This is a genomic window from Aeromonas sp. YN13HZO-058 (genome assembly GCF_001921245.1).
Taxonomy (GTDB): Bacteria; Pseudomonadota; Gammaproteobacteria; order Enterobacterales; family Aeromonadaceae; genus Aeromonas; species Aeromonas allosaccharophila.
Genome location: NZ_MQSY01000020.1, coordinates 1 through 57063 on the forward strand (window position 1 = coordinate 1; position 57063 = coordinate 57063).

The 57063-nt window shown below is 57.6% G+C and carries 54 protein-coding genes and 1 pseudogene (1 of these 55 only partly in view); 20 read left to right on the plus strand and 35 right to left on the minus strand.

The window, feature by feature from the left end; genetic code table 11:
• Positions 1-155: 155 nt before the first annotated feature.
• The 6 genes from BSP75_RS03740 to BSP75_RS03765 are packed head-to-tail and all read right to left on the minus strand — an operon-like array spanning position 156 to position 4983.
• The gene (locus BSP75_RS03740) at positions 156-1334 is read right to left on the minus strand and encodes a hypothetical protein (RefSeq protein ID WP_075112273.1); all 1179 of its coding nucleotides are present in this window, start codon (positions 1332-1334) and stop codon (positions 156-158) included.
• A gap of 2 nt (positions 1335-1336) precedes the next feature.
• The gene (locus BSP75_RS03745; RefSeq protein ID WP_042656899.1) at positions 1337-1999 is read right to left on the minus strand and encodes an energy transducer TonB; all 663 of its coding nucleotides are present in this window, start codon (positions 1997-1999) and stop codon (positions 1337-1339) included.
• Complete coding sequence (locus BSP75_RS03750) at positions 1996-2397, minus strand: biopolymer transporter ExbD (protein ID WP_005339369.1); 402 nt, start codon at positions 2395-2397, stop codon at positions 1996-1998. Before BSP75_RS03750 ends, BSP75_RS03745 begins: the two co-directional genes overlap by 4 nt.
• Positions 2394-2924 carry a MotA/TolQ/ExbB proton channel family protein gene (locus tag BSP75_RS03755; protein ID WP_075112274.1) on the minus strand — a complete coding sequence of 177 codons (531 nt, stop codon included), beginning with the start codon at positions 2922-2924 and terminating at the stop codon, positions 2394-2396. Before BSP75_RS03755 ends, BSP75_RS03750 begins: the two co-directional genes overlap by 4 nt.
• Entirely contained in the window at positions 2921-4225 is a 1305-nt protein-coding gene (locus BSP75_RS03760; RefSeq protein WP_075112275.1) for a MotA/TolQ/ExbB proton channel family protein, read from the minus strand. Before BSP75_RS03760 ends, BSP75_RS03755 begins: the two co-directional genes overlap by 4 nt.
• A complete protein-coding gene (locus tag BSP75_RS03765; RefSeq protein WP_005357258.1) occupies positions 4222-4983 on the minus strand; it encodes a DUF3450 domain-containing protein in 762 nt (253 codons plus the stop codon). Before BSP75_RS03765 ends, BSP75_RS03760 begins: the two co-directional genes overlap by 4 nt.
• A gap of 210 nt (positions 4984-5193) precedes the next feature.
• Here BSP75_RS03765 and BSP75_RS03770 point away from each other — a divergent pair, with 210 nt between their 5' ends.
• Positions 5194-5970, plus strand: coding sequence for a LuxR family transcriptional regulator (locus tag BSP75_RS03770; RefSeq protein ID WP_058052634.1), 777 nt, complete (start codon positions 5194-5196; stop codon positions 5968-5970).
• A gap of 73 nt (positions 5971-6043) precedes the next feature.
• On the opposite strand, the gene glmS is transcribed toward BSP75_RS03770, so the two are convergent.
• Together glmS and BSP75_RS03780 are read right to left on the minus strand one after the other, a co-directional pair.
• Positions 6044-7876 (minus strand): glutamine--fructose-6-phosphate transaminase (isomerizing), encoded by a 1833-nt coding sequence (gene glmS, locus BSP75_RS03775; protein ID WP_075112276.1) that lies wholly within the window; start codon positions 7874-7876, stop codon positions 6044-6046.
• A gap of 56 nt (positions 7877-7932) precedes the next feature.
• A complete protein-coding gene (locus tag BSP75_RS03780; protein WP_005355851.1) occupies positions 7933-8706 on the minus strand; it encodes a DeoR/GlpR family DNA-binding transcription regulator in 774 nt (257 codons plus the stop codon).
• A gap of 122 nt (positions 8707-8828) precedes the next feature.
• Here BSP75_RS03780 and blrA point away from each other — a divergent pair, with 122 nt between their 5' ends.
• From blrA to creD, 4 genes are all read left to right on the plus strand, one after another.
• Positions 8829-9503 carry a beta-lactam response regulator transcription factor BlrA gene (gene blrA / locus BSP75_RS03785; protein WP_075112277.1) on the plus strand — a complete coding sequence of 225 codons (675 nt, stop codon included), beginning with the start codon at positions 8829-8831 and terminating at the stop codon, positions 9501-9503.
• On the plus strand, positions 9500-10921 hold the full coding sequence (gene blrB, locus BSP75_RS03790; protein WP_075112278.1) for a beta-lactam sensor histidine kinase BlrB: 1422 nt from the start codon (positions 9500-9502) through the stop codon (positions 10919-10921). The genes blrA and blrB overlap by 4 nt, the downstream gene beginning before the upstream one ends.
• Before the next feature lie 96 nt (positions 10922-11017).
• Complete coding sequence (locus tag BSP75_RS03795; RefSeq protein ID WP_075112279.1) at positions 11018-11812, plus strand: OXA-12 family class D beta-lactamase OXA-959; 795 nt, start codon at positions 11018-11020, stop codon at positions 11810-11812.
• 121 nt (positions 11813-11933) lie between these two features.
• Positions 11934-13310, plus strand: coding sequence for a cell envelope integrity protein CreD (gene creD, locus BSP75_RS03800; protein WP_075112280.1), 1377 nt, complete (start codon positions 11934-11936; stop codon positions 13308-13310).
• Positions 13311-13364: 54 nt separating this feature from the next.
• Here creD and glmU read toward each other — a convergent pair.
• The 15 genes and pseudogenes from glmU to mioC form a co-directional block, all read right to left on the minus strand.
• Positions 13365-14808 (minus strand): annotated as a pseudogene (gene glmU / locus BSP75_RS03805) (bifunctional UDP-N-acetylglucosamine diphosphorylase/glucosamine-1-phosphate N-acetyltransferase GlmU).
• Positions 14809-14903: 95 nt separating this feature from the next.
• The gene (locus tag BSP75_RS03810; protein ID WP_005342354.1) at positions 14904-15332 is read right to left on the minus strand and encodes a F0F1 ATP synthase subunit epsilon; all 429 of its coding nucleotides are present in this window, start codon (positions 15330-15332) and stop codon (positions 14904-14906) included.
• 18 nt (positions 15333-15350) lie between these two features.
• Positions 15351-16739, minus strand: a complete 1389-nt coding sequence (gene atpD / locus BSP75_RS03815) for a F0F1 ATP synthase subunit beta (RefSeq protein WP_005342353.1) — start codon at positions 16737-16739, stop codon at positions 15351-15353.
• A 33-nt stretch (positions 16740-16772) separates the two neighbouring features.
• On the minus strand, positions 16773-17639 hold the full coding sequence (atpG, locus tag BSP75_RS03820) for a F0F1 ATP synthase subunit gamma (RefSeq protein ID WP_042656889.1): 867 nt from the start codon (positions 17637-17639) through the stop codon (positions 16773-16775).
• A gap of 43 nt (positions 17640-17682) precedes the next feature.
• Positions 17683-19224, minus strand: a complete 1542-nt coding sequence (gene atpA / locus BSP75_RS03825) for a F0F1 ATP synthase subunit alpha (RefSeq protein WP_033138551.1) — start codon at positions 19222-19224, stop codon at positions 17683-17685.
• Positions 19225-19239: 15 nt separating this feature from the next.
• Entirely contained in the window at positions 19240-19773 is a 534-nt protein-coding gene (gene atpH / locus BSP75_RS03830) for a F0F1 ATP synthase subunit delta (protein ID WP_005342351.1), read from the minus strand.
• A gap of 13 nt (positions 19774-19786) precedes the next feature.
• A complete protein-coding gene (gene atpF / locus BSP75_RS03835; RefSeq protein ID WP_005339336.1) occupies positions 19787-20257 on the minus strand; it encodes a F0F1 ATP synthase subunit B in 471 nt (156 codons plus the stop codon).
• 54 nt (positions 20258-20311) lie between these two features.
• Positions 20312-20554, minus strand: coding sequence for a F0F1 ATP synthase subunit C (gene atpE / locus BSP75_RS03840; RefSeq protein ID WP_005307205.1), 243 nt, complete (start codon positions 20552-20554; stop codon positions 20312-20314).
• A 58-nt stretch (positions 20555-20612) separates the two neighbouring features.
• A complete protein-coding gene (gene atpB, locus BSP75_RS03845; protein WP_042063276.1) occupies positions 20613-21395 on the minus strand; it encodes a F0F1 ATP synthase subunit A in 783 nt (260 codons plus the stop codon).
• An 8-nt stretch (positions 21396-21403) separates the two neighbouring features.
• Positions 21404-21814 (minus strand): ATP synthase subunit I, encoded by a 411-nt coding sequence (locus BSP75_RS03850; RefSeq protein ID WP_075112281.1) that lies wholly within the window; start codon positions 21812-21814, stop codon positions 21404-21406.
• Between the two features lie 190 nt (positions 21815-22004).
• A complete protein-coding gene (locus tag BSP75_RS03855; protein ID WP_075112282.1) occupies positions 22005-22913 on the minus strand; it encodes a ParB/RepB/Spo0J family partition protein in 909 nt (302 codons plus the stop codon).
• Positions 22910-23713: a ParA family protein gene (locus BSP75_RS03860; RefSeq protein ID WP_042063279.1), complete on the minus strand. Its 804-nt coding sequence runs from the start codon at positions 23711-23713 to the stop codon at positions 22910-22912. The genes BSP75_RS03855 and BSP75_RS03860 overlap by 4 nt, the downstream gene beginning before the upstream one ends.
• 26 nt (positions 23714-23739) lie before the next feature.
• Positions 23740-24366 carry a 16S rRNA (guanine(527)-N(7))-methyltransferase RsmG gene (rsmG, locus tag BSP75_RS03865; protein ID WP_005339331.1) on the minus strand — a complete coding sequence of 209 codons (627 nt, stop codon included), beginning with the start codon at positions 24364-24366 and terminating at the stop codon, positions 23740-23742.
• Between the two features lie 21 nt (positions 24367-24387).
• Positions 24388-26277 (minus strand): tRNA uridine-5-carboxymethylaminomethyl(34) synthesis enzyme MnmG, encoded by a 1890-nt coding sequence (mnmG, locus tag BSP75_RS03870; protein WP_042063321.1) that lies wholly within the window; start codon positions 26275-26277, stop codon positions 24388-24390.
• A 508-nt stretch (positions 26278-26785) separates the two neighbouring features.
• Positions 26786-27235 carry an FMN-binding protein MioC gene (gene mioC, locus BSP75_RS03875; protein ID WP_033138545.1) on the minus strand — a complete coding sequence of 150 codons (450 nt, stop codon included), beginning with the start codon at positions 27233-27235 and terminating at the stop codon, positions 26786-26788.
• A 396-nt stretch (positions 27236-27631) separates the two neighbouring features.
• Here mioC and BSP75_RS03880 point away from each other — a divergent pair, with 396 nt between their 5' ends.
• The 5 genes from BSP75_RS03880 to fhuB all read left to right on the plus strand — a co-directional run bounded on the left by BSP75_RS03880 (position 27632) and on the right by fhuB (position 35189).
• Positions 27632-29728, plus strand: a complete 2097-nt coding sequence (locus tag BSP75_RS03880) for a TonB-dependent siderophore receptor (protein ID WP_075112283.1) — start codon at positions 27632-27634, stop codon at positions 29726-29728.
• Between the two features lie 79 nt (positions 29729-29807).
• A complete protein-coding gene (locus BSP75_RS03885; RefSeq protein WP_075112284.1) occupies positions 29808-31454 on the plus strand; it encodes a multidrug ABC transporter permease/ATP-binding protein in 1647 nt (548 codons plus the stop codon).
• A gap of 46 nt (positions 31455-31500) precedes the next feature.
• Positions 31501-32265: an ATP-binding cassette domain-containing protein gene (locus BSP75_RS03890; RefSeq protein WP_075112285.1), complete on the plus strand. Its 765-nt coding sequence runs from the start codon at positions 31501-31503 to the stop codon at positions 32263-32265.
• Positions 32266-32283: 18 nt separating this feature from the next.
• Positions 32284-33210: an ABC transporter substrate-binding protein gene (locus tag BSP75_RS03895; protein WP_075112286.1), complete on the plus strand. Its 927-nt coding sequence runs from the start codon at positions 32284-32286 to the stop codon at positions 33208-33210.
• On the plus strand, positions 33207-35189 hold the full coding sequence (fhuB, locus tag BSP75_RS03900) for a Fe(3+)-hydroxamate ABC transporter permease FhuB (RefSeq protein WP_075112287.1): 1983 nt from the start codon (positions 33207-33209) through the stop codon (positions 35187-35189). Before BSP75_RS03895 ends, fhuB begins: the two co-directional genes overlap by 4 nt.
• 411 nt (positions 35190-35600) lie before the next feature.
• Here the strand turns inward: fhuB and BSP75_RS03905 are convergent, their stop codons facing one another.
• The 4 genes from BSP75_RS03905 to BSP75_RS03920 all read right to left on the minus strand — a co-directional run bounded on the left by BSP75_RS03905 (position 35601) and on the right by BSP75_RS03920 (position 38214).
• A complete protein-coding gene (locus BSP75_RS03905) occupies positions 35601-36920 on the minus strand; it encodes a type II toxin-antitoxin system HipA family toxin (protein WP_075112288.1) in 1320 nt (439 codons plus the stop codon).
• Positions 36920-37174: a helix-turn-helix domain-containing protein gene (locus BSP75_RS03910; RefSeq protein WP_042013334.1), complete on the minus strand. Its 255-nt coding sequence runs from the start codon at positions 37172-37174 to the stop codon at positions 36920-36922. Before BSP75_RS03910 ends, BSP75_RS03905 begins: the two co-directional genes overlap by 1 nt.
• A 169-nt stretch (positions 37175-37343) precedes the next feature.
• Positions 37344-37772: a DUF86 domain-containing protein gene (locus tag BSP75_RS03915; protein WP_075112289.1), complete on the minus strand. Its 429-nt coding sequence runs from the start codon at positions 37770-37772 to the stop codon at positions 37344-37346.
• Complete coding sequence (locus BSP75_RS03920) at positions 37765-38214, minus strand: nucleotidyltransferase domain-containing protein (protein ID WP_075112290.1); 450 nt, start codon at positions 38212-38214, stop codon at positions 37765-37767. Before BSP75_RS03920 ends, BSP75_RS03915 begins: the two co-directional genes overlap by 8 nt.
• A 446-nt stretch (positions 38215-38660) precedes the next feature.
• Between BSP75_RS03920 and BSP75_RS03925 the strand changes: the two genes are divergently transcribed.
• The 10 genes from BSP75_RS03925 to repC all read left to right on the plus strand — a co-directional run bounded on the left by BSP75_RS03925 (position 38661) and on the right by repC (position 50692).
• Positions 38661-39284, plus strand: a complete 624-nt coding sequence (locus BSP75_RS03925; protein WP_075112291.1) for a recombinase family protein — start codon at positions 38661-38663, stop codon at positions 39282-39284.
• A gap of 786 nt (positions 39285-40070) precedes the next feature.
• A complete protein-coding gene (gene hsdR / locus BSP75_RS03935) occupies positions 40071-42536 on the plus strand; it encodes an EcoAI/FtnUII family type I restriction enzme subunit R (RefSeq protein WP_075112293.1) in 2466 nt (821 codons plus the stop codon).
• A 120-nt stretch (positions 42537-42656) separates the two neighbouring features.
• Complete coding sequence (locus BSP75_RS03940) at positions 42657-44144, plus strand: N-6 DNA methylase (RefSeq protein WP_075112294.1); 1488 nt, start codon at positions 42657-42659, stop codon at positions 44142-44144.
• Positions 44144-45889: a restriction endonuclease subunit S gene (locus tag BSP75_RS03945; protein WP_083617041.1), complete on the plus strand. Its 1746-nt coding sequence runs from the start codon at positions 44144-44146 to the stop codon at positions 45887-45889. Before BSP75_RS03940 ends, BSP75_RS03945 begins: the two co-directional genes overlap by 1 nt.
• Positions 45889-46857: an Abi family protein gene (locus BSP75_RS03950; protein ID WP_075112295.1), complete on the plus strand. Its 969-nt coding sequence runs from the start codon at positions 45889-45891 to the stop codon at positions 46855-46857. The genes BSP75_RS03945 and BSP75_RS03950 overlap by 1 nt, the downstream gene beginning before the upstream one ends.
• Before the next feature lie 204 nt (positions 46858-47061).
• Entirely contained in the window at positions 47062-47847 is a 786-nt protein-coding gene (locus BSP75_RS03955) for a hypothetical protein (RefSeq protein ID WP_075112296.1), read from the plus strand.
• Between the two features lie 20 nt (positions 47848-47867).
• The gene (locus BSP75_RS03960) at positions 47868-48470 is read left to right on the plus strand and encodes a hypothetical protein (protein ID WP_075112297.1); all 603 of its coding nucleotides are present in this window, start codon (positions 47868-47870) and stop codon (positions 48468-48470) included.
• A 195-nt stretch (positions 48471-48665) separates the two neighbouring features.
• Entirely contained in the window at positions 48666-49001 is a 336-nt protein-coding gene (locus BSP75_RS03965) for a helix-turn-helix domain-containing protein (protein ID WP_075112298.1), read from the plus strand.
• Positions 49002-49008: 7 nt separating this feature from the next.
• Positions 49009-49866 (plus strand): helicase RepA family protein, encoded by an 858-nt coding sequence (locus BSP75_RS03970; protein WP_083617049.1) that lies wholly within the window; start codon positions 49009-49011, stop codon positions 49864-49866.
• A 25-nt stretch (positions 49867-49891) separates the two neighbouring features.
• Positions 49892-50692: a replication protein C, IncQ-type gene (repC, locus tag BSP75_RS03975; RefSeq protein ID WP_205421764.1), complete on the plus strand. Its 801-nt coding sequence runs from the start codon at positions 49892-49894 to the stop codon at positions 50690-50692.
• Positions 50693-50893: 201 nt separating this feature from the next.
• Here the strand turns inward: repC and BSP75_RS03980 are convergent, their stop codons facing one another.
• The 8 genes from BSP75_RS03980 to BSP75_RS04015 form a co-directional block, all read right to left on the minus strand.
• A complete protein-coding gene (locus BSP75_RS03980) occupies positions 50894-52033 on the minus strand; it encodes a site-specific integrase (protein ID WP_042878465.1) in 1140 nt (379 codons plus the stop codon).
• A gap of 162 nt (positions 52034-52195) precedes the next feature.
• Complete coding sequence (gene mnmE, locus BSP75_RS03985; protein ID WP_075112300.1) at positions 52196-53557, minus strand: tRNA uridine-5-carboxymethylaminomethyl(34) synthesis GTPase MnmE; 1362 nt, start codon at positions 53555-53557, stop codon at positions 52196-52198.
• A 110-nt stretch (positions 53558-53667) separates the two neighbouring features.
• Positions 53668-55314 (minus strand): membrane protein insertase YidC, encoded by a 1647-nt coding sequence (gene yidC, locus BSP75_RS03990; RefSeq protein ID WP_042656879.1) that lies wholly within the window; start codon positions 55312-55314, stop codon positions 53668-53670.
• A 5-nt stretch (positions 55315-55319) separates the two neighbouring features.
• Positions 55320-55568: a membrane protein insertion efficiency factor YidD gene (gene yidD / locus BSP75_RS03995; RefSeq protein ID WP_010672280.1), complete on the minus strand. Its 249-nt coding sequence runs from the start codon at positions 55566-55568 to the stop codon at positions 55320-55322.
• A complete protein-coding gene (gene rnpA / locus BSP75_RS04000) occupies positions 55535-55894 on the minus strand; it encodes a ribonuclease P protein component (protein ID WP_005339313.1) in 360 nt (119 codons plus the stop codon). The genes yidD and rnpA overlap by 34 nt, the downstream gene beginning before the upstream one ends.
• Positions 55894-56028 (minus strand): 50S ribosomal protein L34, encoded by a 135-nt coding sequence (gene rpmH, locus BSP75_RS04005; protein ID WP_005307156.1) that lies wholly within the window; start codon positions 56026-56028, stop codon positions 55894-55896. Before rpmH ends, rnpA begins: the two co-directional genes overlap by 1 nt.
• A gap of 271 nt (positions 56029-56299) precedes the next feature.
• Positions 56300-57034: an amino acid ABC transporter ATP-binding protein gene (locus BSP75_RS04010; protein ID WP_005339311.1), complete on the minus strand. Its 735-nt coding sequence runs from the start codon at positions 57032-57034 to the stop codon at positions 56300-56302.
• A gap of 12 nt (positions 57035-57046) precedes the next feature.
• On the minus strand, positions 57047-57063 hold the 3' end of the coding sequence (locus BSP75_RS04015; RefSeq protein ID WP_148140609.1) for an amino acid ABC transporter permease. Its footprint extends 652 nt past the window's final position; the window shows 17 of its 669 coding nt (coding positions 653-669); its start codon lies beyond the right edge, outside the window; its stop codon occupies positions 57047-57049.

Consider the following 57063-nt stretch of genomic DNA (forward strand, 5'->3'; position numbering starts at 1 on the left):
CTAGGAAGCTGGCTCATCAGTCCGGCGTGTTCCGCCGTGCTGGTAGGGGCGCATTATAGGGAGCCGCGCCGGGATGACAAGGGCTTTTTGCAAAAATGCGTTTGTTTGCTGAAAAAGCGAACTGAACCCCCCAAAACAGCCCCTTGGCACCACTTTTACGCCGCTTTTTTGCTCAACTCTTCGCTTTGTGCCCGGATATAGTTGACCCAGCTGGTTGCCTTCTGTTGCCAGTTATCCTGTTGCTGAAGCTCACGGGCCAGCTCCAGCGCCTGGGCATACTGCTCCTTATTAAGGTGAGCCTGCACCAACAACGCTTTGGCACGATTGCCTTGCTCGCCTTTCACCGATGTGATGGCGACGAGCTGGGTCATGGCGGCATCTGTCTTGCCCTGTTGCAGCAGCAGTTCGGCGGCGCGCATGGCGGCTTTGGGCTGACCGTGCTGGTTGGCCAGCTGTTGCCAACTATCGACCGCTTGTGACCACTCCCGGGCACCTTCCCACAATTGGGCCAGCAGTTGCCGGTTTTCAGCACTTTGCTTCATCTGTCCCTTGGCCATGGCCGCCTCCAGCAAACGGGCACCACGATAAGGCAGCCCTTGCCAGGCATAGAGGCGGATCAGCTGATTGCGGGCTGACGCGTCATCCATCAGTTTTCTGTCGATGGCGGTCTGCAACAGTGCCAGCGCCTGATCGCCACGTTTGGCGGAAAGGTTGAGCGATACCGCCTGTTGCCACCATTTGCTCTCTGTCGGCTCGTGACGGATCAGCTCGCCCGCCTGATCCGCTGCCACGCCATAACGTTGCTGGGCGGTGAGGGCAGAGAGACGAATAATGGCGGCCTGCTTCTGCCACCCCTTCTTCAGCAACTGTTCGCTCTGGCTGGCGGCATCACCGTACTGCTTGTTGTGGTAATAGAGGCCGGCCAGACGCAGGCGCAGTGCATCATCTTGCTTCAGTGCCAGTGCCGCCTTGTAGCTGGCGATGGCGCCAGACCAGTTGGATTGCTGGGCCTGAATATCGCCGCGCAGACGCAGCAACTGGAGTTGCTGCTGCTCGGGCCACTCTTTATAGGCAAGGGCCTGTTCGACATAACTGCTCGCCTGGGCAGTCTGTTGCAGATTGGCCGCCAGCGAGGCTTGCAGCTGCGCCAGCCAGGCGCGCTCGGCATCGGTGTTTGGCTTGAGTACAGATGCCTTGCTCTGGGCCTGTTGCCATTGGCCAGACTGATAGAGCTTCATCACGGGTTCAAGCTGACGGGAAAAGTGAGGGCTGACCTCCATCGCCAGACAGGCTTGGCCAACCAGGGCCAGCAGACAGATCCAGATCCGCAACATAGTTATGACTCCAGTTTGAATTTGAGCGTGATGACTTGCACCAGCTTGTCGGTGGCGCCCGGTCTCGGCTGATAGCGCCACTTGTTGATCGCCTGAATGGCCGCCCGCTCGAACTGACGCTTGGGTTTGGCCTCGACCACTTCCACATCCTGCACGCCACCTTCGGCATTCACGCTAAAGCGCAGGGTGACGAATCCTTCGATCCCTGACTGCTGGGCGCGATAGGGGTAAACCGGCTCGATCCGTTGCAACGGCATCAGCATGTCACCAACGCCGATGCCCGCACCCTGCTGCTGGCCGTGATAGTTGCCACTCAATACCGGTGCAGTACTGGTCGCCACACCAGGGGCATAAACCTGCACAGCGCTGAGGCTGGATACCAGATCCAGACTCGGCTCAACGGCCGCCAAAGGGGCCGCGGCAGGCATCGGCAGCGGTGTCGAGGCCAATGCGGCGGGAGGCTCTGGCAGAGGCTCGGGTTCCTGTGGCACCGGACGCTCGCGCACCTGCACCTCGGTCACCTCGTTCTGCATATTGATGACGATGGGCTTCTGCTCGCTCGCCACCTTCTCGCCTCGGGGCGGTTCAACCAGGGTGGCCATAAACAGCAGGATGCCCAGACTGAGGGCGATCCCCAGCCCCAGGCTCATCAGCTTGTATTTCATTTCGGCGCCACCGCCACAGCGATATTGGCGATACCCGCCGCCTTGGCCTCATCCATCACCCGTACTACCTTGCCGTGGGGCACCCGCTCGTCGGCCTGGATCACCAGACTCGCATCGGGTTGCTCCGCCAGCAGACGGGCGATGGTGGCCTGTACCCGCTCCACATCGATCTGCTTGCGGTCGAGGAAGATCTGACCCTGAGCCCCGATCGCCAGCATGATGCTGGAGGATTTCTGCGCCTTGGCCTGACTGGCCTGGGGTCTGTGTACCTCGAGCCCGGCTTCGCGCACGAAGGAGGTGGTGACAATAAAGAAGATCAGCATGATGAACACGATATCCAGCATGGGGGTCATGTCGATCTGCACTTCGTCACGCTGGCGTTTGGATTGCCGTCTCATTGCATTACCTTCTCTTCTCGCAGGCCGTCCCGGGTCTTGGCCAGCGCTCGCTTGGCCTGACTCTCGAGCCGACTGAGTAACAACACGCCGGAGAGCGCCACCACCATGCCAGCCATGGTGGGGATGGTGGCGCGGGAGATCCCGCCCGCCATGCTCTCCGGGTTAAAGCGGTTGGCCGCGGCCAACGCATCGAATACGCCGATCATGCCGGTCACTGTGCCCAGCAACCCCAGCATGGGGCAGAGCACCACCAGGGTGCGGATGAAGATCAGATGACGGTTCAGTTCCAGCTCGGCTTGCGCCAGCCAGCGGCTGCGGATCGCCCGGGCGTGCCAGCTGTGGCGCTCGCTGCGGGCTTGCCAGCGGCCGAGCAGCTGTTGCTGCAAGGGGCCGAAACCCAGATTGAGGTAGAGCAGCCGCTCGATCATCAGAATCCACATCAGCACCAGCAGGGCCAGGATGACCCAGAGCACCGGGCCGCCACGGCCCATGAAGCTCTGCAGCTGTTGCCAGATGCCGAGCATCATGCTGCTCGCTCCATCCCGCCGTTATTGCTCTCGGCGCGCTCGGCCAGAATACCGGCTACCTGCTGCTCCAGCACATTGGAAAGCTCGGTAAAGCGTGACTGCAACAGGCTGTGAGCCAGGATCAGCGGAATGGCCGCAACCAGACCCTGTACCGTGGTGACCAGCGCCATGGAGATGCCGCCCGCCATGATCTTGGGATCGCCGGTACCGAACTGGGTGATGGCCTGGAAGGTACCGATCATCCCGGTCACGGTACCGAGCAGACCCAGCATGGGGGCAATGGCCGCGATCACCTTGACCATGCCGATGCCGCGCTCCATGCGAGGAGTTTCCTGCAGGATTGCCTCATCAAGACGCAGCTCGAGGGTCTCCATGCTCAGCTCGGGGTGTTTGTCCGCCACCGTCAGCACCCGACCGAGGGCGTTGTCGGCATGGTACTCGCCGCTCTTGAGCTGGCGACGAACCCGACCCAGCTCACGGGAAAGGCTCCACAGCCGTACCGCCGCAATTCCCAAACCGATGGCGGCCAGCAGCACGATGATGGCGCCGACCTGACCACCCTGTTGCACCTGCTGCCAGAAGGTGGGCGCCTGCGCCAGCATCGCCAGCAGAGTGCCATGAGAAGGATCCAGCGGCAGCGCTTCCCCTTCCTGACCCTGATAAGCCGCAACGGCAGAGAGTACGTTACCGGGCAGCCCCAGTACCGGGCTCAAGCCCTCAGCTGTCGGGTGCAGGAAGCCATCGCTCCCCAGCAAGGCAAAGCTGCCAACCCGGGTCAGCGACTGCTCGCTAGCAGCCCCCTGGGCATCGAGCACCTTGCCGTTGAATTGGGCAATCTGGCCAGATTCGCGGATCTCCTGCAGCAGAGTGGCGGGCAGCAGGGCGAGGGCGGTGCGATCCGGCACCTGTTTATCCTGTGCCATGGTTTTCAGCGGGGCGAGGCGATCAGGATACTGACCCTCGACGGCGGATTCGCTCAGCAGCTTGACTGCATCGCTGGCGCCCTGACGGGTGACTGCGAAGATCTCGTTCATGTCGCCGGAGGCTTGCTCCCACCGGGCGTTGAGCTCGACCAGCTGCTTCTCGTTGCTGGCGAACTTGCCTGCCAGCTCCTTGCTCAGGCGCTGAGCCTCGGCCAGTCTGGCGCGAGCAGTGCCGAGCGCCTTGGCAACGGTCGACAGATCTTGCTGAGCCTGCTGTTCGCGAGCCTGTTCCTGCTGCTGCCACTCATCGGCGACAGCGGCGTTGGCACCGCAGGAGAGGGCAATAAGGAGGGGGAACCACTTCATGGTGACTCTCATGATTGGGCCTCCTGACTACGGCTGACAGAGAGGGGGACATTGAGCAACTGGGGAACTTTCTTGTCGGCGGCCACATCCATCGCCTCGGCGATGGGGGAGAGCCACTGGCTGTCGAGGGCTTGCCACTGCTTCGCCTCGGCAGACCAGCGCCATGCCTGACTGCGATCGGCAGTCATCGCCAGCAGGGAGACCCGACCCAGCGCCAGCACATCGACCCGACGCGGGGCACCATCCAGCTCCAGCTCGGCAGAATAGCTATCCATCCGACTGCCATATTCGGCTTCGATCTGATAGGCCTGCAGCAGCTGGCGGAATTTCTCCGCCTCGCTCACGTCGGCACGGGCCAGCGTCGCTTTCAACTGTTCAACCCGCGCCAGCCGATCTTCCTTGCGCAGCGGGATATCGTTTTGCACCAGCTGTTCCAGATCTGCCTGCATCTGCAGCATCAGCGGGATCAAGCCCTGACGGGTCTCTTGCACCGCTTCCAGCTGCTGGCTCAATTTACCCAGCTCATTTTGCTGATCGGCCACCAGAGATTGCATGTAGCGGTTGTAGGCTTCGAGGTCGCGCAGTTGCAGCTGGGCATTTTGCAGCTCCAGTCGTGCGGCAACGGCGGCATCGGCGGCTTTTTCCACCCGCTGCTGGGAGGCTTTCCCGGCAGCTATGCTGTTCTTGAGAGCGGGAGCAACCAGCTCATCCCCGATGGCAGCAAAGTGGACTGACAGTGGCAGCAGGGCCACACCCCATAACTTGTTCATTGAAATACATCTTATTAATGATAACTATTATCATTATCTCAAATGCAGCGCAGACTGGCAACGAGAGGATTTCCTTGGCCTTTATGCACAAAAACAGGATAATTTTTAAGCACGCACGGAATAAGTGGCGCCAATAGCCACCGCACAAATATAAATAACGAGAAAAAATCTTTTCGATCAGTGTGATAGAGATCGAAAAAGGAGAAAGTAATGCTCAACGATGCGATCTGGGAACATATCGACCAGTTCACCAAGGCAACAAAAACCAGCGATATCCAGCAACTGCTGGAGCGCTTCAGTCATCAAATGGGCTTTGATTACTTTCGGCTGCTGATTATTTTCCCCATCAGCATGCAAAAATCCCACGTGGCACTGTTCAACAACTGTCCGACCACCTGGTTTGACGCCTATAGCGAAAACCAGTATCTGACCCAGGATCCGGTGGTCTATCTGGGGCTGAAACAGACCCAGCCGATCTTCTGGAACAAGCTCGATTGCGACTCGCCCTGGCTGCCCAGCGCCAGCCGCGATGTGATGAATCTGGCGGCCGATTTCGGAGTGCGCAATGGCGTCTCCTTTCCGCTGCACACCCCGCAGGGGGAGCACGGCATCCTGTCATTCATCACCAAGGAGAAATCCAACTCCGACCTGATGTTTGAAAATGTCCCGCTGCTGTCGTTCTGCGCCAGCTACATCTTCAACTCCGCACTGCAACTGATCAAAAGCAGACCGGATATGATGAAATACCTGACCGAACTGTCGGATCGGGAGAAGGAGTGCCTGTTCTGGGCCAGCGAGGGCAAGACTTCCTGGGAGATCGCCACCATCCTCGGTATCAGTGAGCGGACGGTCAACTTTCACCTGACCCAGGTGACCAACAAGACCGACTCGAAGAACCGCAGTCAGGCCATCGCCAAGGGGATCACCAGCGGCATCATAGTGCCCTCCCTCGACGAGGTGACCATTACCAACCTGCGGCTGTCGTAACCCTCAGCCGAAACAAAAAGAGCCGCAATTGCGGCTCTTTTTCATTTCAGAAAGTGACTTATCAGAGAGTGGCTTACTCAACGGTCACCGATTTTGCCAGGTTGCGCGGCTGGTCCACGTCGGTGCCCTTGATCAGGGCAACGTGATAGGAGAGCAGCTGCAGCGGCACGGTATAGACGATGGGAGCGATCACCTCTTCCACATGGTTGAGGTTCATGACCCGCATGGTCTCGTCGCTCTTGAAGCCGGTATCGGCATCGGCGAACACGTAAAGGATACCGCCACGGGCGCGCACCTCTTCCACGTTGGACTTGAGCTTCTCCAGCAGATCGTTGTTCGGTGCCACCACAATGATGGGCATCTCGGCATCGATCAGCGCCAACGGGCCGTGCTTCAGTTCACCAGCGGCATAGGCTTCTGCGTGGATGTAGGAGATCTCCTTGAGCTTGAGCGCCCCTTCCATGGCGATGGGGTACTGGCTGCCACGGCCGAGGAACAGGCTGTGGTGCTTGTCGGCAAACTCTTCGGCCAGGGTTTCGATATCCTTGGCCAGCGCCAGGCTCTCTTTAATACGCAGCGGCAGGGCTTGCAGCGCTTTGACCAGCTCGGCCTCGGCAGCCGCGCTCAGGTTGCCACGGCAGTGACCGACCGAGGCCACCAGCATCAGCAGGCCAGCCAGCTGGGTGGTGAACGCCTTGGTGGAGGCCACGCCAATTTCTGCCCCCGCGCGGGTCATAAAGGCCAGATCCGATTCACGCACCAGCGAGGAGCCCGGCACGTTGCAGATAGCCAGCGAGCTCATGTAGCCGGACTCCTTGGCCAGACGCAGCGCCGCCAGGGTATCGGCAGTCTCGCCACTCTGGGAGAGGGTCACCAGCAGGCTGTTGGGGCGCACCACCGATTTGCGATAGCGGAACTCGGAGGCGATCTCCACATCGCAGGAGACGCCAGCGATCTCTTCGAACCAGTAGCGGGCCACCATGCCGGAGTTGTAGGAGGTGCCACAGGCGACGATCTGCACGTGTTCGACCTTGTCGAAGATGGCGCGGGCACCGTTGCCGAAGGATTCGACCACCACGTGATCGCTGCCCAGACGCCCTTCCAGGGTGTTGGTGATGGCTTTGGGCTGCTCGTAGATCTCTTTGAGCATGTAGTGGCGGTATTCGCCCTTGTCACCGGCATCATGGGAGAGTTCGGACTCCTGCTCCTCGCGCATCACGGCGTTGCCGTTGGTATCGAAGATGTGTACGTCGCGGCGGGTCACCTCAGCCACATCACCCTCTTCCAGGAAGATGAAACGGCGGGTCACCGGCAGCAGCGCCATCTGATCGGAGGCGATGAAGTTCTCGCCGATACCACGGCCGATCACCAGCGGCGAACCGGAGCGGGCAACCACCACGCGGCTGTCGTCGCGGCTGTCCATCACCACGGTACCGTAGGCACCGCGCAGCTGCTTCACCGCAATCTGCATGGCGACCAGCAGGCTGGGGGCGCTCTTCAGCTCGTGATGGACCAGATGGGCAATCACCTCGGTATCGGTATCAGAGCTGAACACATAGCCCAGCGCCTTCAACTCTTCCCGCAGCTCTTCGTGGTTCTCGATGATGCCGTTGTGCACCACCACGATATGCTCGGAGACGTGGGGGTGGGCGTTGCGCTCGGACGGCTCGCCGTGGGTGGCCCAGCGGGTATGGGCGATGCCGGTACCACCATGGACGGACTGCTCGTCGAGCGCCTTGGCCAGCTCGGCCACCTTGCCCAGACGGCGAACCCGCTGCAACGGCTGGTTGGCGCTGAACACCGCCACACCGGCAGAGTCATAACCGCGGTACTCCAGACGGCGCAGGCCCTCTACCAGAATTTCAGCCACATCACGTTGGGCAACAGCCCCGACGATGCCACACATACACTTCTCCTTGAGATACAAATCGTAAAGTCAGTTGGATGGTTCAGAGCTCGATGTCAGCAAGTGACCGGGGCGCAGATAAGCGTCACCCCCTGGGCTTGAATCTGTTCTCTGGCCTCGCTGGCCAGCCCCTCGTCGGTCACCAGGGTATGGATGCTCGACCAGGGAAGTTCGAGATTGGGGATCTTGCGGCCGATCTTTTCCGATTCGACCATCACAATGACCTCCCGCGACACCTCGGCCATGACCCGCGACAGGCCCACCAGCTCGTTGAAGGTGGTGGTGCCACGCTCCGGGTCGATGCCGTCGGCACCGATAAAGAGCTGGTCGAAGTCGTAGGAGCGCAGCACCTGTTCCGCCACCTGCCCCTGGAAGGATTCGGAGTGAGGGTCCCAAGTGCCACCGGTCATTAACAGGGTAGGCTCATTTTCCAGCTCGCGCAGGGCTCCGGCCACATTGAGGGAATTGGTCATCACGATGAGGCCGCGCTTGTTGCCCAGCATGGGGATCATGGCGCTGGTGGTGCTGCCGCTGTCGATGATGACGCGGTTGTGATCACGCAGCCGCTCGGCCGCCGCACGGGCAATGGCTAACTTTCGGTTCGAAACTTGTTCAGGGTTGACCTCGACCACCATCTCGCTCGGCAAAGGGACAGCACCACCGTAACGGCGCAGCAGCAGACCGCCGGTCTCCAGTACCGCCAGATCTTTACGGATGGTCACTTCGGAGGTAGAAAAGTGTTTGGCGAGGGCGTCGACGCTCACTTCACCCTGCTCTTGTACCAGGGTCACTATGGTGTGTCGGCGTTGTTGAGTATTACGTTTGGTCATTTTTAAGTTTCGATTCGAAAGAACATCGAAATATTAGCCCCTTTTTCGGAAAAATAAAACAGCAAATAGGATCCGATTTGGTTCGATGCCAGAATGGGGTGCCAATTTGCGACGAGGATGCCATGCAAAAGAGAGTCATCTGGCTGGTGGAGGATGAGACCAGCATCGCCGACACCCTGATTTACGCCCTGCAGACCGACGGGTTCGAGGTGGAGTGGTTCATGCTGGGCCAACAGTTGCTGACACGACTGGAACAGACGCGACCCGACTTCCTGATCCTCGATGTGGGGCTACCCGACATCAGCGGCTTCGAACTCTGCAAGCAGGTGAGGGCGCTGACCGATATTCCCCTGATGTTCCTCACCGCCCGCAGCGAGGAGATAGACCGGCTGATCGGGCTGGAGATCGGGGCCGACGACTATGTGGCCAAACCCTTCTCGCCACGGGAAGTGTGTGCCCGGGTGCGGGTCATCCTGCGCCGCAGCCAGCCCGTCGCCCCCCAGCCCAGCGCCCTGCTGGTGCTGGATGAGGAGCGGGCCCGCATTCACTTTCGCGGCCAACCGCTGGCCCTCACCCGCTACGAATATCTGCTGCTCAAGACCTTGATGCAGGCGCCGGGCCGGGTCTACTCCCGCCAGCAGCTGATGGATCTGGTGTGGCAGGATGCCGAAGAGAGTCTGGATCGCACCGTCGATACCCACATCAAGACCATCCGCGCCAAGCTGCGCGAGCATGACCCCGAGGCCAACCTGATCCTCACCCATCGTGGACTGGGCTACAGCCTGGAGCTGGCATGAGACTCGGATTGCAACTGCTGTGCGGCCTGCTGCTGATCTTCGCGCTGGCCGCCTGGTTCGTGCTGGAGATCTTCGTCGAGGAGATCAAACCCGGGGTGCGCAGCGCCACCGAGGATACCCTGGTCGACATGACCCAGCTGCTGGCGCCGCTGGCGCTCGATGATCTGCAAGAGGGCAATATGATGAACGGGCGGCTGGCCAGCGCCTTCGCCCGCCTCAACCAGAATCCCATCAATGCGATGATCGACGGCCACCTCAAACAGCAGGCGGAGTACCGCATCTATGTGACGGATCGGCAGGGGATGGTGATTTACGACTCCGACGGCACGGATCAGGGCAAGGATTATTCCCGCTGGAACGATGTCTACCGCACCCTGCGCGGTCAGTATGGCGCCCGCAGCACCCGCACCGATCCCGACGATGCCGCCAGCTCGACCATGTATGTGGCGGCGCCGCTGCGGGAGGGGACAGAGATCATCGGCTCTCTCACCGTCGCCAAACCCAATCGCACCCTGATGCCCGCCATCGAGCGGGGTGAACGGGAACTGCTGCAGGCCGCCGGCCAGATGCTGTTCATCTCGCTATTGATCGGCAGTCTGCTGGTGTGGTGGCTCAACCGCGCCATCGGCAAACTGGTGCACTATGCCGAATCGGTCAGCAAGGGGGAGGCGGCGCCACTGCCGCAACTGCACACCGTCGAGCTGGATCGGCTCGGCCACGCCCTCGAAACCATGCGCCACCAGCTCGATGGCAAGAGCTATATCGAGGGCTATGTCCACAGCCTGACCCACGAGCTGAAGAGCCCACTGGCGGCCATTCGCGGGGCAGGGGAGATCCTGGCCGAAACGCCGCCCCCCGAGGTGGCCAGGCGCTTTATCGGCAATATCAATCAGGAGAGTGCCCGCATGCAGCAGCTGATCGAACGGATGCTGCAGCTGGCGCGGCTGGAGTCGGGGCAGGGGCTGGATCGCCAGTCGGTGGAACCGGCAAAACTGGGCAAGCGCACCCTCGACGCCCGCCAGATCATCGCCCTGCGCCGTCAGGTCGGGTTGGTGGCCGAGCTGACCAGCGCGCCGAAACAGAAGTGGGATCCGCTGCTGGTGGAGCAGGCCATCGGCAACCTGCTGGACAACGCCATCGACTTCTCTCCCGCCAACGGGCAGGTCACCCTGAGCGGCAGCCAGCAGGAGGAGGGCTACTGTTTTCGGGTCACCGACAGCGGCCCCGGCATTCCCGACTACGCATTGCCACGCATCTTCGAGCGCTTCTACTCCCTGCCGCGCCCCGACAAGGGCAAGAGCAGTGGTCTGGGGCTCAGCTTCGCCCATGAGGTGGCCCACCAGCATGGCGGCCGTCTGACCCTGAGCAACCGGCCGGAAGGTGGCGCGCTGGCCGAACTCTGGCTGCCGTTCGCCTAGTCACCTCCCTACCACTTCACATTCACCACACAAAGCGGCGTTAAACTGCCGCCTTATCTTATTGATTAGCCTCATCCATTTGCTCAAGGAAATGCTATGTCCCGCCTGCTTCTCTCCAGCCTGCTGGCTGCCGGTCTGCTCGCCGCTCTGCCTGCCTCCGCCGCCAGCGGCTGCTTTCTCTATGCTGACGGCAACGGCCAGACCCTCTCCAGCGAAGGGGACTGCTCCAGCCAGCTGCCGCCCGCGTCTACCTTCAAGATCCCGCTGGCGCTGATGGGTTACGACAGCGGTTTTCTGGTGGATGAAGAGCATCCGGCACTGCCCTTCAAACCGGGTTACGACGACTGGCTGCCCGCCTGGCGCGAAACCACCACGCCGCGCCGCTGGGAAACCTACTCGGTCGTCTGGTTCTCCCAGCAGATCACCGAATGGCTGGGGATGGAGCGCTTCCAGCAGTACGTCGACCGCTTCGACTACGGCAACCGGGATCTCTCCGGCAATCCGGGCAAGCATGACGGCCTGACCCAAGCCTGGCTCAGCTCCAGCCTCGCCATCAGCCCGGAGGAGCAGGCCCGCTTCCTCGGCAAGATGGTGAGCGGCAAGCTGCCGGTCTCGGCGCAGACCCTGCAGTACACCGCCAATATCCTCAAGGTGAGCGAGATCGACGGCTGGCAGATCCACGGCAAGACCGGCATGGGCTACCCGAAGAAGCTGGATGGCAGCCTCAACCGCGATCAGCAGATCGGCTGGTTCGTCGGCTGGGCCAGCAAACCGGGCAAGCAGCTGATCTTCGTCCACACCGTGGTGCAAAAGCCCGGCAAGCAGTTCGCCTCCCTCAAGGCGAAAGAAGAGGTGCTGGCCGCCCTGCCCGGAAAATTGAAGACCCTGTAACTCCTCCAGAAACCGGCGCAATGCCGGTTTTTTTTATCCCCCTTCACCGCCACTTCACACAAGCCCATCACCACTTCACGCCGGACTGACAGACTCGCTCCATCCAACAAGGAGACGTGTCATGGTCAAACAGATATTCACCCACAAGATCTTTCTGCTGCTGTTGCTCAGCCTGCTGTTGATGGTGCCGGTGCAATCCATCATGGAGCTGAACCGGGAGCGTCAGGCTTACCGCAGTCAGGCCATTCACAGCATCATGGCCAGCAGCAGCGGCCCGCAACGGCTGATGGGGCCTATCCTGGTGCAGCCCTATACCCGCTCGGTCACGGTCGAGCAGGAGGGCAAGCGCTTCGTCCGTCAGGAGCAGCTCTACCGCTACCTGCTGCCGGAGCAACTGGATATCAAGGCCAACATGGAGGTCACCCCGCGCAAGCTGGGCATCTATCAGGCGCAGGTCTATCAGACACGGCTCTCCCTCTCCGGCCACCTGCCAACCCGACAGAGTCTGCTGAATGACGCGACCTCACCGCTTGATGAAACGACCGAGCTGGTGGCGGGCAAACCCTACCTGAGTCTGGTGCTCTCGGATGCACGCGGTATCAACAGCGTCCCTGAACTGCAACTCGGTACACAGCGGATCCCGTTTGCCCCCGGCGCCCGCCTCGGTGATGCGCTGGCGGGTATCCATGCCCCGCTCGACAGCCTGCCGCAACAGGATGGCACCTTTCATCTGGAGCTCAATCTGCAGGGGATGAACGCCCTCGACATAGTGCCGCTGGGCAAGGAGAGCACCCTGCTGCTGGCGGGCAACTGGCCCCATCCCAACTTCATCGGCGATTTTCTGCCGGGCAGCCGCACCCTGAGCCCGCAAGGGTTTGAAGCCAACTGGCAAACCAGCTGGTTCGCCAGCGACATGGAGACCCGCTTCAACCGGATGATGAACGGTGGCGATAGTCATCTCTCCGCCTTCAGCGTCAGTCTGGTGCAGCCGGTGGATCACTATCAGCTCAACGAGCGGGCGGCCAAATATGCCCTGCTGTTTATCGGCCTCACCTTTATCAGCTTCTTCATGTTCGAGCTGCTCAAGGGGCTGCGGGTCCACCCGATCCAGTACGCGCTGGTAGGCATGGGGCTGGCTATCTTCTATCTGGTGCTGCTGGCACTGACCGAGCACCTCGGCTTTGGCTGGGCCTATCTGGTGGCCGCACTGGCCAGTGTGCTGCTCAACGGCTTCTACCTCAGTCATGTGCTGGGCGGCCCGAAGCAGGGGAGCGGCTTCGCGGCGCTGCTCGGGCTGGTCTATGCCATCCTCTACAGCCTGCTGCAGGCCGAAGAGATCGCCTTGCTGCTCGGCGCCCTGCTGTTGTTCGCCACCCTGGCGCTGATCATGATGCTGACCCGCAAGCTCGACTGGTATCAGGTGATGGACTACAGCGCCCCCACCACCACATGGGCGGCCCCCCAGCCATCGAGCAGTGACCCCAGCCATAAGTCATAAGCCCAAAAAAAAACCGGCGCCATCAGGCGCCGGTTCTATTTTATTGATCGGGCATCACTTCTTCTTGACCGGGCGAGCCCAGTTCTTGATGTGGCGCTGGGGTACCCGGGTGATCACCAGCTCGTTCTCGGCCACATCCTTGGTGATGGTGGAACCCGCCCCCAGGNTTGATGTGGCGCTGGGGTACCCGGGTGATCACCAGCTCGTTCTCGGCCACATCCTTGGTGATGGTGGAACCCGCCCCCAGGGTTGCACCCTTGCCGATGCGCACCGGCGCCACCAGCTGGGTATCGGAACCGACAAACACATCATCCTCGATGATGGTCTGGAACTTGTTCACGCCGTCGTAGTTGCAGGTGATGGTACCGGCACCGATATTCACCTTGGCACCCACCTCGGCATCCCCCAGATAGGTGAGGTGACCACACTTGGAACCAACCCCCAGACGGGCCTTCTTCATCTCGACGAAGTTGCCGACGTGGGCATCCTGCTCCAGCACCGCGCCCGGACGCAGACGGGCAAACGGGCCGACCGAGCACTGATCCGCCACCTGAGCCCCTTCAACGATGGAGTAGGGCTTCACTTCGGTGTGATCGCCAATGACGCAATCCTTCAGCACGGCACCGGCACCGATACGGACGTGGTTGCCAAGGGTTACCTTGCCTTCGATGATGACGTTGACGTCGATCACCACCTCTTCACCGATCTCGAGGGTTCCGCGCAGATCGAAGCGGGCCGGGTCGATCAGGGTGACACCGGCGATCATCAGCTTCTCGGCCTGCATCTGCTGGTAGCTGCGCTCAAGGGCAGCCAGCTGTACCCGGTTGTTGGCCCCTTCCACCTCGGCGGCACGCTCCGGATGGACCGCCGCGATCGGGCAGCCATCGCCGTGCGCCATGGCGATCACGTCGGTCAGGTAGAACTCGCCCTGGGCATTCTTGTTGTCCAGACGCGACAGCCAGCTGCGCAGTTGACCGCCATTGGCCACCAGCACGCCGGTGTTCACCTCACGAATGGCCAGCTGTTCGGCATTGGCATCCTTCTGCTCGACGATACCGACCACCTGACCATTTTCACGGACGATGCGGCCATAGCCGGTGGGGTTGTCCAGCACCACGGTCAGCAGTGCCATGCCATCGCTTGCCTTGGCAGCCAGCAGTCGTTGCAGAGTCTCTGGCTGGATCAGCGGGGTATCGCCGTAGAGCACCAGCACGTCGTCTTCATCCTTCCAGAACGGGATGGCCTGGGCGACCGCATGACCGGTCCCCAGCTGCTGCGCCTGCAGCACCCAGTTGACATCGGCGGCGACGATCCGCTCTTTCAGCAGCTCGGCACCGTGGCCATAGACCAGATGCAGCTGCTCGGCACCGACCTGACGGGCGGTATCGATCACATGGGAAACCATGGGTTTGTTGGCTACCGGGTGCAGTACCTTGGGCAGAGCGGAACGCATGCGGGTACCTTTACCCGCCGCCAGGATCACGACGTTGAGAGACATGACTTCGACCTTGAACTTGTGTGGAAATACTCGGCGGAGTCTATCGAACGGGTAAAAAAAAAGCGACCCGAAGGTCGCTTTTTACATCACCGTTATTAGCGGTAATTCTTTTTGACGATATCGATGACTCGCAGTTGAGCCATCGCCTTGGCCAGCTCGGTAGCGGCCTGGGCGTAGTCGATATCACCATGGGAGCTGTGGATCCGCTCTTCGGCTGCGCGCTTGGCTTCCTGGGCTTTCGCCTCATCCAAGTCGTCAGCACGAATCGCGGTGTCCGCCAGCACGGTCACGGATTCAGGTTGTACTTCCAGCATACCGCCGGAGATGTACAGCACCTCTTCAGTTCCGTTCTGCTTCACCAAGCGGACCAGGCCCGGCTTGATGGCAGTCAGCAACGGAGCATGACCGTGGCGGAGACCCAACTCACCTTCGGAGCCTGATACCTGAGCAGTTTGCACGCGACCGGAAAACAGTTTTCCTTCGGCGCTCACCACGTCCAGGTGAAAGGAGATCATCTCTGCCATGGGCCCTCCTGTCGAGGCTTACAGTTTCTTGGATTTCTCGACGACTTCGTCGATACCGCCAACCATGTAGAACGCCTGCTCGGGCAGATCGTCATACTCGCCTTTCAGGATGCCCTGGAAACCACGAATGGTCTCTTTCAGCGGCACGTATTTACCCGGAGAACCGGTAAACACTTCTGCTACGAAGAACGGCTGGGACAGGAAACGCTCGATCTTACGGGCACGGGCTACGGTCAGTTTGTCTTCTTCTGACAGTTCATCCATACCCAGGATGGCGATGATGTCCTTCAGCTCTTTGTAGCGCTGCAGTACGGTCTGAACGCCACGAGCTGTCTCATAGTGCTCTTTACCAACTACCAGCGGATCCAGCTGACGAGAGGTAGAGTCCAGCGGGTCAACGGCCGGGTAGATACCCAGTGCCGCGATTTGACGGGACAGTACAACGGTCGCATCCAGGTGGGCGAAGGTGGTCGCCGGAGACGGGTCAGTCAAGTCATCCGCAGGCACGTAAACGGCCTGTACGGAGGTGATAGAACCGGTCTTGGTGGAGGTGATACGTTCTTGCAGAACACCCATCTCCTCGGCCAGGGTCGGCTGGTAACCTACTGCGGAAGGCATACGGCCCAGCAGTGCGGATACTTCAGTACCGGCCAGGGTGTAACGGTAAATGTTGTCCACGAAGAACAGCACGTCACGACCTTCGTCACGGAACTTCTCGGCCATGGTCAGGCCGGTCAGCGCAACGCGCAGACGGTTTCCGGGCGGCTCGTTCATCTGACCGTAAACCAGAGATACTTTGTCCAGTACGTTGGACTCCATCATCTCGTGGTAGAAGTCGTTACCCTCACGGGTACGCTCACCTACACCGGCAAACACAGAGTAACCACTGTGTTCGATCGCGATGTTACGGATCAGCTCCATCATGTTTACGGTTTTGCCTACACCGGCACCACCGAACAGACCCACTTTACCACCCTTGGCGAACGGGCATACCAGGTCGATAACCTTGATGCCGGTCTCCAGCAGATCGTTGCTGTTGGACTGATCTTCGTAGCTGGGGGCAGCGCGGTGGATAGACCAGCACTCTTCTTCACCGATCGGACCTTTTTCGTCGATTGGCTCGCCCAGTACGTTCATGATCCGACCCAGAGTCGCAGTACCGACCGGAACCTGGATGGATTTACCGCTATTCACTACTTCCAACCCACGACGCAGACCGTCGGAGGAGCCCATGGTGATGCAACGAACGACGCCGCCACCGATCTGTTGCTGAACTTCCAGCACCAGACCCTGGCCTTGACCTTCGCTAACGACCTTCAGTGCATCGTACACCTGGGGCACGGCATCCTGCGGGAACTCGATGTCCACCACAGCGCCGATGATTTGGACGATGAAACCGTTACTCATGTCAAATCCTCTAAACCTTTGATAACCCTTGCCTTACACCGCAGCAGCACCGGATACGATCTCTGTCAGCTCCTGGGTAATACTGGCCTGACGGGCCTTGTTGTATACCAGTTGCAGATCGTTAATCAGGTTACCGGCGTTGTCAGTCGCGGCTTGCATGGCAACCATTCGGGCTGCCTGTTCACTTGCCAAGTTTTCCACTACCCCCTGGTACACCTGGGACTCGACATAGCGAATCAGCAGGGTATCCAGCAGTTGCTTGGGATCCGGCTCATAGAGGTAATCCCAGTGGTGTTTCTTGGCGAGCTTGCTGTCTTCAGTTACGGGCAAAGGCAGCAGTTGATCGACCCGTGGTTGCTGCACCATGGTGTTGACGAACTTGTTGTACACCAGATACAGCTTGTCAATCTCACCGTTGTCGTAAGCCTTCAGCATGACCTTGACTGAACCAATCAGGTCATTGACGCTCGGGTTATCGCCCAGTCCTGCGACGTGAGCTTTCACCTTGGCGCCGTGCCGTTCAAAGAAGTTGGAGGCCTTGTTACCGATCAGTGCCAGGTCAACCTTGGCACCTTTCGCGCTCCATTGCTTCATATCATTGAGGGCAGCCTTGAACAGGTTGATGTTCAAACCGCCACACAGGCCACGGTCGGTGGAGACGACGATGTAACCCACTCGCTTGACCTCACGTTCGATGAGGTAGGGGTGCTTGTATTCCAAGTTCCCCTGAGCGATATGGCCGATCACCTTGCGCATGGTTTCAGCGTACGGACGGCTGGCAGACATGCGTTCCTGCGCACGGCGCATTTTGCTTGCTGCCACCATTTCCATAGCGCCGGTGATCTTCTGAGTGTTTTTCACACTCCCGATCTTGTTACGTATCTCTTTTGCGCCGGCCATCTCTTACTCTCCATCAGGTGGCAGCTCGCGCTGCCACACACGCTTACCAGGTCTGGGTTGCCTTGAAGTCATCCAGCAACGCAGTCAGCTTGCCAACGATCGCGTCGTTGTAGTCGGCCTTGGCATTGATTTCAGCCATCAGCTCGGCATGCTGGGTATTGGCGTAAGAGAGCAGAGCGGCTTCGAAGTCGACGATCTTGTTCAGCTCGACATCGGAGAGATAGCCTTTCTCTGCGGCGAACAGCACCAGAGACTGGTGAGCCACGCTCAGCGGAGAGTACTGCTTCTGCTTCATCAGCTCGGTCACTTTCACACCGTGATCCAGCTGCTTGCGAGTCGCATCGTCCAGATCGGAAGAGAACTGGGCGAATGCCGCCAGCTCGCGATACTGGGCCAGTGCGGTACGGATACCACCGGACAACTTCTTGACGATCTTGGTCTGGGCAGCACCACCTACACGGGATACGGAGATACCCGGGTCAACCGCCGGACGAATACCGGAGTTGAACAGCTGTGAAGTCAGGAAGATCTGACCATCGGTGATGGAGATCACGTTGGTCGGAACGAACGCAGAAACGTCACCCGCCTGGGTTTCGATGATTGGCAGCGCGGTCAGAGAACCGGTCTGGCCTTTCACGGCACCATTGGTGAACTTCTCTACGTACTCGGCGTTAACGCGAGCAGCACGCTCCAGCAGACGGGAGTGCAGATAGAAAACGTCACCCGGGTAAGCTTCACGTCCTGGCGGACGGCGCAGCAGCAGGGAGATCTGGCGATAAGCTACGGCCTGTTTGGACAGGTCATCATAGATGATCAGCGCGTCTTCACCGCGGTCACGGAAGTACTCACCCATGGAGCAACCGGCATACGGAGCCAGGTACTGCAGGGCAGCCGCTTCGGAGGCAGAGGCAACGACCACGATGGTGTTGGCCAGGGCACCGTGCTCTTCCAGCTTGCGCACCACGTTGGCGATGGTAGAGGCCTTCTGGCCAATCGCAACGTAGACACACTTAATGCCGGAATCTTTCTGGTTGATGATGGTGTCGATCGCGATGGCGGTCTTACCAACCTGACGGTCACCGATGATCAGCTCACGCTGGCCACGACCGATAGGGATCATGGCATCGATGGCTTTCAGACCGGTCTGGACCGGCTGGTCAACAGACTTACGCTCGATAACGCCCGGTGCGATCACTTCGATCGGCGAGAAGCCGTCGTTGTCGATCGGACCTTTACCGTCGATCGGCTGACCCAGGGTGTTCAGCACCCGGCCCAACAGACCACGACCTACCGGCACTTCCAGAATACGGCCAGTACCTTTTACTTTCATTCCTTCTGACAGACCGTCATAGGAACCCATAATCACCGCACCGACGGAGTCACGCTCCAGGTTCAATGCCAGAGCGTAGCGGTTGCCCGGCAGCTCGATCATCTCACCCTGCATGGCATCGGCCAGGCCGTGAATACGAATGATACCGTCGCTCACAGAGACGATAGTACCTTCGTTACGCGCTTCGCTTTTTACATCAAACTGCGCAATGCGCTGCTTGATCAGCTCGGCGATTTCAGTGGAATTCAGTTGCATGCTCTAATACCCCAATCAAGATTGCAGCGCGTCAGCCATGCGATCCAGCTTACCGCGGACTGTGCCGTCGATTACCAGATCACCGGCCTTGATGAGCACCCCGGCCATCAAGGACGCATCGATGCTGCAATTCAGCTTCACTTTGCGCGCGAGACGTTGTTCCAGAGAAGCCTGAATATTGGCTTTCTGCTGGTCGGTCAGTTCGATCGCCGAAATCACGTCAGCCTGAACCTCTTTATCCAGTTCAGCTTTGAACGCTACAAATTCAGCAACGACCGCCGGCAGCACACCCAAGCGACCATTCTCGGCCATCACCCGGATCAGGTTCTGGCCATGCTCGTCGAGTTGCTCACCACAGATACCGACAAATAGATTTGCCAGCTCTTCGGCAGCCACAGAGCCGTTTACCAGGTTGTGCATGGTCTCGTTTTCCGCTACTTGCGCAGCGAAACCGAGCATACCCAGCCACTGGTCAACCGCCTTGTGCTCAACGGCAAACTCGAAAGCAGCCTTGGCGTAGGGGCGAGCGATTGTAGTCAGTTCAGACATAGCCCCGTTCCCGTTACAGTTCTGCTACCAGTTTGTCGACGATGTCGCTGTTGGCAGCCTGGTCGATTTGACGCGCCAGGATCTTCTCTGCACCAGCAATGGCAAGAGCAGCAACCTGCTTACGCAGTTCTTCTTTGGCACGATGACGTTCAGCTTCGATCTCGGCACGGCCCTGAGCCAGGATTTTTTCCCGCTCGGATTGGGCACCAGCGGCGGCTTCATCAATGATCTGGGCTTTACGTTTGTTAGCCTGTTCAATGATTTCAGCAGCCTGCAGCTTGGCTTCTTTCAGCTGATCGGTGGCGTTGGCCTTGGCCAAATCCAGATCTTTCTTGGCACGTTCGGCAGAAGAGAGACCGTCAGCAATAGCTTTCTGACGGGCTTCGATGGCAGCAATCAGCGGCGGCCATACGTACTTCATGCAAAACACTACGAAGAAGAAAAAAGCAATTGCTTGGCCGAGGAGGGTGGCATTGATATTCACAGCCGATGTCCTCTTAAGTTAGTTAATGGGTTATGCCTGGAGAGTCGTAACGACTTAGCCAGCAACCGCAAACATCACGTACAGACCCAGACCAACGGCGATCATCGGGATCGCATCCACCAGACCCATTACGATGAAGAACTGGGTACGCAGAACAGGGATCAGATCCGGTTGACGAGCAGCACCTTCCAGGAACTTGCCACCCAGGATACCGATACCGATGGAAGCGCCGATAGCAGCCAGACCCATCATCATTGCAGCAGCGATGTACAGCAGGTCCATGTTCAAGTTTTCCATGAGGATCTCCAGTTATTTAGATGTAATTGATTGTATAAAAAGGATTATTTGAGTTGCATCAATTATGGTCTTCCTGCGCCATCGACAGATAGACGATGGTCAGAACCATGAAAATGAATGCCTGCAAAGTGATGATCAGGATGTGGAAAATTGCCCAAGGCACGGACAGGATCCACTGTGACCACCAGGGTAACAAACCCGCAATCAGGATAAAGATCAGTTCGCCAGCATACATGTTGCCGAACAGTCGAAGACCCAGAGAAACAGGTTTGGAAATCAGCGTAACAGTTTCCAGGATGAGGTTAACCGGGATGGCCGCCGGGTGGTTGAAAGGCTGAAGCGTCAGCTCCTTCACAAACCCGCCGATACCCTTGACCTTGATGCTGTAGTACAGGATCAAGAAGAACACGCCCAAAGCCATGGACATGGTGATGTTAACGTCAGCAGAGGGAACCACACGCAGATAGGGAATACCCATCAATTGTGCAGCGTGAGGGATAAAGTCAACGGGGATCAGATCCATGAAGTTCATCAGGAAGATCCACACAAACACGGTCAACCCCAAAGGTGCGATGACCTTGTTGCGACCGTGAAAGATGTCTTTGACGTTACCATTCACAAACTCGACCAGCATCTCCACAAAGCACTGCAGCTTACCCGGCACACCGCTGGTAGCGTTAACGGCTACTTTGCGGAACAACAGGATAAACAGGGCGCCTAGCACGACGGAAAATATCATTGAGTCGATATTGACCGTCCAGAACCCGGACCCGACTTGAAGGTGGGTCAGGTGGTGGGAGATATATCCCTGAGGAGTCAGGACTTCTCCGGTTGCAGACATGAGTTTTCCTAATAGTGGTTGTTAAGCGTGAATGAAACCATCCACTGTACAACGAGGGCGAGGATATAAGTGGCGAAAAACGAGACGGTAACGACCTCGACTCCCACACTGGACAGCAGGGCAAACAGACCTGCTGTCGAAATGAGCTTAATCCCAGCCCCACCATAAAAGTCCCGCAAAACCAGGCCCACACTCTCGGTTGTCACCTTGCGGCGCAGCACCCAGACAGTAAACAAGGCTTGAGGAACCCAGTACATCCCCCCTCCGTAGAGGGCGGAATAACCGGCGCTGGCACCAGTCAGATAAAACCAGACGGCACTCATCGCCAGGATCAGGATGAGCTGACAAACGAGCATAACCAAGGCCAGTGTCAAACCTTCCAAGGCTAATTTCTGCTTCACCAACCTACCCCTGAACATTACAGAACTGTAAAAAATCGGGATCCGAAGACCCCATGTTAACAGCTCTTAAAGCCGGTCAAATTATACCCTTGAGGGCAGCTATTGCAATATGACAAAAATCCTTAATTTTTGCGGCTTTCAGCGGCAAATCAAGGTTATGGCCATATCAAAAGGAATGGATGTTTTATTACTACAAAAAGCGTAAAAATCACGATTCCGACACGCCAAAATAGCCCAATATACGGTCCAAATCGGACAAATTCTCGTAACTTATTACTAACTTCCCGCTATCCCGCTTGCCAGGCTGAAGTTGCACCTGATTGCCAATTTTTTCTGCCAGTTGGCGCTCCAGGTAACCGATCTGCGGATCATGGGCAGGTTCGACCCTGGCTTTTGCCGGTTCGAGCGCTTTTTGCACCAGTTTCTCAGTATCGCGCACGGTCAGCCCCTTCTGGGCAACCAGCTTGGCCAGTTCGGACTGGGCCTGGCCGCTCAGGGCCAGCAGGGCACGGGCATGACCCATGTCGAGGTCGCCATGCTCGACGAAACGCTTCACGTCGTCGTTGAGCTGGTTGAGGCGCAGCAGGTTGGTCACCGTGGTGCGGGACTTGCCCACCGCCTCGGCCACCTGCTGGTGGGTGAGTTCGAATTCGGTCAGCAGTCTTTGTAAAGCGACCGCCTCTTCGATGGCATTGAGGTCTTCCCGCTGAATATTTTCAATCAGCGCGATGGCGACGGCGGCCTCGTCGGGCACATCCTTGACGATGCAGGGCACCACCTCGAGACGGGCCAGCTGGGAGGCGCGCCAGCGCCGTTCACCGGCGATGATTTCGAAGGATTGTTCGCCGAGAGGGCGTACCACGATGGGCTGGATCACCCCCTGGGCGCGGATGGAGTTGGCAAGCTCTTCCAGTGCGTCCTGAGACATATCCTTGCGGGGCTGGTACTTGCCGGACTGCAACCACTCCACCGGCAGCTTGCGCAGCTCGCCCTGATTGGTAGGGGCCATGGCCTCTTCGGTACGTTGATCGCTCATCACCTGTTTCTGGCGGGCAGCCGTGCTGGTACTGAGCAGGGCATCCAGCCCCTTGCCCAGTCCACGTTTTTTCGGAGTCATATGCTCTCTCGGTCTGCGATGGTCGCCTGACGCTCCTGCTCCTGGCGGCGCAGCATTTCGCCAGCCAGTGCCAGGTAGGCCTTGGCGCCCACCGATGATTTGTCATAGTGCATGGCCGGGGCACCGAAACTCGGGGCCTCCGCCAGTCTGACGTTGCGGGGAATGATGGTGCGGTAGACTTTGTCGCCGAAGTGCTGTTTTAGCTGATCGGACACATCATTGGCCAGCCGGTTGCGGTGATCGAACATGGTGCGCAGCACCCCTTCGATCTTGAGCTCCGGATTGACCACGGCGGCCAGCTTGCTGATGGTATCAACCAGGGCGGTAAGCCCCTCCAGCGCGTAATATTCGCACTGCATGGGCACCAGCACGGAGTCGGCGGCAGCCATGGCGTTCACGGTCAGCATGTTGAGAGAGGGCGGGCAGTCGATGAAGACGTAGTCGTATTTGTCCCGCACCGAGGCCAGCGCATTGCGCAGGCGGATTTCGCGGGCGAAAAACTCCATCAGACGGATTTCGGCCGCGGTCACGTCGGCGTTGGCGGCGATCAGGTGATAGCCCCCGGAAGTTTCAGGGATGATCACCTCGCTGATGGGGGCATCCTCGATCAGCAGCTCATAGGCGGTGCGCTCGACGTCATACTTGTCGACACCGCTGCCCATGGTGGCATTGCCCTGCGGATCCAGATCGATCACCAGCACCTTGCGCCGGGTGGCAGCCAGGGAGGCGGCCAGATTCACACAGGTGGTGGTTTTACCCACTCCACCCTTCTGGTTGGCTATGGCGATGACTTTTCCCACACGATCCCCTAAATGAAACTGCGACCCTATTCGGGCTGGATATGTTTGAATTCCAGCAGATGACGTTCGCCTTCCAGCTCCGGCACCCGTAACTCATGACAGGCTACCAGACGGATATTGGCAGGCAACTGGGCCAGCTCCTGCTCGGGATATTGTCCCTTGAGCGCCAGGAAGCAGCCCTGTTCTGACGGCAGGTGGTGACACCAGCTCAGCATGTCCTCCAGCGAGGCAAATGCCCGACTCAGTACACCATCAAACCCCACCTCGGGTTGATACTCTTCAACCCGGGATTTGACCGGCGTCACATTGGTCAGACCCAGCTCCTGGATCACCTGACGGATGAAGTTGATCCGCTTGCCCAGACTGTCGAGCAGGACGAACTGCTTGTCCGGATTGATGATCGCCAGCGGCAATCCCGGCAGGCCGGGACCGGTCCCCACGTCGATGAAGCGCTCACCGTGCAAGTGGGGGCTTACCACCAGGCTATCGAGGATATGCTTGACCAGCATGGCGTCCGGATCTCGCACCGAGGTGAGATTGTAAGCCTTGTTCCACTTGTGCAGCAACTCGACCAACTGCACCAGTTGGCTCTTTTGGGTATCGGTGATAACAATTTCGGCCTGCTTGAGCAGGCCGTTCAATCTTTCCAGCATATTTTCCAACGGTAAGAATCCTCAGGCGGTTTTACGCAGCAGGCCGTGTTTTTTCAGGTGAACCAGCAGGATGGAGATGGCCGCCGGGGTGATGCCGGAGATGCGGGAAGCCTGACCAATGGTCTGCGGCTTGGCATCGTTCAGCTTGGCTTTCACCTCGTTGGAGAGGCCATTCACCTCGCGATAGTCCAGATCCAGCGGCAGCAGGGTGTTCTCGTTGCGCAGCTGCTTTTCCACTTCATCGTGCTGACGCTCGATGTAACCGGCGTACTTGATCTGGATCTCAACCTGTTCGGCCGCGGCAGGATCGGTCACGGAAGGGCCGACCCCCTCGATGGCCATCAGCGCATCGTAGGTCACCTCGGGGCGGCGCAGCAGCTCTTCCAGACTCTGTTCGCGGGTCAGCGGGGTGTTGACCAGGGCGTTGACCGCTTCCAGTGACGGGTGTTGCGGGTGGATCCAGGTTGAACGCATGCGCTGACGCTCCAGCTCGACCTGTTCCATCTTGGCGTTGAATTTGCTCCAGCGCTCGTCATCCACCAGACCCAGCTCGCGACCGATGGCGGTCAGGCGGATATCGGCGTTGTCTTCACGCAGCAGCAGGCGGTATTCGGCGCGGCTGGTGAACATGCGGTAAGGCTCGCGAGTCCCCAGGGTGGAGAGATCGTCCATCATCACGCCCATGTAGGCCTGATCCCGACGCGGGTTCCAGGGATCCTTGTCCTGGGCACGCAGGGCCGCGTTCAGACCGGCCATCAGGCCTTGTGCCGCCGCCTCTTCGTAACCGGTCGTCCCGTTGATCTGGCCAGCGAAGAACAGGTTTGGAATGCATTTGCTCTCCATGTTGGCCTTGAGATCTCGCGGATCGAAGAAATCATATTCGATGGCATAGCCGGGGCGGGTGATGTGGGCGTTCTCGAAGCCACGCACGGAACGGACGATCTGCACCTGCACGTCAAACGGCAGGCTGGTGGAGATCCCGTTTGGATAGAGTTCGTGAGTAGTCAGGCCTTCCGGCTCGACGAAGATCTGGTGCGCAGTCTTGTCGGCGAAACGGGTGATCTTGTCTTCGATCGACGGGCAGTAGCGCGGGCCGATCCCCTCGATCACCCCGGCGTACATGGGGCTGCGATCCAGGTTATTGCGGATCACCTCGTGGGTACGCTCGTTGGTGTGGGTGACGTAGCAGGGCACCTGACGGGGATGCTGGCTGGCATCGCCGATAAACGAGAAGACCGGACGCGGATCGTCGCCGTGCTGGGCCTGCATCACAGAGAAATCGACGCTGCGAGCATCGATGCGCGGCGGCGTACCGGTCTTGAGACGATCGATGCGCAGCGGCAGTTCACGCAGGCGTTGGGCCAGGGCGATCGAGGGAGGATCCCCGGCGCGGCCGCCCTTGTAGTTTTCCATCCCGATGTGGATCAACCCGTTCAGGAAGGTACCGACCGTCAGCACCACAGTCTTGCCGCTGATGCGGATCCCGCTCTGGGTGACCACACCGGCAACACGATCCCCGTCCATGATCAGATCGTCACAGGCCTGCTGGAAGATCTTCAGGTTCGGGTAGTTCTCCAGCATCTGGCGAACGACGGCCTTGTAGAGCAGGCGATCCGCCTGGGCACGAGTGGCTCGCACTGCCGGGCCCTTGGAGGAGTTGAGGGTGCGGAACTGGATCCCGCCAAGATCGATGGCACGCGCCATGATCCCGCCGAGTGCGTCAACTTCCCTGACCAGGTGTCCCTTGCCGATCCCGCCGATCGCCGGATTACAGGACATGTGTCCCAGCGTATCGATATTGTGGGTCAGCAACAGGGTGTTCATGCCCATACGGGCTGCCGCTGTTGCTGCTTCGGTTCCGGCATGACCGCCACCGACGACGATCACATCAAATTGTTCATGGTATTGCATTGGGATCACCTTGATCTGCACGCCTGAAGATCTTTATTTGCCTGGGCTAAAGGGCGGAACATTCTATCTGTTTCGCGTCCTGAGGGGAACGTCTACTTAACGTTCAGTATGAAGGGAGGATCCACTAATTAGATCTTAAGGATCTTTAGATCGATCTTTTACTGGATCTCTTATTAGGATCCGCCCTTTCTGTTGATAAGCACTTTTTGATCATAAAGATCATTAATTTAAGGACGATCCTAGCTTGTGGAAAAGCTTGGATCCTGGCCCGGTGAACGAGGGGATAACCAGGTCTTTTATACACAGAGGTCTGTCGGTCTGGATCTAATACATGGATAACTATAGGTTTTGCAGAGCTTTACACCGTAGTTATGCACATTACCCCTGGGCGTTGTGGGTAACCTTGTAGAACAACTCCCCCGGATCAATCTGTTAATAACATGGTGGATAGTCGATCTGGGGATAAGTGGGGAGATCAAGCTTTTTTTCAGGATCTCCCGCACGCTGATCAGGCGATCATCGTCATCCAGTCGCGGATCCACACTTCGGCGGCATCTTCGGGGATCTCGTGTTGGGTCACATCGATGTCGAGCCGCTCGCCGATCCGGCTGGCACCGCACTCGGCCAACAGTCGATCCAGCGTCTTGCCGCCCTGGCAAAAGGTGTCATAACTGCTGTCGCCAAGGGCGATCACGCCATATTTCAATGAATTAAGATCCGGATGCTGCTCGGCAAGATCCTTGGCGAAGGGTTGCAGGTTATCGGGCACATCACCGGCACCGTGGGTCGAGGTGACCACCAGCAGGATGGATCCCGCATCATCCAGCACCTCTGCCAGCTTGGCCGGGTTGTGGATCCGGGTCTGGTGGCCAGCCTGTTCCAGCAGGTTGGCGACGTGGTCTGCGACATATTCGGCGGCGCCCAGCATGGAGCCGACGACGAGATTGAGTTTGGCCATGGAATGGATCCTGATTTCAGACAAAGAAACGGAAAGCCGGATTCTACCGCCAAAGGGTGTGGATAAATATGGATAAAGCTTGGGGATAATGGATCCAGTCAGATAATGCTGTTGGATCCATCCCGTCGATCTTTTTTCTGCTTCTTTATACTCCTCTCCATTTTCTTCTCCGCTAATGGCTCTCCTGATGACTCCCATCCACCGCGAAATCCTGTCAACGATGCAGTTAGATAACAATGCAGATGCAAATGATTAGCAATTATTGAATCGATTCGATCACGGCTCCTGTAGTAGGATTGCGCTGCTTTATTCGCCCATGGAACAGGGTGATGTCGTTAAAAACGACCAAAAATAACAATTAAAACAACATAACTCATTGATAAACGAGACTTTAATATGATTGCGCAAAAATACACTTCAGGACCCGGCAAGAAGGGCGCCTTTGGCGTGCTTTCACTCTCCGGTTTGCTTGTCTCCCTGCCGCTGATGGCCGAACAGGCCGCCGCAGAGCTGCCCAAAGCCAGCGAAACCATGGTGGTGACCGGTACGGCCATGAAGGTGGAAGTGCCGATGGCCGAGACCCCTCGCGCCGTCTCAGTGGTTAACCGCGAGGAGCTGGATCAGCACGCCGTGTTGCAGCTGGATGAGGCGCTTCGCTATCGTTCCGGCGTATTGACTGGCCTCTATGGTTCAGACAACAACACCGACTGGTTCAAGGTACGTGGTTTTGATGCCGCCTCTTATCTGGATGGCAACCGGCTGTTTGGCACCGGCTATTACGTCTGGACGCCGGAACCGTTCGGTCTGGAGAGTGTGGAAGTGCTGAAGGGGCCAGCCTCGATCCTTTACGGTGAGGCACCTCCGGGCGGGGTGATCAATGCCATCAGCAAACGACCGACCGCCACGCCGCAAGGGCAGGTGGATCTGCAGCTTGGCAGCCGGGATCATCATCAGGTCGGGGTGGACGTCTCTGACGCGCTCTCCGGCAACAGCCGCTACCGCATGGTTGCTCTTTATAAAGAGCGTGATGGGGTGCTCACCGGCACCTATAACGATCGGGTTTATCTGGCGCCGAGCGTCACCTTCGATCTTTCGGATCGTACCAGTCTGACTCTGCTGGCCAGCTTCCTGCACGACGAAGGGGTCCCGACCAACGGCTTCTTCCCGGTCTATGGCACCCTGAACACTTCGGGCGGCCAGATTGATCCCTCCACCAACCTGAGCCAGCCGGATTACGATCGCAATCGCAATACCCAGATCTCCACCGGTTACGAGCTGGCCCACCAGCTCAACCAGAGCTGGGAGTTCAAGCAGAACGTCCGCTTCAACTACAACGATCTGCTGCTGCGCCAGACTTATATCTTCCCGACCTATGAAGGCACGACCGCCTACCGCGGTCTGGTCTACCGGGATGGCAATACCAAGAGTGCCACCATGGATAACCAGATGGTGGGCTACTGGAACACCGACAGCACCGAGCAGACCCTGTTGCTGGGGGTGGATCTGCAGCGCCATGTCAATGAAGGTGTCGAGGCCGACAACTACGGCATGGGCTCTATCAATACCATGAACCCGGATTACAGCGGCTTCCCCGGTTTTGACGAGTCGACCGCCACTCACCAGAAGAGCACCAAGGGCCAGAGCGGCCTCTATGCCCAGCACCAGATCCGCTGGGACGATCGCTGGTTGCTGACTGCCGGTGGCCGTTTTGACTATGTGGAGACCCACAACACCAATACCAGCAAGGACCAGCGCCAGTACGATCACGAGCTCTCCCTCTCGGGCAGCCTGATGTATCTGGCCGACAACGGTCTCTCTCCCTACTTTGCCTATGCCGAGTCGTTCGAGGTGTTGCCGGGGATCGATCCCAACACCAAGAGTTCCTACAAGCCGCTCCAGGGCAAGCTCTACGAGACCGGCGTGAAGTATGCGCCAGCCTTCCTCGATGGTTACATCAATCTGGCGCTGTTCGATCTGGCCCAGACCAACTCGCTGGTCTCTACCGGTTCCGGCCAGCAGACCCAGGCGGGTGAAGTGACTTCTCAGGGGATTGAGCTGGAGGGGAGCGTGCAGGCGACCGATGCGCTGCGTCTGACCGCTGCTTATACCTACACCGATGCCAAAACCAACGACACCGGCAGTGGCGATCGCCGTGCCAGCCTGATCCCGCGCCACATCGCCTCCTTCTGGGGCAACTACAAGGTGCAGCAAGGGGTGGCTTCCGGTCTGGAGCTGGGTACCGGTGTGCGTTATATCGGTTCCAGCGTGGGTATTGGCGCCGTGAATGCGGACTACACCCCCATCTACGGCTCTGCCGAGGTGCCAGCCCATACCGTGTGGGATGCGATGATCGGGTATGACTTTGCCAAGAACTGGCGTGCCCAGCTCAACGTCAACAACCTGCTGGGTGAAACCTACGTGGCCAGTTGTGACTACTACTGCTACTACGGCGAGCCGCGCAGCGTAGTGGGCAGCATCAACTACCGCTGGTAATCGAAGTCGGGCGGGAATCAGACTCCCGCCCTTCTTTTCACTCGCAGTTGTTTTGATCTCTCTGGAATACCGGTCCGTTATGGAACTCTTGTCTCTGGTTTATCGCCAATATCGTTGGCCCTTTATCGCCATTACCCTGCTCAGTCTGCTCAGTGCCATCAGCGGGATTGGCGTCATTGCTTTTATCAATCAGTCTCTTATCGAATCTATAGGTGATCCGCTGCCGATCCTCGGTCAGCTGGTCGGCCTGATTGTGCTGCTGCTGGTGATCACGCTCGGATCTCAGCTGGCCCTGACCACCCTCGGTCACCATTTTGTCTACCGGTTGCGTGGCCGTCTGCTCAAGCAACTGCTGGATACCGATGTCGCCCGCATCCGTCAGATTGGTCAGGGGCCGCTGCTGGCCTCCCTCTCCAGCGATATCGGCCAGATCACCATCGCCTTCGTACGCCTGCCGGAGCTGGTACAGGGGCTGGTGCTCACGCTGGGTTCAGCCCTTTACCTCGGCTGGCTCTCTCCTGCGTTGCTCGGGGTGACCGCGCTCTGGGTCACCGTCACCATGGTGGTGGGCTGGTTGCTGGTGAACCGTGTTTATCGCCATCTCTCCCAAATGCGTCAGGCCGAAGATCGGCTCTATCAGAACTATCAGGCCATCATCGCCGGCAGCAAGGAGCTGGCGCTCAACCGCGAGCGGGCTCACTTTGTCTATCACCAGCTCTATGAGTTGAATGCCCGTGACTACCGCCAGCAGATCATCCGCGCCGACACCTATCACCTGAGCGCGGTGAACTGGTCGAATATCATGATGCTGGGGGCCATCGGTCTGGTCTTCTTTCTGGCCAACGGCCTTGGCTGGGCCAACACCAATGTGGCCGCCACCTTCGCCCTGACCCTGCTGTTCCTGCGTACCCCGCTGTTGCAGGGGATTGGCGCCCTGCCGACTCTGCTTGCCGCTCAGGTGGCGTTCGACAAGATCGCCGCCCTCAATCTGGCCGAGCCGGACGCGGACTTCCCGCAGCCACCCGCCATCCGCCCCTGGCAGCGTATCGAGCTGGAGCAGGTGAGCTTTCACTATCAGGGGGAGGGCGGCTTTGCCGTTGGCCCCATCGATCTGGTCATCGAAAAGGGGGAGCAGACATTCATCATAGGTGGCAACGGATCCGGCAAGTCGACGCTGGCCATGCTGCTGACCGGGCTCTATCAGCCGGTATCGGGCCGGATCCTACTGGATGGCGAGCCCGTCACCGATCGCAACGGCTATCTGGCGCTCTTCTCCGCCATCTTCACCGACTATCACCTGTTCCAGCACCTGCTGGGGCCGGAACCCAAGGATGAGCTGGTCGCCGAGTGGCTGGAGCGGTTGCAGATGAGCAGCAAGCTCACCATCGAGGATGGCTTTATCGCCGATATCGAGCTCTCTCAGGGGCAGCGCAAGCGGGTCGCCCTGCTGCTGGCGCTGGCCGAGCAGCGCGAGGTGATGCTGTTTGACGAGTGGGCCGCGGATCAGGATCCCCAGTTCCGCCGCATCTTCTATCAGCTGCTGTTGCCGCGCCTCAGGGAGATGGGCAAGACGGTGATTGCCATCAGCCACGACGATCACTACTTCCCGCTGGCCGATCGCCTGCTGGAGATGCGTCAGGGCCAGCTCACCGAACTGACCGGTGAACGGCGTGAGCAGGTCAGCCAGGATGCCGTCGCCCATCTGGATTGCGAGGTGCCGGCTTGATGCCGGCACCGATGAGGCTGGCGGCAAGCCAGCACAGGAATTGTTTATGTTCGAGATGAAATCAGCCAGCTTCACGGTCAATGACCGCACACTGCTGCACCCCACTGACCTGCGTTTTGAGCAGGGACAGGTCTATGGCCTCATCGGCCACAATGGTTCGGGTAAATCGACCCTGCTCAAGCTGCTGGCACGCCAGCAACCCCTCAGCGATGGCGAGATCCTGTTCGATGGCAAGCCGCTGCCCGACTGGGGCAACCGGGAGTTTGCCCGTCAGGTGGCCTATCTGCCCCAGCATCTGCCGAGCGCCGAGAACCTGCTCGGGCGGGAGCTGGTGGAGATGGGCCGCTACCCCTGGCGTGGCCTGCTGGGCCGGATGGGGGCGGAGGATCTCCGTCAGGTCGAGCGGGCCATCGCTCTGACTCATACCGAACGTTTTGCCGATCGGCTGGTGGATACCCTCTCCGGCGGCGAGCGGGGCCGGGTTTGGCTGGCGATGTTGCTGGCGCAGGAGAGCCGCTTCATCCTGCTGGACGAGCCGCTGGCCGCGCTGGATGTGGCCCATCAGGTGGAGGTGCTGACGCTGGTCAAGCAGTTGAGCCGTCAGCTAAACCTTGGGGTCATCATCGTTATTCACGACATCAATATGGCCTCCCGCTTCTGCGATCGGCTGGTGGCGCTCCACTCCGGCCGCTTGCTCACCCACGGCGAGCCTGAGGGGATCATGACCAGCGAGACCCTGCACGCCATCTATGGCATCCCGATGGAGGTCATTCGCCACCCGGCCCGTGATCACGCCATCGCCATCGTTTAGATAAGGCTTGTTATCTCGATGTTTTTATTCAATAAAATTGGCTGGTTCTGCTGCCTCTTGGCTCCGCTTATGTTGCAGGCCGAGCCAACGATGCCTGCCGCTGCAGAGCTCCCTCAAACCGATGCTGTGAAGTCGCCACCCCGTATTGCCACCGTCGACTGGACCATAGCCGAAACCCTGCTGGCACTCGGGGTGACTCCGCTGGCGGTGGGGGATGTTGGCCCCTATCAGGCCTGGGTCGGCGAGCCACGGCTACCCGCCGGAGTGGTGGATATCGGCCTGCGCACCCAGCCCAACCGCGAGCTGCTGGCGGAGCTCAAACCCGATCTAATCCTCATCTCGCCGCTGGCGGCCCCGCTGGCGCCAACCCTTTCCCGCATCGCGCCGGTGAGCACCATCGCCCTCTATGATGGGCAAACCGATCTGTGGCAGCGGCTGCACGAGGTGACCTTGACCCTCGCCCGTATGGTGGGCAAAACCGCCGAGGGCGAACAGCTGCTGGCCGGGCTGGATCGGGATCTGGCCAGCATGCAGGCTGAATTGCCTGCGGATCTGCCGCCCCTGCTGGTAGTGCAGTTTATCGATGAGCGCCATGTACGGGTGTTTGGTCGTCACAGCCTGTTTGATGCGGTGATGACGCGCCTCGGGCTGCGTAATAGTTGGCAGGAGCAGACCAATGACTGGGGTTTCTCGGTGGTCAGCATCGAGCAGTTCATGACCTTGCCCAATGCGCGGCTGGTGGTGGTCGATCCCATTCCGGTTGGGGTGAGCGAACGGCTGCAGGAGCCTGGGCTGTGGCAGCAGTTGCCGCTGGTACGGCAGGCGCCCGTGCTGCATCTGCCTGCGGTGTGGAGTTTTGGGGGCGTACTTGCCGCCCGCCGTTTCGCCGGTCTGCTCAGCGATGCATTGCTGCAAGATGCCGATCGCATGGAGGCTGGCCGATGAAGCGACTGCTCACATCGCCGCTGCTTCGGCCGGTCTCGATCCTGCTGGGGTTGACCCTCTCGCTCGCGTATTGGGAGCTGGCTCGCCAGCTGCCCGGTGCGCTCTGGTGGCAGAGCCTGTTTGCCCCCAATCTGGATGACGTCAGCCAAGCTGTGGTGCATTTCAGCTGGCTGCCCCGTTTGGCTGTCACCCTGCTGGCCGGGGCGGCGCTCGGGCTGGCGGGCACCCTGATGCAGCAGGTGTTGCGCAATCCGCTCGCGTCACCCTCCACCTTGGGGGTGGCCTCCGGCGCCCAACTGGCGCTGATGATGGTGACCCTGTTTGCCCCCTCCTGGTTGCTGCTGGGGCGGGAGTGGATCGCCATGGCTGGCGGTAGCCTTGCGATGGCACTGGTGTTTGCCCTGGCCTGGCGTCGCCAGCTCAATCCGGTGGTCATCGTCTTTGCCGGGCTGGTGATCAACCTCTATCTGGCGGCCATCAGCATGGGACTCTTGCTGTTCTTTCAGGAGGAGCTGAAAGGTTTGCTGGTGTGGGGCAGTGGCTCGCTAGTGCAGAACAGCTGGAGCGGGGTGAGTTACCTGTTGCCCCGCCTGCTGGCAGCCGCAGCGCTGGCCGCGGTGCTGGTACGCCCGCTGGCGGTGCTGGAGCTGGATGATGCCAGCGCCCGCAGTCTGGGGGTTTCTCTGCAGCATCTGCGTTTTGCCGGACTGGGGCTGGCGGTGTTTGTCACCGCCTGTGTGGTGAGTGTGGTGGGGCTGATCGGCTTTATCGGGCTGGCGGCGCCCGCCATGGTGCGGTTGCTCGGGATCCGCCAGCTCGGCCAGCGGCTGTTGTGGGCACCGATCCTCGGCGCCCTGCTGCTGGCCGCCACCGATCTGCTGCTGCAGAGCCTGAGCCGCTTCTGGCCGGTATTGATCCCCACCGGCGCCATGACCGCCCTGCTGGGTGCGCCGCTGCTGCTCTGGCTGATCCCGCGTCTTGGTATCAAGTCTGGTACACCGAAGGCAAACGCCGGCCTGCTGGTGGCCCGCCATCCGGCACCTGCTCGCCTTATCGGCCTGTTGCTGGTCGGGCTGCTGCTGGCAATGGTCGCCTCCCTGCTGTTTGGTCAGGGAATGACGGGCTGGAGCTGGCCGAGCTGGCTCCGCTGGCAGGCCCAGCTGGAGTGGCGGCTGCCGCGCGCGTTGGCGGCGGGAGCGGCTGGCGTGTTGCTGGCGTTGGCGGGAACCCTGTTGCAGCGGGTCAGCAACAACCCGATGGCGAGCCCGGAGCTGCTGGGGGTGAGCGGCGGCACCTTTATGGGGGTAGTAGCCACGGCGCTGTTGCTGCCTGCATTGCCCTTGCCGCTGATGCTGGCCGGTGGCCTGCTCGGTGCCTTCGGCTGCCTGTTGCTGCTGGTGGTGGTTAATCGCAAGCACGGCTTCCAGCCGGAGCGGATCCTGCTCTCAGGTATCGCTATCACGGCCCTGTTTGAGCCGCTGCAGGCTATCGCGCTGGCCAACGGCGACATGCGGGTGCAGCAACTGCTCTCCTGGATGTCCGGTTCCACCTATTATGTCACCTTGCCGGTGGCCTATGGGCTGGTGGGGCTGGCGCTGTTGATGCTGGCTGGCTGCCTGCTGGTGAGCCGCTGGCTCGATCTGCTACCGATGGGAACTGCGGTGGCGACCGCGCTAGGCATTCGCCTCAACCGTGCCCAGCTCGCCATCCTGCTGCTGGTGGCCGTGCTCACCGCCAGCGCCACCCTGGTAGTGGGGCCGCTCTCGTTCGTCGGTCTGCTGGCGCCGCACATGGCCAAGCTGATGGGGCTGGTGCGGGCACGCTGGCACCTGCTCGGGGCAGCCGCTTCCGGCGCCCTGTTGATGGTATCGGCGGACTGGGTCGGCCAGCAGATCCTCTTCCCGCAGGAGGTACCGGTTGGGCTGGTCTCCACCCTGTTAGGGGGCGCTTACTTCATGTGGTGTCTGCGCCGCCTCTAGGTGTGCGGACAAAAAACAGACAATAAAAAGCCCGGGACGAACCCGGGCTTTTTATTGTCTGTCGTGCGGCGTTACTTGCCGATGCAGAATGTAAATAATCTATTATTTTCAATATGTTAGTGGCTTTTCGGGGGGCCAATTGGGGTAAAAGTAACTAAAACAGCATATTGAGAGGCCGCTCACATCGTGCAGCGTTCCCACATAGTCCATTCTCGATCGTGCAGCCTTCCCATATGAATCAACGCGATGCTACAACACGCATTCAAAACCGCTTTTTAGGTGAGTTTTGAACATATTTTGAACCGACCATAGCACCGTCCGGTGCCTGGAAAGCCGCTTTTACTCTTCGAACCGTGCAAACTTCCCATAGGTGGTTTGGCTAACCGTGCAATCATCCCACATACCGTCAATTTAATCCCAGCCCTTTATCAGCCTGGCTGAGCGGGCTTTTAGGCCCTCTAGAATGGTGCTGCTGATGGCATCGGGGAAGCCCGCTGGCAATTGCTGGGTAACACGCTCAATAACATCATCAACGGAGTTGGCCAGTTCTGTCAGGATCTCTTCCATAGCAGAACGCTCAAATCCCACAGCTTTCGCCGTTTGGAAGAAATGACGCGGGAATATCTGCTCAATGGCGTATTTCTTTCCCTTGCTGCTTGCTAGGCCCATAGCGAGCTTGGCGTCCCTTCGGTTGAGGCCTCGGCCGCCAAACACTGGATAGACAGATAGGATGTCGTAAAAAGGGGTCAGGCGAAAACGCCCTTCCGGTTCAATAAAGACCGAGAAGTTCTTTGCATGGCCATCGGTGGCCGCCAGCAGCCAGAACAGGACCTGAGATTTCATGAACAGGTAGCGATCCTGTTCTGGTGTCGCAGAGCCCAGCAAGGTTTTCATGATGTCAGTGATCCCTGGTCCTCCATGACTCTCGTATTTCCGTGCTGACGGAACATTCAATACCTGACAGAAATCTTCTTGGGGAAGGCGCATGATCCAACTGCGATCGGCAGCGTAACGTCTGTCGAAGCGTTCCACAGCCAGTGCTTTGACCTGGCCAACCTGCATCATGAAGCAGTGAGGTACGGGTATACCAAACTCCTTGGCAATCAGAGTGCAGAGATATTCGTTTTCTACGCTCTGGGAGAGGTCTATCGAGTAGGAGTGGCTTTCAATCTTGCCAATAGGGAGTTTGATAATGTGGGTTGTCGGCGTTGCGTTGAGTGGCAAGTACCAACGGCCATCGAGAAAGAGCAGCGCTGTCTTTTCTTGCGCTCCGGCGATAGAGATCCGGAACTCCTCTTGCTCCCTGACCATCCCCAAAGGGATTCCTGATTTGTAGCTGGTCAGAATCTGCTCGAGCTCGCCATCGGAAAGTGCTTTGTAGTCGATTCGCCTGACATCTGGAACGTCGTGCCCTTCGGTAACCAGCTGTAATGCCCCTACGCTATCCTGGCCAATGCAACTGAGCAGATCGAAGGGCTGAGTTGATGCCGCTTGATAGCGTGCTACAACCCTGTTCCTCACCTCCGTATTATCTGGCAGCAGGTTGTCGAAGAAGTTATAGGCTTCATCGCCCCGGTAGGCCTGATGGCGCAATGGCATGGAAAGTGAGATGGGACGGCTGCCCGGTTGTGCCAGCCATGACTCATGGTACTGAAACTGATGGGCGCCGCTGGTAGTTTTGGTGAATGTGCCTACCCGATAGCCGTTCATGTAGACAGCCAGATTGGCCATTACCACTCCTCCTTCCAGCCCGATGCCGGACTCTCGGATGACTCATTGCGGGGTTTGATGTCCAGTGACAATTCGAGTGATGCGAGGATCTTGAACAGGGTTTCCAGCTTGGTGGACTCAGGATTGAGTTCGAAGCTGGAGACTGTGTCTTGCCTAATCCCCACTTTCTCGGCCACTTTGCCTTGAGAGAGCTTTTGAGAAAGCCTGGCATCCTTGATACAGGCGCTCAGCTGCTTGGCGCTGGTTACTTTCATGATTCGACAACCTGGTAGCGTGCCTTCTTCCAATTTACACGCTGTGACAGGTATATCAATGTTTACCTGTTATAGGAGGTAAATATAACTTACACGCTATAGCCGGTATTAAACATTAATCCCCTATAGCGGGTAAGAGAACGGTAAGCGGAGATATGACGTCGAAGTTTCAATCAATATGGGCAGCCAACCAGTCGAGACCTTGATCTGCAAACGTGAACAGCTGGTCGCTATAGCCTTGAGCAATGACGCTACGGATGATCTCGGGGTCAATATTCAGATAGTCGTGCACCAGCGCATTGCGAAGGCCAATAATCTTGCGCCAGCCGATTAAGGTGTCGGGGGATAGCTCACCACGCTGGGCCAGGATTTCGAATGCCTGATAGGCATCCTGTGGGGTATGACTTGCCAATGCTTTAGCCCAGTGCTTTGCCACGCCAATACACGCTTCGATAGACACTTGTAGAGTTCGCTCAGCTGCGCGGTACTCCAGATTGGAAAGCGCACGCAGCGCCAGAATAGCCCGTATCTCTGACAACTCGGCCTTATAGCGCGACAGGCTGATGCGTAAAGCTCCTATATAGGCGTTATCACTCATCTTTACTCCACTCCTCAGAATGATGTTTGCTGATATAGGCTTGGCGATGGTGATAACCAAGTTCCATCTGCGACATTATCCGCGCCTCCTCTTGCAAACGCCGCCCCTCATCACGGCTATAGAGAGGACGATTTGCATCTACTACCGCAAAAGCCAACGGAATCGGGGCCTGATTGATATCGACGACCGAAAGTTTCCCCTCTGCCAACCCCATGGCACGTTGCCACTCCAGCGCGAGCAGTTCAGGGCGCAAGCGGTTTTCCAGTGCAGTACCCAGTGGTCCACTCTGTTTGATTGGATCAAAGGCCACCGCCAGATCCCAGTCGCTGGCAGGACCTGCAGTCCCCTTGGCACGGGAGCCGTAAAGCCAAAGCACCTGCACCTGGGGGTTGCTGTTGGCTAGGGTAATCAGCTGGTGAATAACATCGCTGTCGGGTTTCATATTGGTACGGCCATTTGGTCGCTTGAGACAGAGTTCTGGTTAGTATGGTGCCACATGGTTGGGCTTTTGTACGTAACTTCCAGTAGCCTGCCGCGCTGCGCTTGGCTGCTGGCTTGTTCGGTGAGTCGAAAAGATGACTCACCTCAAAGCCCAGCTTCTGTAGATTTCCTCCTTTGGCATCCCATTCAGCAGATCAGGAATGGTGAGCAACGTCGCTTAAATACCCAAATACAACTCAAAAGCGACTTTGTGATGACGGATCACACTTAAAGTTTGTGCTGTCAGATCAAAAGGCTATCGAAAGGTTGTTTTTCGATCGTCATGTGGTGGTTCTAAAAAGGTATACCCCATAAAAACCACCTAATACCCTCTCGAAAATCATATCGAAACCACTTATATTGAACCAATGGTTAGGAACCACTTTAAACAGACTGATTGGAGGTTCAATGTTCATACGGGCGTATTTACGTGCATCGACTGTGGAACAGGATGCTGAGCGGGCACGAGAGCTGCTGATAGGTTTTGCTGCTGAGCATGGCCATCAGATTGCCAGTTTCTATGTAGAGAATGAGTCGGGGGCAACGCTGGACAGGCCTGAGCTTATGAGGCTGATCCGCGACGCTGCAGATCGTGACATTGTGCTGGTAGAGCAGATTGATCGTCTGGCCCGTCTCAATCAGACGGATTGGCAAACACTGAAGCAGTTGTTGGCCCAGAAACAGCTCTCCATCGTTTCTCCTGAGCTTCCGACTTCCTGGGTGGCATTACAGGGGGACAGCCGCTCCGAGTTCACCAGCGCCATCTTGCAGGCTGTAAATGGCATGTTGTTGGATATGCTCGCAGCAGTCGCTCGCAAAGACTACGAAGATCGCCGACGCAGGCAACAGCAGGGTATTGCTAAGGCTAGGGATGAGGGGAAATATCGCGGTCGCCAGAAAGATGAAAAGAAGCGTCAGCACATCGCACAGTTGTTGAGCACCGGACACAGCTACTCGGTGATCCAGGAAATGTTGGGCTGCTCCCGCCATCTGATTTCGTGCGTGGCAAAAGAGGTCCGTTCAGTAAAATAGCGGGTCATTTATCCGAGGCACCCATGCGACGCTTTTCGATATACAGCCACGCAGCAAAGGCGCCAAAGCCTATCAGGAATGAAAACAGGAGGATCAGGATGACGATGCTGTTCATGGTGATGGCCTCAGGTGTAGCGGATAAATGATGCAATCAGGTGATCGTGTGACCAAACTCCATATCACCATGGACTTCGCTCAGGGAAAAATCAACAACCAACTGAAAGTATTAAAGTTTGTCCGTTCGTGACAAATATGGCGGTGTGGAATCTCGCAGGATGTGGGGTCATGAAATGAGCCTTGTCATCCCCAGCCAATTCCCGTCCAGTTTCTTTCCACATAACTATCTATCTGGAAAAGTGGTGCGAATTTTCCACATAGTGGAATGCCAGTTCAGAACGAGTTATGTGGAATCCTGATCGAAGACTTCCTATCTATCTGGAAATTTCGTGCCGTTTTTCTCTCTGAAATATTGGTCATCTTGTTTGAAGGGATTATGGACCTTGGTGTGCTGGAATTGATGGGGGCAGATTCCTATCTATCTGGAATCTTGGCCTCTGCATTCAGCGAGAGCCAAACCGGCTGACTTGCTATGGGACTAACTCAAGCGATGCCCTTCAACAATCATTCACTACGACCTAGTTACGCCATTGCCAGACGTTTCCTTGACCCGAAGGCATGCCATCAAGAGCTGCACCCATGTTGCTTTATGAGTCTGAAATCAATAAAACCCGGCTGAATTTATGAGAGAATCTTGAGCAATATTGTCCCCCGACCGGAAGAGTGCTCATGGCCGAGATCAACAAAGCAACCCTCACCGAAGCCGACATCATCTCGAAATACCTGCTGCCTGCTATCAAGGCTGCGGGGTGGGATGACCTGACTCAGGTTCGCCAAGAGGTGAAGCTGCGGGATGGCAAGGTGGTGGTGCGCGGCCAGATGGCGGCACGCAAGAAGGTCAAATCGGCCGATATCGTGCTCTATCACAAGATGGGCTTGCCACTGGCGGTGATCGAGGCCAAAGCCAACAAGCATGAGATTGGCAAGGGGATGCAGCAGGGGCTCGATTATGCCCGTCTGTTGGATGTGCCGTTCGTGTTCGCCAGCAACGGCGATGGCTTCGTATTTCATGACAAGACCAATCCGGCCAAGCTGGAATCCGAGATCGCGCTGGAGGACTTCCCCAGCCCGGGCCTGCTTTGGGACAAACTCTGCACCTGGAAGGGTTACACTCAGGCACAGTTGCCTGTCATCAGTCAGGACTATTACTCCGATGGCAGCGGCAAATCTCCCCGCTATTACCAGCTGCAGGCCATCAACAAGACCGTAGAAGCCATCTCGAAAGATGAGGATCGGGTATTGCTGGTAATGGCCACCGGCACCGGCAAGACCTACACCGCATTCCAGATCATCTGGCGTTTGTGGAAGGCGGGCGCCAAGAAGCGCATCCTGTTTCTGGCCGATCGCAACATTCTGGTGGATCAGACCAAGATCAATGATTTTCAGCCCTTTGGCTCGGCCATGACCAAGGTCACCGGGCGCACGATCGACCCAGCCTATGAGATCCACCTTGCCCTCTATCAGGCGCTCACCGGGCCAGAAGAGTCACAGAAAGCCTTCAAGCAGGTCTCACCCGACTTCTTCGACCTGATCGTGGTGGATGAGTGCCATCGGGGCAGCGCCTCCGAAGACAGCGCCTGGCGCGAGATCCTCGAATACTTCTCATCGGCCACCCAGATTGGTCTCACCGCCACGCCCAAAGAGACCGAAACCGTCTCCAGCACCGATTACTTCGGTGACCCTGTTTATACCTACTCCCTCAAAGAGGGGATCGAAGATGGTTTTCTTGCCCCCTACAAGGTGGTGCGGGTCGATATCGATGTCGATCTGCAGGGGTGGCGTCCCACCAAAGGGCAGATGGACAAACAGGGCAACCTGATTGAAGACCGTATCTATAACCAGAAGGATTTCGACCGCACCCTGGTGATCGATGAGCGTACCCAGCTGGTGGCCGAAACCATCACCAACTACCTCAAGAAAACCGACCCGATGGCCAAGACCATCGTGTTCTGCAACGACATTGATCATGCCGACCGGATGCGACGGGTGCTGGCGAACCTTAACCCCGAGCAGATGCTGAAAGATGATCGGTATGTGATGAAAATCACCGGCGATGATGACCTTGGCAAAGCCCAGCTCGACAACTTCATCAACCCGAAAAAGCCCTATCCGGTCATCGCTACTACCTCCGAGCTGATGACCACCGGCGTCGATGCCAAAACCTGCAAGTTGGTGGTGCTGGACCAAAACATCCAGTCCATGACCAAGTTCAAACAGATCATCGGCCGTGGCACCCGTATCGACGACAAGTACGGCAAGCTCTGGTTCACCATTCTCGACTTCAAGAAGGCCACCGAGCTATTTGCCGATCCCCGTTTCGACGGTGAGCCGGAGCGCGTCATGGTGGTCAAACCCGCAGACATCAACAATCCGGATGAAGGCTTGGGCGATATCATCGATGGCGCCGATCCACTGCCTGCCGATGAACCCGGCGACCATGGCGATCCGTTTGCTCCCGGAGTCGATGAACAACCCGGCAGCTACACAAGCGGTAGTGATGGTGGCCAGAGTAGCGCTGGGGGCCAGGGCGCAGGCCCGCTGGGTGGCCCCGAGCCCGGGGTCAGCAAGTATTATGTCAACGGCGTGGCGGTCAGCGTCATCGCCGAGCGGGTGCAGTATTACGATGCCGATGGCAAGTTGGTGACCGAATCCTTCAAGGACTACACCAAGAAGACCCTGCTCAAAGAGTTTGCCACCCTCGATGCGTTCACCAAACGCTGGCAAGCCGCCGAACGCAAGCAAGCCATTATGGATGAATTGGCTCAGGCGGGCGTGCTGTGGGAGGTGTTGGAGCAGGAAGTTGGTAAGGAGCTCGACCCGTTCGACCTTATCTGCCACGTGGTATACGATCAGCCGCCACTGACCCGCCGCGAGCGGGCCAACAACGTCAAAAAGCGCAACTACTTCACCAAGTACAACGACACCGCCCAGCAGGTATTAACCCGCCTGCTCGACAAGTATGCCGATCAGGGTGTGACCGAGATTGAGACTAAGGATGCGCTAAAAGTCGCCCCCTTTACCGAGTTGGGTCGGCCGCTGGAGTTGGCCAAGAAGGGTTTTGGTGGCCCCAAACAGTTCGAGCAGGCCATCACCGAACTGGAACAAGAAATTTACCGTGAGCAGCAGAGCGCCTGACGACCTGACTGCTTCTGAACTACCATGCGGCCATTCCAATGATGGCCGCTTGTTTTATCGATACTCCTGACGCATTCGCCCCTGTATTCGTCACCATTTTTGTAAAAAGCAGAGAATCCCATGTCATCCATCAGCTCAGTCATCAAATCCATTCAGGACATCATGCGCAAGGACGCCGGTATTGACGGTGATGCCCAGCGCCTCGGCCAGCTCTCCTGGCTGCTGTTTTTGAAAGTGTTCGACGCCCAGGAAGAGGAGTTGGAGTTTGAGCAGGATAACTACCGCTGCCCCATCCCCGAGCGCTTCCTGTGGCGCAACTGGGCGGCCGATAGCGAAGGACTGACCGGTGATGCCCTGCTCGATTTCGTCAACAACGATCTGTTCGACAGCCTGAAAAACCAGCCTGCCAATATCGATCTCAACCCCCGTGGCTATGTGGTGAAAGAGGCGTTCAGCGATGCCTTCAACTACATGAAAAACGGCACCCTGCTCAAGCAGGTGATCAACAAGCTTAACGAGATCGACTTTACCGACAGCAGCGAGCGCCACCTGTTTGGCGATATCTACGAGCAGATCCTGCGCGACCTGCAAAGCGCCGGTAACGCGGGCGAGTTCTACACCCCACGCGCCGTCACCCGCTTTATGGTGAACCGCATAGACCCCAAGCTTGGCGAGCGGATCATGGACCCGGCCTGCGGTACCGGCGGCTTTCTTGCTTGCGCCTTCGATCATGTCAAAGAGCACTATGTCGAGACCTCAGCCGACCATCAGACCCTGCAGCAGCAGATCCTGGGGGTCGAGAAGAAGCAGCTGCCGCACCTCCTTTGCACCACCAATATGCTGCTGCACGGCATTGAGGTACCGGTGCAAATTCGCCACGGCAACACCCTCGACAAGCCGCTGTCGAGTTGGGACAGCGATATCGATGTGATCCTCACCAACCCGCCCTTTGGCGGCACCGAAGAGGATGGCATCGAGCAAAACTTCCCCGCCGATCTGCGCACCCGTGAAACTGCCGACCTGTTCCTGCAGCTCATCATTGAAGTTCTGAAAAAAGGCGGTCGCGCCGCCGTGGTGCTGCCCGATGGCACCCTGTTTGGCGAAGGGGTCAAAACCAAGATCAAGCAATTGCTCACCAGCGAGTGCAACCTGCACACCATAGTGCGACTGCCCAACGGCGTGTTTGCTCCCTATACCGGTATCAAGACCAATATCCTCTTCTTCACCAAGGGCCAGCCCACCAAGGATGTCTGGTTCTACGAGCACCCCTATCCGGCTGGGGTGAAGAGCTACAGCAAAACCAAGCCGATGAAGTTCGAGGAGTTTGAAGCCGAGATTGCCTGGTGGGGGGATGAGGCGGACGGCTTTGCTGCCCGGGTAGAGAACGAGCAAGCTTGGAAGATCGGTATCGATACCATTATCGAGCGTAACTTCAACCTCGATATTAAAAACCCCCATGTCGGCGAGCAAATAAGCCACGACCCTGACGAGCTGCTGGTTCGCTATGCCGCAGAGCAGGCTGAAATCCAGACCCTGCGTGACCAGCTAAAAGCCATTCTGGGCGACGCTTTGGGCAAAGGTGCGGCCAAGCAAGGGGAGCAGGCATAATGGCGGCGCTGAAAATAGAAAATCTGATTACCGACCACCTGGATCTCTGGAGTGCGGCGGTGCGCCCGAAAAGCAGTGCCGGACGCGGCAGCAATAGCAAGCTGGAGCTCACCGGCATCAAAATGCTGCGCGAGCTGATCCTGGAGCTGGCCGTGCGCGGCAAACTGGTGCCACAAGACCCCAGTGATGAACCGGCCTCCGTGCTGTTGGAACGAATTGCCGCCGAAAAGGCGCGGTTGGTGAAAGAAGGCAAGATAAAAAAGGCCAAATCGTTGCCGGAGATTGGTGAGGAAGAAAAGCTGTTTGAATTGCCGGAGGGATGGGAGTGGGCAAGACTTACTGATGTGTATGATGTGAGAGATGGTACTCATGACACACCAAGATATTGTGAGCAAGGTTACCCTTTAATTACAAGCAAAAACATATCAAGCGGTGTATTAGATTTTTCTGATGTGAAGTATATATCTGAGGATGACCACAAAAAAATATCTGAGCGTTCAGCAGTTGAAAAAAATGACATCCTGTTCGCAATGATTGGAAGCATAGGTAATCCTGTGCTTGTTAATACAAAGCGAGAGTTTAGCATCAAAAATGTTGCTCTCTTTAAATATTACTTAAGTGAGCTATCCTCACCTTCGTTTTTACTGCTGTTTCTACAGTTTGCAGAAAATATATTTCGTAAGGAAGCGTCTGGTGCGGTTCAGTCCTTCGTCTCTCTAGGAAATATCCGGAGTTTTGTTATGGCATTGCCTCCACTTCATGAGCAATTCCGTATCGTCGCCAAAGTCGATGAACTAATGGCTCTCTGCGACCAGCTGGATCAGCGCAGCGAATCACAGCTGGCGGCCCATCAGACGCTGGTGGAGACCCTGCTCGCCACGCTGACAGACTCCAGCGATGCCGACGAGTTGGCGCAAAACTGGGCGCGGCTAAGCACTCACTGTGATACCCTCTTTACCACTGAGGCCAGCATCGACGCCTTGAAACAGACCATCCTGCAGCTGGCGGTGATGGGCAAACTGGTGCCGCAAGACCCCAGCGATGAACCCGCCTCCGCCCTGCTGGAACGTATCGCCGCCAAAAAAGCGCAGCTGGTCAAAGAGAAGAAAATCAAAAAAGAGAAACCGCTGCCTGCGATTAGTGAAGACGAAAAGCCGTTTGAGTTACCGCAGGGATGGGAGTGGGCCAGACTTGGAAATATAGGAATTTGCTCAACGGGGAAAACACCTAGCACTGGAAACTCTGCCTTTTATGATGGTGAAATTCCTTTTATTGGGCCAGGACAAATAACTCCATCTGGTAAATTATTGGCAGCAGAAAAGTATCTTAGTGACGTAGGCTTGGAGCTCAGCTCTGAAGCAAACGCTGGGGATATCTTGATGGTGTGTATTGGTGGGTCTATAGGTAAGGCCACCATATGTGACAGGCAGATCGGTTTTAATCAACAGATAAACTCTATTAGACCAATCTTATGTGATTCATATTTCTTGTTGGCTGCAATGACTACAAAGGCCTTTACAAATCTCTTGTTAGAACGAGCGACTGGTTCTGCGACTCCGATTATCAATAGAAGTAAGTGGGAGGAAATCCCAATTCCGATATCACCATATCAAGAGCAACTTCGTATCATTTCCAGGGTTCATGAGTTAATGACTCTCTGCGACCAACTAAAATCCCGACTGCAAACCAGCTTGCAGACCCAGCTTGCTTTGGCCGAGTCGCTAGTGGAAGGAGCCCTTGCCTGATGCCCTACGCTCGCCCTTGGCTTAGCTATCAACAGCAACTGGATCAGCTGATTGGGCGCGGTATCACGGTCACCGACCGGGATGCCGCACTGAGCTATCTGGAGCGGATCGGCTATTACCGTTTAAGCGGCTATTGGTACCCATTTCGCCGCTTTGAGCCTGCGGCTGAGGTTGAAAGCAAACGGGAGACCAGGGCAACCGATCAGTTTTGCCCCGACACCCATCTGCTGGATGCGGTGGAGCTCTATCTGTTCGACAAGAAGCTGCGCCTGCTGGTAGTGGATGCGCTGGAGCGGATCGAGGTGGCGTTGCGGGTCGATCTTGCCTATCTCCTTGGCAAGCGAAATACCTTTGCTCACCTCGATCGCAGCTACTTCCACCCCAGCTTTATCCGGCAGCCCGCATTCAGGGGGAGTCACCAGAGCCGCTTTGAGGCGTGGATGGAGAAATACCGAGGGTTGGTAAAGCGTTCCAAAGAGGATTTTGTGCGCCACTACCATCAGCGCCATGGTGAGGAACTGCCGATTTGGGTGGCGGTGGAGGTATTTGATTTTGGCGCCATCTCGCAGTTGATCGGCATGATGAAGGTGTCAGATCAGCAGCATATCGCCAGCAAATACGGTCTGGACTGGCAGGTGTTTGCCAGCTGGATCTACGGCCTCAGTTACCTGCGCAATATCTGCGCCCATCATAGCCGCCTCTGGAACCGCAACGTAACGGCGCAGGTGAAGTTGCCCAAGCCCAGAGAGGTAGCGTGGTGCGATTTCCTGGCAAAAGACGATGAGCGGCTTGCCAAGCCATTCGTGTTGCTGGCCATCACACGGCATCTACTCAAGGTGATTTGCCCGAATACCCAGTGGCATCTGCGCCTGCGGGATCATCTGCTGACGTTCCCCACACAAAAGTCGGTGCGCAAGCTGGGGTTGGCAAATATGGGGTACATAGAGAACTGGCAGGAGTGGTGGTAAATCCACCAAATAAGAACCCCAGCGTAAGTTGCAAAGCAACCAAGAGGCCGGGGTCGTGTTGCGGATAAGACTATGTCCAGTCGACAGGATAGTCAAACTGTTTGTCTCAAATTGAGACAGAGAACCTGATGGTCTGGGACAGATAAAACGGTTTTTTCTGCATATCAGTGCTGATACTTTTTTGTTTTATGACAAGGAGTTGCGATGCTGCATGCCATTTTACGTAACAAAGCTGGCCGCATCGAGCGGGAAGGGGAGTCTCTGCGCTGGCGCGACCTGTTCAAAGGCAGTGAAGATCTGCTGACTGCTACCTTCTTTGGCCGTCTGCCCCACCTCTCGGACGGTGCTTTGGGTGCCGTGCTGCGCTTTCTACTCGGTGACAATCCGCTAGACCCGGCCACCTTTCAACGGCTGGAGCTGTGGCCAAAACTGACATCGCTGCAGGATCGCCGTTATGTCGAGCCCGATGTGCTGCTCCACTTTGGCGACGCGCTAGTGGTTATCGAGGTGAAGCCCTCGTTCGGTGGTGACCAGTATCGGGAGCAGTGGCTGGCGCAGGTCAATGCTGTGGTCAGTGAAGCCGAGTTTGATGACTATGAAGACCGACTCTATTACGTGGCACTTGGCAATATCCCTGTCGCTCCGCTGTCTCCCCCCGATCTGCCCGAACGCTTTATCCAGATGACCTTGCGTGAATGGGAGCCACTGCGCCGCTATCTGCAAACTGCCTCCGAGTTTGTTGAGGGTTGTCGACAGGACCGCGCCATTCGCGATGAGTGGCTGCAGGCGTTTGAGCTGTTTGGCATGGCCCCGGTGGTGCCTGAATGGGCGCCGTTGTTTGCCTACGCAGGGCAGCTGGATCTGGATTGCGGGGGGATGTCTGAGCGGGAAACGCCCCCACCGGCTGAGCCTACTGGTTGGGCTGCTCTGCTCGACTATGCCGGGACATTGCACCTATCTCGCCCCGATTTCTCTTTTTTGAATCACTGACTTTGGCTAAGGATGCCGTCATGCCACACGATCTTGAACAGGCCACCCAGCTGGTTACCCAACTGCAACAAGCCCACCGACTCGCCGCCGGTTTCTACCAGCGTATCCTCCCGCTGTTCGATCAGATCGCCAGCCAAGCACTGGACGCCGAGTTCTGGTATTGGGAGCCCAGCGAAAATAGCCGCCCCTGCCGCTCGGGAACCCGCCCATCCAGCAGCTGGGCATGGGACTATCTGCCACTGTTTGCTTCTACCCATTGTTACCGTGATTGGGGTGGCGATACTGCCGAAAAGAACGATATCACTCTGGCTTTCCGCCTTTACATTGATAGCGATTTTCGCCATACCTCAGTGCTGCGGGCAGGGGTAAAAGGCCAGCCAGACCCTCTGCAACTTGATGGCCAAGCCATTGTTGAAGTGAGTCTGTTCCGTTGTCTGGAAGATAGCGACAAGCATTTCGATGAGCTGTGGCGCCCGGTGCCTTGGCCCCTTCATCAACCGGATTGGAAGCAAAGTGAGGAGTGCGGCCAGCTCGCCTTGTGCTCCAACCATGTGCCGCTCGCTCAGCTGCTTGCTGACCCTGATAGCGTTGTCCGTTGGATCAAAGAGATGAGCCATCGTTGAGCCTGTGGTTGGTTTGGGATAGCCAACCTGGTAGAGCCAGATGGCTTTACTGGCGGTTTCTCGCCAAAACTTCACATGTGAAAATTTTCCAGAAAGCGCTGTAAGTGCCCATTTTGGGCACTTACAGCGCTCTGGATTTCGTTAGGTCCTCGGTACGCTTTGCATGTTGATGTTTGTTACAGGGAGATCATCTGCATGCGTGAGCAAAATCCGTCAGTTTACAGCGATCCTAACGGGTCAATTCTGAAAGAGCTTTATGAGCTTAAGCAGCTGGTAATCCAGCAAGGACTGGCGCAAAAAGAGGTGCTTTCTGCCGAGGAGTGTGCCGAGTTGCTGGGGGTTTCTGTCAGCTATGTGTACCGGCTGACCAGTGAAAAGCGTCTGCCGCATTACAAGCCACAAGGCAAAAAGATCTACTTTAAGCGCGTTGAGCTGCTGGACTGGCTGCTCTCCCACCGCATTTCACCGGACGCCGAACTCACTGAGCATGTAACCAAGCGTGTGCGGCAAGCTAGTCATGGGCGGTTGTGAGGCTGTTATGGAACGAGATCTCATAGCATCTCACTGGCCTCAGGATCTCCGGTCGGCTTTTGTTGAACCTCCGAAACCCCTCGATTTTGTCCTCCCGGGGCTGCCGGTGGGCTGCGTTGGTGCTTTGGTGTCACCGGGAGGAGTGGGCAAATCGATGTTGGCATTACAACTGGCAATGCAGATATCCGGTGGGCCAGATTGGATTGGGCTTGGCAATCTGAGCAGAGGGGCTGTGCTCTACCTGCCTGCCGAGGACCCTTGGCCTGTACTGCACCAGCGCTTGTTTGCCTTGGGCGGATATCTTGACGCTGAACTTCGTGCCAACGTTGAACGAGACCTTCGTCTTATACCGCTGCAGGGATCCAGTCCAAATGTGTTGGATAGCCACTGGTGGGAAGCGATTGCCATTTGGGCTGAGGGGGTCAGGTTGGTGGTTATCGATACACTGAGACGATTTCACGATGCTGACGAGAATGCAGCCTGTGCTATGACACTGGTGCTGGGTCAGTTGGAGCGGCTGGCCATGAGGCTGGGATGCGCTGTGTTGTTTGTACACCACACCAGCAAATCCGCAGTATTCCAAGAAGCTGGCGATCTACAGCAGGCAAGCCGAGGTTCGTCAGTTCTGGTGGATAACATCCGCTGGCAGGGCTATCTCGCTACTATGACCAAGAAAGAGGCGCTGCAGCTGGGTGTATCGGCAGAGCAGAGCCAGCTTTACGTGCGGTTTGGGGTAAGCAAGAGCAATTATGGACAGCCACTACCGGAGCGCTGGTTGGTGCGGGGGGATGGTGGCGTGCTGTACCCCGCTCCCGCCAGATTGGGCGTAACACGCCGAGCGGGAGGCAAACGTGTCTTGCTTTGAATTGACCCATGCTAGGCATGACCATATGCACTGTCTTGCTCCCGGGTTGTTTAGGGCGATCTCGCATGGCCAACGCCGCCGTGACAAGCTGGAAGTGATTTACCGTTTCGGTGGTGGCAATCAGATCGAGTTCTCCGGGCCTGAGCCGCTGGGTGCAGATGACCTCCGTGTGCTTCAGGGGTTGGTTGCCCTGGCTGGGCTTGAGTCGCAAAGTAACGAGATTGAGCCAGTTGCGGTGAGCGAAACTGGGACGATATTGCGAGATCTTCTGGATCTTCGTTGGGCTGCCAACCAGCAAAGGGTATTGGTGGTCAGAAGCAGCTTGCGCAAACTGGCCAAGGAGATTGGATACGCCAATCCGCGAGATACCAATACTGTACGTTGCTGTATTGAGCGATTGTGGAAGGTGTCGGTGATCGCAAAGGTGGCTGGCCAGCGTAGCGGCTTTCGCTTATTGGCGAACTATGTCAGTGACACTCAGACTGATGGGCTTTTTGTGGCGCTTAATCCCTTGCTGACCTACGCCATTATGGGTAATGGCCGCCATGTTCGTATCGACATGACAGAAGTTCGGCACTTGAATGGCAGCATCGCTCGGTTATTGCATCAGCGGCTATGTGCCTGGGTGGATTGTGGTCAGAAAAGGGCTGTGCAGTTAGACACCTTGGTCGCTTATGCCTTTCCCGATGAGGTCAGCATGGTCACCCATCGCAAGCGGCAATCACGAGTTCGTAAGGCATTGGATGAGTTGACTGCTTTGGGTTGGTCTATCTGCGAACATGCCAAGGGGCGGTTTACCATCGGCCGGCCTGCACTATCACGATAACGGTCACAAACTATCACGAAAGTGGTCACAAAGTTCACGATAACGGTCACAAGCCAATTCAGTGAAACCCAGTTACCGCTTGGGCTGCAGGGCGATCCTGAAATCTGATCTATATTATCTAAGATAATCTAGGCCAGCGCATGGTTGCGCTGGCCTATTTGTTGGCTCTTTCTGGCCATGGTCTCGTCGAAGGGGCTTCTATCACGCCAATACGTTGGGAAAATCGAGCATGGCATCTCTACGCCGTGATTCAAGGATGTCTGCATAGATCTCTGTGGTTCTCAGCTCACTGTGTCCCAGCAAGCGGGAGAGGGCATAGATATCGACGCCGCGGTTAAGCTGGATCACGGCGAAGGTATGACGTGCGCTGTGGAAGGTTACCTTCTTGGTTATACCCGCCAGCAACGCCCACCGGGTGAGCTCCATGTTGTGCCAAGCCGAGTACTTGAGGCCCTTGAAGATCCGCTCTGTTGCCTTGCCTGGGCGCCCCATCAGCTGCATCGCCATGTCATTCAAATCCAGGTATTGCAGGCCGCTGGTCTTTTTCTGGGTGAAGACGATACGGTAATGGCCATAGAAGGGCTCCAGCTCGGCCCAGGTCAGCTTGTGAATGTCGGACCAGCGCAAGCCAGTGCAACAAGAGAACAGAAAGGCGCGCTTAAGAACGTCGTAGCGGCACTCGGCTTGGGCTAGAGCTCGTACCTCGTCTTCGGTCAGGTAAACCCGTTTGTTCTTTTCCCCCTGGATAGCTTTGACACGTCGTACCGGATTATCCGGTAGCAGCCGTTCCTGCTCAGCCTGGTTCAGGGCTGCCCTTAACTTGTTGAAATAGGCACTCTGGGTGTTGCGGCTCAGTGGTGTGCCGCTTTTGGTGCGGGCCTTGTGCATCAGGTAATGCCGAAACCCCTCCAGGAACAGCTGATCTACTTCCTCGAAAGTCAGCTCCGGCAGCTTATGGTACTGGCGTAAATGCTTGAGGGCTGATATCCAGATGGAATGGTTGCTCTTGCTGCCTGCCGCTTTTTGGTCTGTAACCTCTTGGAAGTACTCGAAGAAGCTGGCCTTGTAGGCGTTCGAGAAATCCAGATGGTGTTTACCAGTCTCGTACTCGAAGAGTCGCTTGGCGCGGATAGCTTCGGCTGCTCGCTGGGTTTCTTTGTTGTGGAGCCGCTGTGCTGGGGTACGCGGCTTGTCGTACAGGAAGAGATCCAGGGTCTCTCTGCTGCGTTTGTGCTTGCGGATGCCCGTGGTTGGGTCAAAGTAGGAGCCGGCGTAGTAGGTTAAGCGCAGAGCGCGCTTGCCTTCGGCGTCCGGTGCGCGGTATTCGATGCTGATCTTCATAAGTGTCCCCCAAAAGTACCCCAAGAGGTTACTGTGGGGTACTCTCGGGGTAAATTCTCACGAAACAAGATCAGGCAAGAATAGCCAGTAAAAAACAAAGTCCAATATTTACAATGTCTTATGTTCTCACTGGCTGCTTTTTATTGCTGATTTTTCACCACATTACTTGCCGATGCAGAAGCTGGAGAAGATGCGGCCCAGCAGATCGTCGGAGCTGAATTCGCCGGTGATCTCGGATAGGGACTCCTGCGCGAGGCGCAGCTCTTCGGCCACCAGCTCGCCAGCCACGAACACTTCCAGCTGCTCCTTGGCCACCAGCAGGCGCTCGGCGGCGCGCTCCAGCGCATCCAGATGGCGGCGGCGGGCCATAAAGCCCCCTTCGGTGTTGCCCTGGAAGCCCATGCACTGTTTAAGGTGCTCGCGCAGGGCGGGCAGCCCCAGCTCGGTCTTGGCGGAGATGCGGTAGACGGCGTGGCCCTGCTCCTGGCTCGGTGCCAGATCCTCGCCGGTCAGGTCGGCCTTGTTGCGAATGACGGTGAGGCCGATGTTTTTTGGCAACCGATCAACAAATTCCGGCCAGATCTCCCGCGGGTCGATTGCGTCTGTGGTGGTGCCATCCACCATAAACAGCACCCGATCGGCCTGTTCAATCTCGGCCCAGGCACGCTCGATACCGATCTGCTCCACCTTGTCCTGGGTGTCGCGCAGACCCGCGGTGTCGATGATGTGCAGCGGCATGCCATCGAGATGGATGTGCTCGCGCAGCACGTCGCGGGTGGTGCCGGCAATCTCGGTGACGATGGCGGACTCGCGCCCGGCCAGGGCGTTGAGCAGGCTCGATTTGCCGGCGTTGGGACGACCGGCGATCACCACCTTCATCCCTTCCCGCAGCAGGGCGCCCTGTTTGGCCTCCCCGCGCACGTCGTCCAGTTCGGACATGATGCTGTAGAGGTCGCCCGCCACCTTGCCGTCGGAGAGGAAGTCGATCTCCTCGTCCGGGAAGTCGATGGCCGCTTCCACGTAGATGCGCAGCCGGATCAGGCTCTCCACCAGTTGCTGGATTTTGCTGGAGAACTGCCCCTGCAGGGAGTGCATGGCGCTGCGGGCGGCCTGTTCGCTGGAGGCTTCGATAAGGTCAGCAATGGCTTCGGCCTGGGCCAGATCCAGCTTGTCGTTGATGAAGGCGCGCTCGCTAAACTCGCCGGGGCGGGCAGGGCGGATGCCGTCGATTTTCAGAATGCGGCGGATCAGCATGTCCATGATGACGGGGCCGCCGTGGCCCTGTAGTTCCAGCACATCTTCGCCGGTGAAGCTGTTGGGCGCTTTGAACAGCAGGGCGATGCCCTGATCCAGTACCTGGCCTTGCTCATCCTTGAACGGCAGATATTCGGCGTAGCGCACCCGCGGGAGCTTGCCGAGCACTATCTCGGCGACCTGTTCGGCGGCGGGGCCGGAGACCCGGACTATGCCGACGCCACCACGGCCTGGCGCGGTGGCTTGGGCCACGATCGTATCTGTTGTCATCTTGCTTGGCTCGTTTGTTCGCTGATAGGAAAACGTAGTGGGAGACATTGTAATAAAAAAGGCGGCCCGAAGGCCGCCTCTTTTGTCATCACGGGAAGATTAGCTGCGCATCAGTTGCGAGTGTGCAGGCCTTTCTTCTCCAGCTGACGATAGATGATGGTCTGCTGGGTAATGGAGATGACGTTGCTCACCAGCCAGTACAGAGTCAGGCCAGCCGGGAACCAGAGGAACATGAAAGTGAAGATGATCGGCATGAACTGCATCACTTTCTGCTGCATCGGGTCGGTCACTGTGGTCGGGCTCATCTTCTGCAGATACCACATGGAGGCACCCATGAGGATTGGCAGCACGAAGAAGGGGTCCTTCACTGACAGGTCAGTGATCCACAGGGCAAACGGCGCGTGACGCAGTTCGACGGACTCCATCAGTGCCCAGTAAAGGGCGATGAAGATCGGCATCTGAACCAGGATCGGCAGGCAGCCACCCAGCGGGTTGACCTTCTCCTTCTTGTACAGCTCCATCATGCCCTGAGACATCTTCTGGCGGTCGTCGCCGAAGCGCTCGCGCAGGGCCGCAATCTTGGGTTGCAGCATGCGCATCTTGGCCATGGAGGTGTACTGGGCCTTGGTCAGCGGGAACATGATGCCGCGTACCAGCAGGGTCAGCATGATGATGGCCAGGCCCCAGTTCTGGACGAAACCGTGGAACACGGTCAGCAGCCAGTGCAGCGGTTGGGCGATGAACCACAGCCAGCCGTAGTCGACGGTCAGGTCGAGGTGGTTAGCCACCTTGGCCATCTGGTCTTGCAACTTGGGACCGACCCACAGCTTGCTGGTCACTTCGGCCTGTTGGCCGGCGGCCACGTCTACCAGCGGCGCCTTGTAACCGATGATGGCCTGGCCTTTACCAGGGATCACGCGGCTGTAGAAGCTGTTGGTATCGTCGGCATTCGGTGCCCAGGCAGAGACGAAGTAGTGTTGCAGCATGGCGACCCAACCACCCTTGGTGGTCTTGTTCAGGTCAGCATCTTTCATCTCGTCGAAGGTGTACTTCTTGTAGCGAGTCTCTTCGCTGGAGAAAGCACCACCACGGTAAGCACTGGCTACCATGGCATGACCTTCCTGATCCTTCGGTGTCGCTACGGTCTGCTTCAGCTGACCATAGAACTGCACCTGAACCGGCTCGGCAGATTTGTTGTCGATCTTGTAATCAACGCCAACGGCATAGTCGCCACGCTTGAGGATGAACTCCTTGGTGAAGACCACGCCCTTGCTGTCGGTCCAGGTCATCGGAACGACGACTTGATCCTGACCATCGGCCAGCTGATAGCTGGTCTGGGTGGCTTCATAGGTAGGACGACCTTCGGCCTGACTGTCCGGACCGTTGCGACCCACCAGACCGCTCTGGGCGATATAGAGGTGCTCTGGCTGGCTGGTCAGCAGCACGAACGGTTGGTCCTTGCCCTCTTCCAGTTTGTGAGACAGCAGTTCGGCAGACACGACGTCACCACCTTGGGTATCCAGGGTCAGCTTGAGCACGTCGGAGGAGACGGTGATCAGCTTGCGTGCGGCAGTCGCGTTGGCTTGCTCGGAAACCTGAGGAATATCACCGGTCTGACCGGCTTCAGGTACGAAATGTTCGGTTTGGGCCACGGTAGTCGGGGCCGGCTTCGGAGCCTTGTCGGACTCCCACTGTTGCCAGAGCAGAAAGCTCACGAACAGCAAACCGATCAGGAGTAGATTGCGTTGTGATTCCATAGTCTTCAGTTTCTTCGCTTTGGTTGCGGAACCGGGTCATAACCACCCTCGGATAAGGGATGGCATTTTAATAGACGTTTGCTAGCTAACCAAACGCCTTTTATGAAACCGTGAAGTCGGATGGCTTCTATCGCAAATTGGGAACAAGTTGGAGTAAAACGGCAGCGCGGCCCGAGCAGAGGGCTAATGATTAGCTGATACAGGCGTATCAGTTTGATAGCTACCCATTGCAACGGCGTGACAGAGTGCGCCATAGCTTTTCCAGTAACTTGAACAGTTCCTCGTTATCCATCTCTTTCACACCGGCTTTGGCGATCACCACGATGTCGATAGCGGGCAGCTGATGTTGTTTGAGGCGGAAACTTTCCCGGACCACCCGTTTGACACGGTTACGCCAGACGGCACGCTTGAGTGCTTTTTTAGGCACAGCGAGACCAAGACGAGAGTGTTCGAGTGAATTGGGGCAGGCGAGAAGCGTAATTTGCGGGGAAGCAGCCCGGACAGGCTCGGCGAAAACGCGTTTGAAGTGTTCGGGAGTTAACAGACGTAACTCCCGAGAGAAGGTGTGCTGGGTAGGCATTAAACTACCAGACGGGCACGACCCTTGGCACGACGAGCGGCCAGAACTTTACGACCGTTGGCAGTTGCCATGCGGGCGCGGAAACCGTGAGAGCGCTTGCGCTTCAGGTTGGACGGTTGAAAAGTACGTTTCATGATTCGATTCCGTATTTCTGTACAGTTTTGATTGTCACACTTAGCCGACGCGCCAGCTATAGCGTGTGACGACTAGCAAAAGAGGCCGAATTCTAAACAGAGTTCGGCTTTTAGTCAATCCGCCGTTCCCTCTCATCCTGCCATGGTCTTGAAAAGGCCACTGCCGAGCGTGAGGATCCAGAGGATCAAGGGCTCCGGATTATACTGGCAACCCGGGGTTAAACAAGGGATCCCTCAATAAAAAAAGGCGGCCAGGCCGCCAAAGAGAGAGCTATTTAAGGACTTTCCGCAAGAACTCCCGGGTACGGGGATCCTTGGGATCGACCAATATCTGATCCGGCGGGCCCTGCTCGACTATCCGCCCACCTTCCATGAAGATCACCCGATCGGCAACATCACGAGCAAATTCAATCTCATGGGTCACCACCACCATGGTCTGGTGCTGGCGGGCCAACTCTTTCATCAGTCCCAAAACCTCGTCGACCCACTCGGGATCGAGAGCCGAGGTGGGCTCATCAAACAGGATCACCTTGGAGTGGGCCGCCATGGCGCGGCCAATGCCGACCCGTTGCTGCTGGCCGCCGGAAAGGGAGGCCGGATAGGCATCCTGCTTGTCGGCGAGGCCAATGTCCTTGAGGATGCCGAGCGCTGTGGCGCGGGCCTCCGCTTTTGGCTGCTTCCAGACGGTGATCAGCCCTTCGGCGATGTTGTCGAGCGCCGTCTTGTTGGCAAACAGGGCGTAGTTCTGGAACACGAAGGAGGCCCGTTTGCGCAGCTCGATCGCCTGCTGTTCGCTGGCCTTGGCCAGATTGAGCTCGAGATCGTCGATGGCCAGGGTGCCCGCATCCGGGGTCTCCAGCAGGTTCAGGCAGCGCAACAGGGTCGACTTGCCGGTGCCGGAGGGGCCGATGATGACGACAATTTCCCCCTTTTTGACCTCCAGATCGATACCGTTGAGCACCTGATTGCCGTGATATGCCTTGGAGAGGCCGGTTAGCTTGATCATGAGAGCTCTCCTTTAATAGGCACGGTTGA

Excerpts from the sequence above, each read along its gene's own strand:
- BSP75_RS03740 (WP_075112273.1), bottom strand. The coding sequence starts at position 1,334 with ATGTTGCGGATCTGGATCTGTCTGCTGGCCCTGGTTGGCCAAGCCTGT.
- BSP75_RS03745 (WP_042656899.1), bottom strand. The coding sequence starts at position 1,999 with ATGAAATACAAGCTGATGAGCCTGGGGCTGGGGATCGCCCTCAGTCTG.
- BSP75_RS03750 (WP_005339369.1), bottom strand. The coding sequence starts at position 2,397 with ATGAGACGGCAATCCAAACGCCAGCGTGACGAAGTGCAGATCGACATG.
- BSP75_RS03755 (WP_075112274.1), bottom strand. The coding sequence starts at position 2,924 with ATGATGCTCGGCATCTGGCAACAGCTGCAGAGCTTCATGGGCCGTGGC.
- BSP75_RS03760 (WP_075112275.1), bottom strand. The coding sequence starts at position 4,225 with ATGAGAGTCACCATGAAGTGGTTCCCCCTCCTTATTGCCCTCTCCTGC.
- BSP75_RS03765 (WP_005357258.1), bottom strand. The coding sequence starts at position 4,983 with ATGAACAAGTTATGGGGTGTGGCCCTGCTGCCACTGTCAGTCCACTTT.
- BSP75_RS03770 (WP_058052634.1), top strand. The coding sequence starts at position 5,194 with ATGCTCAACGATGCGATCTGGGAACATATCGACCAGTTCACCAAGGCA.
- glmS (WP_075112276.1), bottom strand. The coding sequence starts at position 7,876 with ATGTGTGGCATCGTCGGGGCTGTTGCCCAACGTGATGTGGCTGAAATT.
- BSP75_RS03780 (WP_005355851.1), bottom strand. The coding sequence starts at position 8,706 with ATGACCAAACGTAATACTCAACAACGCCGACACACCATAGTGACCCTG.
- blrA (WP_075112277.1), top strand. The coding sequence starts at position 8,829 with ATGCAAAAGAGAGTCATCTGGCTGGTGGAGGATGAGACCAGCATCGCC.
- blrB (WP_075112278.1), top strand. The coding sequence starts at position 9,500 with ATGAGACTCGGATTGCAACTGCTGTGCGGCCTGCTGCTGATCTTCGCG.
- BSP75_RS03795 (WP_075112279.1), top strand. The coding sequence starts at position 11,018 with ATGTCCCGCCTGCTTCTCTCCAGCCTGCTGGCTGCCGGTCTGCTCGCC.
- creD (WP_075112280.1), top strand. The coding sequence starts at position 11,934 with ATGGTCAAACAGATATTCACCCACAAGATCTTTCTGCTGCTGTTGCTC.
- BSP75_RS03810 (WP_005342354.1), bottom strand. The coding sequence starts at position 15,332 with ATGGCAGAGATGATCTCCTTTCACCTGGACGTGGTGAGCGCCGAAGGA.
- atpD (WP_005342353.1), bottom strand. The coding sequence starts at position 16,739 with ATGAGTAACGGTTTCATCGTCCAAATCATCGGCGCTGTGGTGGACATC.
- atpG (WP_042656889.1), bottom strand. The coding sequence starts at position 17,639 with ATGGCCGGCGCAAAAGAGATACGTAACAAGATCGGGAGTGTGAAAAAC.
- atpA (WP_033138551.1), bottom strand. The coding sequence starts at position 19,224 with ATGCAACTGAATTCCACTGAAATCGCCGAGCTGATCAAGCAGCGCATT.
- atpH (WP_005342351.1), bottom strand. The coding sequence starts at position 19,773 with ATGTCTGAACTGACTACAATCGCTCGCCCCTACGCCAAGGCTGCTTTC.
- atpE (WP_005307205.1), bottom strand. The coding sequence starts at position 20,554 with ATGGAAAACTTGAACATGGACCTGCTGTACATCGCTGCTGCAATGATG.
- atpB (WP_042063276.1), bottom strand. The coding sequence starts at position 21,395 with ATGTCTGCAACCGGAGAAGTCCTGACTCCTCAGGGATATATCTCCCAC.
- BSP75_RS03850 (WP_075112281.1), bottom strand. The coding sequence starts at position 21,814 with ATGTTCAGGGGTAGGTTGGTGAAGCAGAAATTAGCCTTGGAAGGTTTG.
- BSP75_RS03855 (WP_075112282.1), bottom strand. The coding sequence starts at position 22,913 with ATGACTCCGAAAAAACGTGGACTGGGCAAGGGGCTGGATGCCCTGCTC.
- rsmG (WP_005339331.1), bottom strand. The coding sequence starts at position 24,366 with ATGCTGGAAAGATTGAACGGCCTGCTCAAGCAGGCCGAAATTGTTATC.
- mnmG (WP_042063321.1), bottom strand. The coding sequence starts at position 26,277 with ATGCAATACCATGAACAATTTGATGTGATCGTCGTCGGTGGCGGTCAT.
- mioC (WP_033138545.1), bottom strand. The coding sequence starts at position 27,235 with ATGGCCAAACTCAATCTCGTCGTCGGCTCCATGCTGGGCGCCGCCGAA.
- BSP75_RS03880 (WP_075112283.1), top strand. The coding sequence starts at position 27,632 with ATGATTGCGCAAAAATACACTTCAGGACCCGGCAAGAAGGGCGCCTTT.
- BSP75_RS03885 (WP_075112284.1), top strand. The coding sequence starts at position 29,808 with ATGGAACTCTTGTCTCTGGTTTATCGCCAATATCGTTGGCCCTTTATC.
- BSP75_RS03890 (WP_075112285.1), top strand. The coding sequence starts at position 31,501 with ATGTTCGAGATGAAATCAGCCAGCTTCACGGTCAATGACCGCACACTG.
- BSP75_RS03895 (WP_075112286.1), top strand. The coding sequence starts at position 32,284 with ATGTTTTTATTCAATAAAATTGGCTGGTTCTGCTGCCTCTTGGCTCCG.
- fhuB (WP_075112287.1), top strand. The coding sequence starts at position 33,207 with ATGAAGCGACTGCTCACATCGCCGCTGCTTCGGCCGGTCTCGATCCTG.
- BSP75_RS03905 (WP_075112288.1), bottom strand. The coding sequence starts at position 36,920 with ATGGCCAATCTGGCTGTCTACATGAACGGCTATCGGGTAGGCACATTC.
- BSP75_RS03910 (WP_042013334.1), bottom strand. The coding sequence starts at position 37,174 with ATGAAAGTAACCAGCGCCAAGCAGCTGAGCGCCTGTATCAAGGATGCC.
- BSP75_RS03915 (WP_075112289.1), bottom strand. The coding sequence starts at position 37,772 with ATGAGTGATAACGCCTATATAGGAGCTTTACGCATCAGCCTGTCGCGC.
- BSP75_RS03920 (WP_075112290.1), bottom strand. The coding sequence starts at position 38,214 with ATGAAACCCGACAGCGATGTTATTCACCAGCTGATTACCCTAGCCAAC.
- BSP75_RS03925 (WP_075112291.1), top strand. The coding sequence starts at position 38,661 with ATGTTCATACGGGCGTATTTACGTGCATCGACTGTGGAACAGGATGCT.
- hsdR (WP_075112293.1), top strand. The coding sequence starts at position 40,071 with ATGGCCGAGATCAACAAAGCAACCCTCACCGAAGCCGACATCATCTCG.
- BSP75_RS03940 (WP_075112294.1), top strand. The coding sequence starts at position 42,657 with ATGTCATCCATCAGCTCAGTCATCAAATCCATTCAGGACATCATGCGC.
- BSP75_RS03945 (WP_083617041.1), top strand. The coding sequence starts at position 44,144 with ATGGCGGCGCTGAAAATAGAAAATCTGATTACCGACCACCTGGATCTC.
- BSP75_RS03950 (WP_075112295.1), top strand. The coding sequence starts at position 45,889 with ATGCCCTACGCTCGCCCTTGGCTTAGCTATCAACAGCAACTGGATCAG.
- BSP75_RS03955 (WP_075112296.1), top strand. The coding sequence starts at position 47,062 with ATGCTGCATGCCATTTTACGTAACAAAGCTGGCCGCATCGAGCGGGAA.
- BSP75_RS03960 (WP_075112297.1), top strand. The coding sequence starts at position 47,868 with ATGCCACACGATCTTGAACAGGCCACCCAGCTGGTTACCCAACTGCAA.
- BSP75_RS03965 (WP_075112298.1), top strand. The coding sequence starts at position 48,666 with ATGCGTGAGCAAAATCCGTCAGTTTACAGCGATCCTAACGGGTCAATT.
- BSP75_RS03970 (WP_083617049.1), top strand. The coding sequence starts at position 49,009 with ATGGAACGAGATCTCATAGCATCTCACTGGCCTCAGGATCTCCGGTCG.
- repC (WP_205421764.1), top strand. The coding sequence starts at position 49,892 with ATGCACTGTCTTGCTCCCGGGTTGTTTAGGGCGATCTCGCATGGCCAA.
- BSP75_RS03980 (WP_042878465.1), bottom strand. The coding sequence starts at position 52,033 with ATGAAGATCAGCATCGAATACCGCGCACCGGACGCCGAAGGCAAGCGC.
- mnmE (WP_075112300.1), bottom strand. The coding sequence starts at position 53,557 with ATGACAACAGATACGATCGTGGCCCAAGCCACCGCGCCAGGCCGTGGT.
- yidC (WP_042656879.1), bottom strand. The coding sequence starts at position 55,314 with ATGGAATCACAACGCAATCTACTCCTGATCGGTTTGCTGTTCGTGAGC.
- yidD (WP_010672280.1), bottom strand. The coding sequence starts at position 55,568 with ATGGCGCACTCTGTCACGCCGTTGCAATGGGTAGCTATCAAACTGATA.
- rnpA (WP_005339313.1), bottom strand. The coding sequence starts at position 55,894 with ATGCCTACCCAGCACACCTTCTCTCGGGAGTTACGTCTGTTAACTCCC.
- rpmH (WP_005307156.1), bottom strand. The coding sequence starts at position 56,028 with ATGAAACGTACTTTTCAACCGTCCAACCTGAAGCGCAAGCGCTCTCAC.
- BSP75_RS04010 (WP_005339311.1), bottom strand. The coding sequence starts at position 57,034 with ATGATCAAGCTAACCGGCCTCTCCAAGGCATATCACGGCAATCAGGTG.